51 protein-coding genes (1 of these 51 running past the window's edge) are annotated in these 57,671 nt (G+C 59.2%); 18 read left to right on the top strand and 33 right to left on the bottom strand.

Annotated elements, in window-relative coordinates:
- Window positions 1–813: the 3' portion of a bile acid:sodium symporter family protein gene (locus ACIOU6_RS05855; protein WP_401134578.1), read on the top strand. It extends 186 nt beyond the left edge of the window; 813 of the gene's 999 nt are visible here — the last part of the coding sequence; its start codon lies off the left edge, out of view; it ends in the stop codon at window positions 811–813.
- Window positions 814–820: 7 nt separating this feature from the next.
- Here the strand turns inward: ACIOU6_RS05855 and ACIOU6_RS05850 are convergent, their stop codons facing one another.
- The 14 genes from ACIOU6_RS05850 to gloB all read right to left on the bottom strand — a co-directional run bounded on the left by ACIOU6_RS05850 (window position 821) and on the right by gloB (window position 18,171).
- Complete coding sequence (locus tag ACIOU6_RS05850) at window positions 821–2,173, bottom strand: ATP-binding protein (protein ID WP_221733451.1); 1,353 nt, start codon at window positions 2,171–2,173, stop codon at window positions 821–823.
- Window positions 2,149–2,814 (bottom strand): response regulator transcription factor, encoded by a 666-nt coding sequence (locus ACIOU6_RS05845; protein ID WP_221733450.1) that lies wholly within the window; start codon window positions 2,812–2,814, stop codon window positions 2,149–2,151. The genes ACIOU6_RS05850 and ACIOU6_RS05845 overlap by 25 nt, the downstream gene beginning before the upstream one ends.
- Window positions 2,815–2,921: 107 nt before the next feature.
- Window positions 2,922–3,359, bottom strand: a complete 438-nt coding sequence (locus ACIOU6_RS05840; protein ID WP_221733449.1) for a hypothetical protein — start codon at window positions 3,357–3,359, stop codon at window positions 2,922–2,924.
- Window positions 3,360–3,387: 28 nt separating this feature from the next.
- Window positions 3,388–4,152, bottom strand: a complete 765-nt coding sequence (locus tag ACIOU6_RS05835) for a hypothetical protein (protein WP_401134573.1) — start codon at window positions 4,150–4,152, stop codon at window positions 3,388–3,390.
- Between the two features lie 528 nt (window positions 4,153–4,680).
- Window positions 4,681–5,853 (bottom strand): cystathionine gamma-synthase, encoded by a 1,173-nt coding sequence (locus ACIOU6_RS05830; RefSeq protein WP_401134571.1) that lies wholly within the window; start codon window positions 5,851–5,853, stop codon window positions 4,681–4,683.
- Window positions 5,850–7,226 carry a pyridoxal-phosphate dependent enzyme gene (locus ACIOU6_RS05825; RefSeq protein WP_401134568.1) on the bottom strand — a complete coding sequence of 459 codons (1,377 nt, stop codon included), beginning with the start codon at window positions 7,224–7,226 and terminating at the stop codon, window positions 5,850–5,852. Before ACIOU6_RS05825 ends, ACIOU6_RS05830 begins: the two co-directional genes overlap by 4 nt.
- A gap of 242 nt (window positions 7,227–7,468) precedes the next feature.
- Complete coding sequence (gene fabI / locus ACIOU6_RS05820; RefSeq protein ID WP_095059904.1) at window positions 7,469–8,263, bottom strand: enoyl-ACP reductase FabI; 795 nt, start codon at window positions 8,261–8,263, stop codon at window positions 7,469–7,471.
- Between the two features lie 19 nt (window positions 8,264–8,282).
- A complete protein-coding gene (locus ACIOU6_RS05815; protein ID WP_401134564.1) occupies window positions 8,283–9,893 on the bottom strand; it encodes an ABC transporter ATP-binding protein in 1,611 nt (536 codons plus the stop codon).
- Window position 9,894: 1 nt separating this feature from the next.
- The gene (locus tag ACIOU6_RS05810) at window positions 9,895–10,914 is read right to left on the bottom strand and encodes an ABC transporter permease (protein ID WP_221733443.1); all 1,020 of its coding nucleotides are present in this window, start codon (window positions 10,912–10,914) and stop codon (window positions 9,895–9,897) included.
- A 1-nt stretch (window position 10,915) separates the two neighbouring features.
- Window positions 10,916–11,989, bottom strand: a complete 1,074-nt coding sequence (locus tag ACIOU6_RS05805) for a microcin C ABC transporter permease YejB (protein ID WP_401134562.1) — start codon at window positions 11,987–11,989, stop codon at window positions 10,916–10,918.
- Window positions 11,990–11,993: 4 nt separating this feature from the next.
- Entirely contained in the window at window positions 11,994–13,835 is a 1,842-nt protein-coding gene (locus ACIOU6_RS05800; RefSeq protein ID WP_401134559.1) for an extracellular solute-binding protein, read from the bottom strand.
- Entirely contained in the window at window positions 13,832–15,664 is a 1,833-nt protein-coding gene (locus ACIOU6_RS05795; protein ID WP_401134557.1) for an extracellular solute-binding protein, read from the bottom strand. Before ACIOU6_RS05795 ends, ACIOU6_RS05800 begins: the two co-directional genes overlap by 4 nt.
- 176 nt (window positions 15,665–15,840) lie before the next feature.
- On the bottom strand, window positions 15,841–17,304 hold the full coding sequence (locus tag ACIOU6_RS05790; protein WP_221733439.1) for a transglycosylase SLT domain-containing protein: 1,464 nt from the start codon (window positions 17,302–17,304) through the stop codon (window positions 15,841–15,843).
- 99 nt (window positions 17,305–17,403) lie between these two features.
- Window positions 17,404–18,171 carry a hydroxyacylglutathione hydrolase gene (gene gloB / locus ACIOU6_RS05785; RefSeq protein WP_221733438.1) on the bottom strand — a complete coding sequence of 256 codons (768 nt, stop codon included), beginning with the start codon at window positions 18,169–18,171 and terminating at the stop codon, window positions 17,404–17,406.
- A 66-nt stretch (window positions 18,172–18,237) separates the two neighbouring features.
- Here gloB and ACIOU6_RS05780 point away from each other — a divergent pair, with 66 nt between their 5' ends.
- From ACIOU6_RS05780 to ACIOU6_RS05760, 5 genes are all read left to right on the top strand, one after another.
- Window positions 18,238–18,996, top strand: a complete 759-nt coding sequence (locus ACIOU6_RS05780) for a class I SAM-dependent methyltransferase (RefSeq protein WP_221733437.1) — start codon at window positions 18,238–18,240, stop codon at window positions 18,994–18,996.
- A gap of 94 nt (window positions 18,997–19,090) precedes the next feature.
- A complete protein-coding gene (rnhA, locus tag ACIOU6_RS05775) occupies window positions 19,091–19,552 on the top strand; it encodes a ribonuclease HI (RefSeq protein WP_123532078.1) in 462 nt (153 codons plus the stop codon).
- A 90-nt stretch (window positions 19,553–19,642) separates the two neighbouring features.
- Window positions 19,643–20,401, top strand: coding sequence for a DNA polymerase III subunit epsilon (gene dnaQ, locus ACIOU6_RS05770; protein ID WP_108226069.1), 759 nt, complete (start codon window positions 19,643–19,645; stop codon window positions 20,399–20,401).
- 116 nt (window positions 20,402–20,517) lie between these two features.
- On the top strand, window positions 20,518–22,773 hold the full coding sequence (locus ACIOU6_RS05765) for an Orn/Lys/Arg decarboxylase N-terminal domain-containing protein (RefSeq protein ID WP_401134551.1): 2,256 nt from the start codon (window positions 20,518–20,520) through the stop codon (window positions 22,771–22,773).
- 14 nt (window positions 22,774–22,787) lie between these two features.
- Window positions 22,788–23,402: a GNAT family N-acetyltransferase gene (locus tag ACIOU6_RS05760; protein ID WP_221733435.1), complete on the top strand. Its 615-nt coding sequence runs from the start codon at window positions 22,788–22,790 to the stop codon at window positions 23,400–23,402.
- On the opposite strand, the gene ACIOU6_RS05755 is transcribed toward ACIOU6_RS05760, so the two are convergent.
- Together ACIOU6_RS05755 and ACIOU6_RS05750 are read right to left on the bottom strand one after the other, a co-directional pair.
- A complete protein-coding gene (locus ACIOU6_RS05755; protein WP_221733434.1) occupies window positions 23,368–24,261 on the bottom strand; it encodes a LysR family transcriptional regulator in 894 nt (297 codons plus the stop codon). The genes ACIOU6_RS05760 and ACIOU6_RS05755 overlap by 35 nt on opposite strands.
- 85 nt (window positions 24,262–24,346) lie before the next feature.
- On the bottom strand, window positions 24,347–24,583 hold the full coding sequence (locus ACIOU6_RS05750) for a hypothetical protein (RefSeq protein ID WP_221733433.1): 237 nt from the start codon (window positions 24,581–24,583) through the stop codon (window positions 24,347–24,349).
- A gap of 183 nt (window positions 24,584–24,766) precedes the next feature.
- Between ACIOU6_RS05750 and ACIOU6_RS05745 the strand changes: the two genes are divergently transcribed.
- Window positions 24,767–25,324 (top strand): NADPH-dependent FMN reductase, encoded by a 558-nt coding sequence (locus tag ACIOU6_RS05745; protein WP_221733432.1) that lies wholly within the window; start codon window positions 24,767–24,769, stop codon window positions 25,322–25,324.
- Window positions 25,325–25,485: 161 nt separating this feature from the next.
- Window positions 25,486–26,769, top strand: coding sequence for an arsenic transporter (locus tag ACIOU6_RS05740; protein ID WP_221733431.1), 1,284 nt, complete (start codon window positions 25,486–25,488; stop codon window positions 26,767–26,769).
- Between the two features lie 61 nt (window positions 26,770–26,830).
- On the opposite strand, the gene ACIOU6_RS05735 is transcribed toward ACIOU6_RS05740, so the two are convergent.
- Window positions 26,831–27,781, bottom strand: a complete 951-nt coding sequence (locus ACIOU6_RS05735; protein ID WP_221733430.1) for a DUF1853 family protein — start codon at window positions 27,779–27,781, stop codon at window positions 26,831–26,833.
- A 115-nt stretch (window positions 27,782–27,896) separates the two neighbouring features.
- On the opposite strand from ACIOU6_RS05735, the gene ACIOU6_RS05730 reads away from it, so the two are divergent.
- From ACIOU6_RS05730 to pepN, 6 genes are read left to right on the top strand one after another with little or no spacing between them, the layout of a single operon-like run.
- Window positions 27,897–28,787, top strand: a complete 891-nt coding sequence (locus ACIOU6_RS05730; protein ID WP_221733429.1) for an NAD(+) kinase — start codon at window positions 27,897–27,899, stop codon at window positions 28,785–28,787.
- The gene (locus tag ACIOU6_RS05725) at window positions 28,784–29,758 is read left to right on the top strand and encodes a metallophosphoesterase (protein ID WP_401134695.1); all 975 of its coding nucleotides are present in this window, start codon (window positions 28,784–28,786) and stop codon (window positions 29,756–29,758) included. Before ACIOU6_RS05730 ends, ACIOU6_RS05725 begins: the two co-directional genes overlap by 4 nt.
- Complete coding sequence (locus ACIOU6_RS05720; protein WP_221733427.1) at window positions 29,755–30,636, top strand: rhomboid family intramembrane serine protease; 882 nt, start codon at window positions 29,755–29,757, stop codon at window positions 30,634–30,636. The genes ACIOU6_RS05725 and ACIOU6_RS05720 overlap by 4 nt, the downstream gene beginning before the upstream one ends.
- Window positions 30,637–30,657: 21 nt before the next feature.
- A complete protein-coding gene (locus ACIOU6_RS05715) occupies window positions 30,658–30,918 on the top strand; it encodes a YeaC family protein (protein ID WP_093221961.1) in 261 nt (86 codons plus the stop codon).
- Complete coding sequence (locus tag ACIOU6_RS05710; protein WP_401134544.1) at window positions 30,915–31,745, top strand: DUF2797 domain-containing protein; 831 nt, start codon at window positions 30,915–30,917, stop codon at window positions 31,743–31,745. Before ACIOU6_RS05715 ends, ACIOU6_RS05710 begins: the two co-directional genes overlap by 4 nt.
- A 10-nt stretch (window positions 31,746–31,755) precedes the next feature.
- Complete coding sequence (gene pepN / locus ACIOU6_RS05705; RefSeq protein WP_221733425.1) at window positions 31,756–34,413, top strand: aminopeptidase N; 2,658 nt, start codon at window positions 31,756–31,758, stop codon at window positions 34,411–34,413.
- A 465-nt stretch (window positions 34,414–34,878) separates the two neighbouring features.
- On the opposite strand, the gene katG is transcribed toward pepN, so the two are convergent.
- The 6 genes from katG to ACIOU6_RS05675 form a co-directional block, all read right to left on the bottom strand.
- Complete coding sequence (gene katG, locus ACIOU6_RS05700; RefSeq protein ID WP_401134540.1) at window positions 34,879–37,149, bottom strand: catalase/peroxidase HPI; 2,271 nt, start codon at window positions 37,147–37,149, stop codon at window positions 34,879–34,881.
- Window positions 37,150–37,280: 131 nt separating this feature from the next.
- Window positions 37,281–39,491, bottom strand: coding sequence for an LTA synthase family protein (locus ACIOU6_RS05695; RefSeq protein ID WP_401134538.1), 2,211 nt, complete (start codon window positions 39,489–39,491; stop codon window positions 37,281–37,283).
- Window positions 39,492–39,827: 336 nt separating this feature from the next.
- A complete protein-coding gene (locus ACIOU6_RS05690) occupies window positions 39,828–40,022 on the bottom strand; it encodes a helix-turn-helix transcriptional regulator (RefSeq protein ID WP_221733422.1) in 195 nt (64 codons plus the stop codon).
- Entirely contained in the window at window positions 40,019–40,393 is a 375-nt protein-coding gene (locus ACIOU6_RS05685; protein ID WP_221733421.1) for a hypothetical protein, read from the bottom strand. Before ACIOU6_RS05685 ends, ACIOU6_RS05690 begins: the two co-directional genes overlap by 4 nt.
- Before the next feature lie 147 nt (window positions 40,394–40,540).
- Window positions 40,541–41,020: a copper chaperone PCu(A)C gene (locus tag ACIOU6_RS05680; RefSeq protein WP_221733420.1), complete on the bottom strand. Its 480-nt coding sequence runs from the start codon at window positions 41,018–41,020 to the stop codon at window positions 40,541–40,543.
- Window positions 41,020–41,625 (bottom strand): SCO family protein, encoded by a 606-nt coding sequence (locus tag ACIOU6_RS05675; RefSeq protein ID WP_221733419.1) that lies wholly within the window; start codon window positions 41,623–41,625, stop codon window positions 41,020–41,022. The genes ACIOU6_RS05680 and ACIOU6_RS05675 overlap by 1 nt, the downstream gene beginning before the upstream one ends.
- A 393-nt stretch (window positions 41,626–42,018) precedes the next feature.
- Here ACIOU6_RS05675 and ycaC point away from each other — a divergent pair, with 393 nt between their 5' ends.
- On the top strand, window positions 42,019–42,651 hold the full coding sequence (gene ycaC, locus ACIOU6_RS05670; protein WP_401134533.1) for an isochorismate family cysteine hydrolase YcaC: 633 nt from the start codon (window positions 42,019–42,021) through the stop codon (window positions 42,649–42,651).
- 95 nt (window positions 42,652–42,746) lie between these two features.
- Here ycaC and ACIOU6_RS05665 read toward each other — a convergent pair whose 3' ends face one another.
- From ACIOU6_RS05665 to ACIOU6_RS05625, 9 genes are all read right to left on the bottom strand, one after another.
- On the bottom strand, window positions 42,747–44,870 hold the full coding sequence (locus ACIOU6_RS05665; RefSeq protein WP_401134692.1) for an ATP-binding protein: 2,124 nt from the start codon (window positions 44,868–44,870) through the stop codon (window positions 42,747–42,749).
- Between the two features lie 173 nt (window positions 44,871–45,043).
- Entirely contained in the window at window positions 45,044–46,582 is a 1,539-nt protein-coding gene (locus ACIOU6_RS05660) for a cryptochrome/photolyase family protein (protein WP_221733417.1), read from the bottom strand.
- A 28-nt stretch (window positions 46,583–46,610) separates the two neighbouring features.
- Complete coding sequence (locus ACIOU6_RS05655; RefSeq protein ID WP_221733416.1) at window positions 46,611–46,913, bottom strand: DUF6482 family protein; 303 nt, start codon at window positions 46,911–46,913, stop codon at window positions 46,611–46,613.
- A 14-nt stretch (window positions 46,914–46,927) separates the two neighbouring features.
- Window positions 46,928–47,638 carry an SDR family oxidoreductase gene (locus tag ACIOU6_RS05650; protein ID WP_401134529.1) on the bottom strand — a complete coding sequence of 237 codons (711 nt, stop codon included), beginning with the start codon at window positions 47,636–47,638 and terminating at the stop codon, window positions 46,928–46,930.
- The gene (locus ACIOU6_RS05645; protein WP_221733414.1) at window positions 47,635–48,177 is read right to left on the bottom strand and encodes a DUF3833 domain-containing protein; all 543 of its coding nucleotides are present in this window, start codon (window positions 48,175–48,177) and stop codon (window positions 47,635–47,637) included. The genes ACIOU6_RS05650 and ACIOU6_RS05645 overlap by 4 nt, the downstream gene beginning before the upstream one ends.
- A gap of 124 nt (window positions 48,178–48,301) precedes the next feature.
- On the bottom strand, window positions 48,302–48,856 hold the full coding sequence (folE, locus tag ACIOU6_RS05640; protein ID WP_221733413.1) for a GTP cyclohydrolase I FolE: 555 nt from the start codon (window positions 48,854–48,856) through the stop codon (window positions 48,302–48,304).
- On the bottom strand, window positions 48,853–49,302 hold the full coding sequence (locus ACIOU6_RS05635; RefSeq protein ID WP_221733412.1) for a thiol-disulfide oxidoreductase DCC family protein: 450 nt from the start codon (window positions 49,300–49,302) through the stop codon (window positions 48,853–48,855). Before ACIOU6_RS05635 ends, folE begins: the two co-directional genes overlap by 4 nt.
- A 186-nt stretch (window positions 49,303–49,488) precedes the next feature.
- Window positions 49,489–50,613 carry an alkene reductase gene (locus tag ACIOU6_RS05630; RefSeq protein WP_221733411.1) on the bottom strand — a complete coding sequence of 375 codons (1,125 nt, stop codon included), beginning with the start codon at window positions 50,611–50,613 and terminating at the stop codon, window positions 49,489–49,491.
- Between the two features lie 115 nt (window positions 50,614–50,728).
- Window positions 50,729–51,406, bottom strand: coding sequence for a type 1 glutamine amidotransferase domain-containing protein (locus ACIOU6_RS05625; RefSeq protein WP_401134524.1), 678 nt, complete (start codon window positions 51,404–51,406; stop codon window positions 50,729–50,731).
- A gap of 209 nt (window positions 51,407–51,615) precedes the next feature.
- Here ACIOU6_RS05625 and ACIOU6_RS05620 point away from each other — a divergent pair, with 209 nt between their 5' ends.
- The 3 genes from ACIOU6_RS05620 to ACIOU6_RS05610 all read left to right on the top strand — a co-directional run bounded on the left by ACIOU6_RS05620 (window position 51,616) and on the right by ACIOU6_RS05610 (window position 56,062).
- Window positions 51,616–52,200, top strand: a complete 585-nt coding sequence (locus tag ACIOU6_RS05620; protein WP_221733409.1) for a TetR/AcrR family transcriptional regulator — start codon at window positions 51,616–51,618, stop codon at window positions 52,198–52,200.
- Between the two features lie 180 nt (window positions 52,201–52,380).
- Entirely contained in the window at window positions 52,381–54,507 is a 2,127-nt protein-coding gene (locus ACIOU6_RS05615; RefSeq protein ID WP_221733408.1) for a TonB-dependent siderophore receptor, read from the top strand.
- A gap of 316 nt (window positions 54,508–54,823) precedes the next feature.
- The gene (locus ACIOU6_RS05610; protein ID WP_401134521.1) at window positions 54,824–56,062 is read left to right on the top strand and encodes an MgtC/SapB family protein; all 1,239 of its coding nucleotides are present in this window, start codon (window positions 54,824–54,826) and stop codon (window positions 56,060–56,062) included.
- 28 nt (window positions 56,063–56,090) lie between these two features.
- Here the strand turns inward: ACIOU6_RS05610 and ACIOU6_RS05605 are convergent, their stop codons facing one another.
- Window positions 56,091–57,158, bottom strand: a complete 1,068-nt coding sequence (locus ACIOU6_RS05605) for an ArsO family NAD(P)H-dependent flavin-containing monooxygenase (protein WP_401134519.1) — start codon at window positions 57,156–57,158, stop codon at window positions 56,091–56,093.
- Window positions 57,159–57,671 lie beyond the last annotated feature (513 nt).

Here is a 57,671-nt window from a genome sequence, read left to right as displayed (position 1 = left end):
GCCGGTCACTGGCGCCTGCATTTGCTGGTGTTCGGCCTGACGTTTGTTCTTTTCCCGCTATTGGGTCTGGCGCTGAAACCGCTGCTGTCGCCGTTGATCGGTGATCATCTCTACATGGGCATGCTTTACCTGTGCGCCTTGCCGGCCACGGTGCAGTCGGCCATTGCCTTCACTTCGCTGGCGCGGGGCAATATTCCAGCGGCGATTTGCAGCGCGGCGGCGTCCAGCCTGTTCGGGATTTTCCTCACGCCGTTGCTGGTGACGTTGTTGCTTGACGTGCAGGGCGACGGCGGTTCGACCCTCGATGCGATCCTGAAAATCAGTGTGCAACTGCTGCTGCCCTTCATTGCCGGGCAGGTCGCACGGCGCTGGATTGGTGCGTGGGTGGGGCGCAACAAAAACTGGCTGAAATTTGTCGATCAAGGCTCGATTCTGCTGGTGGTTTATGGCGCGTTCAGTGAAGCCGTCAACGAAGGTATCTGGCATCAGATCCCAATCGCCGATCTGCTGGGGCTGGTGGTGGTGTGCTGCATCTTGCTGGCGCTGGTACTGGTGGCGTCGACGCTGCTGGGCAAGGCGTTTGGCTTCAGCCAGGAAGACCGCATCACCATTTTGTTCTGCGGCTCGAAAAAGAGCCTGGCCACCGGCGTGCCGATGGCGCAGGTGTTGTTTGCCGGGAGCACCATCGGCGTGCTGATCCTGCCGCTGATGCTGTTCCATCAGATTCAACTGATGGTCTGCGCGGTGTTGGCGCAGCGCTATGCGAAACGGCCAGAGTCGGTGCCGGAATTGATGGCGCAGGTGGACCCGTGAGCAAGCGTCAGCGCGAAGGCGTTGTGAACACGACCGAAACGCATAGGCCGCTTTTCCGGGAGACGTCCGAATAATCCAGTCGAACCAGCGCGCCGGCGCGGGCTGCTATTGCCTTGACGATAGACAGGCCCAGGCCAGAGCCCGGCTCTTCGGTCATCTCACTTCGATAGAACGGCTCGAAGACCTTCGGCCGTTCCGCTTCGACAATGCCAGGCCCTGTGTCCCTGATCTGCACGGTGACGGTTACATCAGTGCGTTCTATCGATAGATCTATGCGTCCTCCTGGGGGCGTGTAGCGGATGGCGTTATCCACGAGGTTTTTCACCAGCGTGAACAGATCCATCTCATGGATGACGACCTTCACGTCTTCAACGCCTTCAACGCCGATATCGATGTGCTTGCGCTCGGCCAGTGGCAGCAGATCCTCCAAGACCTGTCGGTAGACAGCATGGACAGAAACCGCCGTCGGCCGTCTGGTTGAGCCCGATTGCGCACTGGCCAGGGTCAGCAACTGATCAATCAGTTTTCGGCTGCGCTCGATGCCCTCAGACAGCGGCTGCAACCGCTCACGAGCCAGCAGTGACATGTCGGTTGCGCCGAGTCGCTGAGCTTGCAGGGACAGGGCTGTCATGGGTGAACGCAGTTCATGGGCCGCGTCCGCGACGAAGCGGCGCTCGGTGTCCATTGATTGCGCAACGCGTGCGAGCAGTTGATTGATGGCAACCACGAAGGGCCTGATTTCGCTGGGCACGTGCTGCTCGTCAATCGGGTGCAGTGCTTGCTCATCGCGCCGGTTGATCTCGGCCGAGAGGCTTGAGACGGGGCGGAACATTTTGCGCACCAGATCCCCCACGGCCAGTAGCAGCACCGGAAACAGAATCAGAAACGGTAAAAGGCTGCGCCAGGCGCGCTCGCGGGCTTCCTTGTTGCGCACATCGGCTTCCTGGGCGACGACAATGCGCTCGCCGCGTGCGGTGGTACGCACCAGTACACGAAAGTCTTCGCCGGCAATATTCGCCGTCGATAAGCCATCGGTCAGCGTGGTGGGGAAGGGCAGCGGTATCGCCGCGTCATCGCCGGTGATGGCTTTGCTGCTATCGGCCAGGTATTGCACGGTGATTCGCGAATCCTCATCGTCATTGCTCTGCTCGGCAGAGGGATAGTGCAAGGTCATCTGTTGTCGATCAAACAGGATGGCCACCTGACGCAAGCCCTCGTCCTGCATTTCGTGGGCTTCGTCGAGTGCCGAGACGAAAGCGAAAACACCGGCCGCCAATGCCACGATCAAAATGGCCAGCGATAACGTTATCGACAGCCGTAACTGAACCGATTCGCTCAAGCGCCTTTTGAAACCATCCATCCCATACCTCTGACGTTCTTGATGATGTGGTTACCGAGCTTGCGCCGCAGTGCGTGAATCAAAAATTCCACGGCATTGCTTTCCACTTCATTGCCCCAGCCATAGAGCCGGTCTTCGAGTTCGCTGCGTGAAAGAATCGCGCCGGGCCGAATCAACAAGGCTTGCAGCAAGGCAAACTCTCGGTTCGATAGCTGCACGTCGGAATGGTCGGCACTCGACGCTTGTTTTGAGATCAGGTCCAGTGTCACCGCGCCGTTTTCCAGCACTGACTGGGCGCTGCCGCCCTTGCGACGCAGCACCGCGCGCATGCGGGCGAGCATTTCGGCGATGTCGAACGGTTTGAGCAGGTAGTCGTCAGCGCCGCCATCCAGGCCACGCAAGCGGTCATCGAGACTGTCCCGGGCGGTGATGATCACCAGCGGCACTGGATTGTTCCGGGCGCGGATGCTGTCGAGAACATCGAGCCCGTCCTTGCCGGGTAATCCGAGATCGAGCAATACCAGGTCATACGTTTGAGTCTCTAGCGCGGTCAGCGCGGTGAGACCGTTTTTTACCCAATCGGCCGCATAGCTCGCATCGCTCAGGGCCCCCTGAATGGCATCACCAATCATCGGGTCATCTTCGACCAACAATATCCGCATGTCCGGCTCCGAAAAAAAAGCGCGGCGGTCATGACCGCCGCGCTTGTATTGAAGCATCTGCCCCGTTGTTTGTCCGCCGCTGGATCAGCGCGCGGGGCGGCCGCAGGTCATGGCTTGCCTTTCATCGAGTCGAAGGCCTTGAGCAGATCATCCATTGCCGCCTTGCAGTCACTCTGCTTGGGCGTGCCGGCGCGCAAGGCATCCAGTGCCCGGTCGATGGCTTTGTCCAGTACGTGCCAGTCAGCGGCGGCGCGGGGTTTGATGCCCGCTTCGGCGGAGTCCCAGGAGGTCTCCAGATCTTTGATGCGGGTCTTGGCGCCCGGCAGGTCATTTTTATCGACGAGTGCGGCGACATTGGCCGCGATGGTACGGAACTCGGACAGATCACCCAGTTTCGAGCCTGATTGGGTTTGAACACTGCCGGACGTCGAATGGGTTCCCGCATTGAGTTTATCGGCCGGCTTTGAGCAACCTGCGGCGATGCTCAGCAGGCAAATCGATGAAACGATGGCAACGTGGCGAAGCATGTTTTGAACAGTACCCATGACGATTCCTTGATTGGCTTTTAAAACATTACTGAGTGATTGCTTTACGGCTGCCGGCGCTGATTTGCGCGACCGCCACCAGCAGCACAATGACGCAGAGGAAAATGGCACTGGTCCAGGCGGCGCCCATGCCGAGGCCGCCATAGGTTTTGGCCTGGGTGAGCAAGTCGCCCAGAGAGGCACCGAACGGGCGAGTCAGGATGTAGGCAATCCAGAAGGTCAACACAACGTTGGCGCCCAGACGCCAGGCAATGAGGATCGCGGCAATCAGGGTGCCGAAAATCGCGGCGCCGAGGGTGAAGCCCAGGCCCAGCGCTTCAGTGGCCAGGTCGCCCGCCGCCGTACCCAGGGCAAAGGTGCACAGCACGGTCGTCCAGTAAAACCATTCGCGCCGTGGCGTGACGATTTCGCGGATCGACAGGCTGCGCTCTACCCGATACCAAACCCAAAAATTCACGGCTAACAGCACGGAAAAAACCGCGGTGCTGGTGTACAGGCTGATATCCAGCATATCGGTCATGATGTCGGTGATTTGCGTGCCGACGATGCTCACAAGCACCACGGTCAGCCAGTAAATCCAAGGGGTGTAGGCTTTGGTGCGTAATTGCCAGAACAACGCGATGCCGAGCAGGATTGCCATGCCAACACTGGTCCATCCCGCGCCGAAGCCAACATCGACGGCGAGAAAGTCGGCGCCGGTTTCACCCACAGTCGTGGAAAGTATCTTGATCACCCAAAATGACAGCATCACCTCGGGTACTTTGTTCAGCCAGCCGGCCTTAGCGGGATTCATGAGTGAATAACCTCTCCTGAGCAGCGTCGAATGTGCGCTGGAGGAGACGATACGGAACAAGACTTAGCTGGAACTGAGGGCCGTGGAAACGACGCTGTGCCGGGCTCAAATGTGCGGGTGCGACGCTGAACAGAGGGCTCGTCGGAATCGCCCGTGGGGTCGAAGGGCGCATATTGAGGACTGTTGACCGAGGCGGAATAACTGCCCAGTCGCAAAGCTGAAATCAGTCTAAAAACACTCATCCGTGCTCGCGCCGCTTTGCTAGGCTCAAAGGTGTAGGCGAAGACGCAGACTGATGCGCAAGCGGATAGCAAGGGGACGTGGGGCGCGTTCCGAAGGGTACACGGTTAGAAAGATCTCCGCGCTGAGATCCAGCCCTTACGCCGTGTGAAGCAGCCGAGACCGTACCTTTTCAATTGGGTCCGGTACTGTGAGAAGCCTGATAAACCTTGTAAGCCAGAGACCAGCACTGGCCGCCTACTCGAACACCAAAGCCCGCATCGTGCGGGCTTTGTCGTGCTTGCCTTATCAGATGTTCGTCAGCGCGTGCGCCAGATCTGCGCGCAAGTCCTCGATGTCTTCGACGCCCACCGACAATCGCACCAGACCATCGCCGATTCCCAGCTTCGCCCGAGTCTCAGGCGGAATGGTGGCGTGGGTCATGATCGCCGGATGCTCGATGAGGCTTTCGACGCCGCCGAGGCTTTCGGCCAGGGCGAAGATCTTCACGGTTTCCAGAAAACGCCGCGCACCGGCCAGGTCGCTGTTCAAGTCCACGGCGATCATCCCGCCGAAGCCGCGCATCTGTCGCTTGGCCAGTTCGTGCTGCGGGTGGGATGGCAGGCCCGGGTAATAAACGCGCTTGACCTGCGGCTGATGCTCCAGCCACTGCGCCAGATCCAGCGCATTGCTGCAATGACGCTCCATGCGCAGCGCCAGGGTTTTCACCCCGCGCAACGTGAGAAACGCATCGAACGGCCCAGCGATCGCGCCGACCGCGTTCTGCAAAAAGCCCAAACGCTCGGCCAGTTCGGCGTTCTTCCCGACTACCGCGATGCCGCCGATTACATCGGAATGACCGTTCAGGTACTTGGTGGTCGAGTGCAGCACGATGTCGAAACCCAGCTCCAGCGGCCGTTGGATATACGGGCTGGCGAAGGTGTTGTCGGCAACCGTGATGATCCCGCGGGCCCGGCAGAGGCGGGCAATGGCGGCCAGATCCGACAGGCTCAGCAATGGGTTGGTCGGTGTCTCGACCATGACCATGCGCGTGTCCTCCTGCAGCGCCGCTTCGAACGCTGACAGGTCGGTCAGGTCGACGTAGCTGAAACGATGCCCGGCGCTGCGTTGACGCACCTTGTCGAACAGCCGGAAGGTGCCGCCGTACAGGTCGTTGCCGGAGATGACGTGTGAGCCCGCGTCGAGCAACTCCAGCACTGTGGAGATCGTCGCCAGCCCAGAGGCGAACGCAAATGCGCGGGTGCCACCCTCCAGATCCGCCACGCAGCGTTCCAGCGCAAAACGCGTCGGGTTGTGCGAGCGCCCGTAGTCAAAACCCTTGTGCACGCCAGGGCTGTCTTGCAGGTAGGTGGAGTTGGCATAGATCGGCGGCATCAGCGCGCCGGTGGTCGGGTCCGGTTCCTGCCCGGCATGGATCACCCGGGTCGCGAAGCTTTGGGTGTTCTTGTCGTGCTGACTCATGCGAGGGATCTCCGTAATTGGTTGAGCATGTCGGTGCGGGTGATCAGGCCATGGAAGCCTGAGGCATCGGCGATGATGGCGACGAGGCCACGGCTGAGCACTGATTCCAGCGCTGCGAGTGGCGCACTGGGGGCGAGGGTTTGCAGTTTGTCGGTCATCACGCTGGAGACCGATTGGCTGAAGCGGGCTGCATCTTCGTGAACGGCCAGCAGGATGTCCGATTCGTCGATCACGCCGACCAGCTCCTTGCCTTCAACCAGTACCGGCAGTTGCGAAACATCCGCCAGGCGCATGCGCTGGAACGCGGTCAGCAACGTGTCGCCGGGGCCGACGCTGATCACCCGGCCGTCCTCGAAACGCCGTGCGATCAGATCGCGCAAGTCGCCGTAGCCCTTGCGCTGCAACAGGCCCTGATCGGTCATCCACTGATCGTTGTAGACCTTGGACAAATAGCGCGTGCCGGTGTCGCAGACAAAACTCACCACGCGTTTCGGTTCGGTCTGTTCGCGGCAATAACGCAATGCCGCCGCGAGCAGGGTGCCCGTCGACGAGCCGCCGAGAATGCCCTCGGCGCGCAACAATTGACGAGCGTGATCGAAGCTTTCTTCATCGCTGATCGAGTAGGCGTGGCGTACGCTGGAGAGGTCGGTGATCGACGGAATGAAGTCTTCGCCGATGCCTTCGACCGCCCAAGAACCGGGCTTGGGCAGCGTGCCGTCGCGGCTGTATTGAGCCATCACCGAGCCGACCGGATCGGCCAGAACCATCTCCAGATCCGGTTGCACGCGTTTGAAGAAGCGGGTCAGTCCGGTCAGCGTGCCGGCCGAACCGACGCCAACCACAATCGCATCCAGATCATGCTCGGTCTGCGCCCAGATCTCCGGCGCGGTGCTGCACTCATGGGCCAGCGGGTTGGCCGGGTTGTTGAACTGATCGGCGAAAAACGCGCCGGGAATGTCTTTCGCCAACCGCGCCGCGACGTCCTGGTAATACTCGGGATGGCCCTTGCCGACATCAGAGCGGGTGATGTGCACCTCGGCACCCATGGCCTTCAAGTGCAGGACTTTCTCGGTGGACATTTTGTCCGGCACCACCAGCACAACGCGATAACCCTTGGCGCGGCCGACCAGTGCAAGGCCCAGCCCGGTATTGCCGGCCGTGGCTTCGACAATCGTGCCGCCGGGTTGCAGGCGACCATCACGTTCGGCGGCGTCGATCATTGCCAGGCCGATGCGGTCCTTGATTGAGCCGCCGGGATTTTGTGATTCAAGTTTGAGAAACAGCGTGCACGGCCCGGTATCGAAGCGGGTGACTTGTACCAGCGGTGTATTTCCTATCAGCCCAAGGACGGCGGGGCGGGATTCCTTTGACATTCTTCACCTCTTGTTGGTGATGGATCGCGTTCCGTTCGCGAGGAAAAGCCTCGTTTGCAACATAGGCCCGGACAGACTTGCCCGCAACCTTTGAACAGTCTCATCGGGAAAGTGCTGACCGGGCTCAGGCCATAACGAAAAATGCTCCGTATCTTTCGATACGGAGCATTTTTTTGAGCACTTAGCCGATTGCCAGGTGTTCACGCCGTCTGAATTGGCGTTTTTTATCGGCTAACCGAAGATCACTCTTCGATGTTGCCCATGGCGGTGGTGTTGAAGCCGCCGTCCACGTACATGATTTCACCGCTGATGCCCGACGCCAGGTCGGAGCACAGGAAGGCGCCGGCGTTGCCAACTTCGTCGATGGTGACGTTGCGGCGCAGTGGCGTTTGCGCTTCGTTGGCGGCCAGCATCTTGCGGAAGTTCTTGATGCCGGAAGCGGCCAGGGTGCGGATCGGGCCAGCCGATACGCAGTTGACGCGGGTGCCGTCCGGGCCCAGGGAACCGGCCAGATAACGCACGCCAGCTTCCAGCGAAGCCTTGGCCATGCCCATCACGTTGTAGTTCGGCATGGTGCGCTCGGCGCCCAGGTACGACAGGGTCAGCAGGCTGCCGTTGCGGCCTTTCATCATTTCGCGGCCAGCTTTGGCCAGGGCCACGAAGCTGTAGGCGCTGATGTCGTGAGCGATGCGGAAACCGTCACGGGTGGTGGCTTCGGTGAAGTCGCCGTCCAGTTGGTCGCCCGGGGCGAAACCAACGGAGTGAACGATGCAGTCCAGGCCGTCCCACTTCTTGCTCAGTTCTTCAAAGACCTTGGCGATTTCTTCATCGCTGGCCACATCGCACGGGAAGCACAGCTCAGGGCTCGAACCCCAGCCTTGGGCGAATTCTTCAACACGACCTTTGAGTTTGTCGTTCTGATAAGTGAAGGCAAGCTCAGCGCCCTCGCGATGCATGGCGGCAGCGATGCCGGATGCGATGGACAGCTTGCTGGCGACACCGACGATCAGTACGCGCTTACCGGCGAGAAAACCCATGTGTTGCTCCTCTTTCAGGTTATTGCGCAGTGGCTGGTGCCAAAAAAGCGGCTTCCAGCAACTGCTGTGTATACGGATGTTGAGGGGCGGCAAAGATACTTTGCGCGTCCCCCTGTTCGACCACTTGGCCATGCTTGACCACCATCAACTGGTGGCTCAGCGCTTTGACGACAGCCAGGTCATGGCTGATGAACAAATACGTCAGGTTGTACTTGGCTTGCAGTGAGCGCAAGAGCTCCACCACTTGCCGCTGCACCGTCCGGTCGAGCGCTGAAGTCGGCTCGTCCAAAAGGATCAGCGCCGGTTTGAGCACCAAAGCCCGGGCAATGGCAATACGTTGCCGTTGCCCACCGGAAAACTCGTGGGGGTAGCGGTGCCGGGTTTCCGGATCCAGACCTACCTCCTTCAATGCCGCAATAATCGCCACTTCCTGCTCGGCGGCGGTGCCCATCTTGTGAATCCGCAGGCCTTCGCCAACGATGTCGCTCACGCACATTCGCGGGCTGAGGCTGCCAAACGGGTCCTGAAACACCACCTGCATCTCGCGACGCAACGGACGAATCTCGTTCTGCGTCAGGCAGTCTAGCTGCTTGCCTTCAAAGCGGATCGCGCCTTTGCTGCCGATCAGCCGCAAAATCGCCAGACCCAGCGTGGATTTACCTGATCCGCTTTCGCCAACAATCCCCAGCGTCTGACCCTGAGGCAGGCTGAAACGGATGCCATCCACTGCCTTGACGTAATCCACCGTGCGCTTGAGCAGGCCTTTCTTGATCGGGAACCAGACTTTCAGGTCCTCGACCTCAAGCAGCGGCGCGCCGATTTCATTGGTCGCCGGGCCTCCGCTGGGCTCCGCGCCGAGCAATTCCCGAGTGTACGGGTGCTGCGGCGAACGGAACAGCTCTTCGCACGATGCCTGTTCGACGATGCAACCGCGCTGCATGACACATACGCGATGCGCAATTCTTCGCACAAGGTTCAAATCGTGACTGATCAGTAGCAGCGACATGCCCAATCGCGCCTGAAGTTCCTTGAGCAAATCGAGGATTTTCAGCTGAACGGTCACGTCCAGGGCGGTGGTCGGTTCGTCAGCGATCAGCAGTTCCGGCTCATTGGCCAGGGCCATGGCGATCATCACCCGCTGGCGCTGGCCACCGGATAATTCGTGGGGCAGGGCCTTGAGGCGCTTGTGGGGCTCGGGGATGCCAACCATCTCCAGCAATTCCAGCGTGCGCTGGGTCGCAACTTTGCCGATCAGGCCCTTGTGGATGCCCAGCACCTCGTTGATCTGCTTCTCGATCGAATGCAGCGGGTTGAGCGAGGTCATCGGCTCCTGAAAGATCATCGCGATGCGGTTGCCGCGGATATGGCGGATGGTTTTCTCGTTCAGTTCCAGCAGGTTTTGCCCGCTATAGTTGATGCTGCCGGCCGGATGCCGGGCCATCGGGTAGGGCAGCAAGCGCAGGATCGAGTGCGCGGTCACCGATTTACCCGAGCCGGATTCGCCGACCAAGGCCAGGGTTTCGCCGCGCTTGATGTCGAAACTCACACCTTCGACGACCCGGTGCACGCGCTCACCGAAACCGAATTCGACGGCGAGGTCGCGCACTTCGATCAGATTGTCCTGACTCATTTCACTTCCTCGGGTCGAAGGCATCGCGAGCGGACTCGCCGATAAACACCAGCAAACTCAACATCAGCGCCAACACGGCAAAGGCACTGATGCCCAGCCATGGCGCTTGCAGGTTGGATTTGCCTTGGGCGACCAGTTCACCCAGCGACGGACTGCCGGCCGGTAAGCCGAAACCGAGGAAGTCCAGCGCGGTAAGGGTGCCGATGGCGCCGGTGAGGATGAACGGCATGAAAGTCATGGTCGAGACCATGGCGTTGGGCAGGATGTGGCGGAACATGATCGCGCCGTTCTGCATGCCCAGTGCCCTGGCTGCGCGCACGTATTCGAGGTTGCGGCCACGGAGGAACTCGGCGCGTACCACGTCGACCAGGCTCATCCACGAAAACAGCAGCATGATCCCCAGCAGCCACCAGAAATTGGGCTGGACGAAGCTGGCGAGAATGATCAGCAAATACAGCACCGGCAAACCCGACCATATCTCCAGGAAACGCTGGCCGGCCAGATCGACCCAGCCGCCATAGAAGCCCTGCAGGGCACCGGCAAGTACGCCGATGATCGAGCTGAATACGGTGAGCGTCAGGGCAAACAGCACCGAGATACGGAAGCCGTAAATCACCCGCGCCAGCACATCGCGACCCTGATCGTCAGTGCCCAGCAGGTTATCTGCCGACGGCGGGGCCGGTGCCGGGACTTTCAGGTCGTAGTTGATGCTTTGATAACTGTACGGAATCGGCGCCCACAGCACCCACGCCTCTTTGGCTTCGAGCAGTTTGCGGATGTATGGGCTTTTGTAGTTGGCTTCCAGCGGAAATTCGCCGCCGAAGGTGGTTTCCGGGTAGCGCTTGATTGCCGGGAAATACCAATTGTTGTCGTAATGCACCACCAGCGGTTTGTCGTTGGCGATCAGCTCGGCGCCCAGGCTGAGCCCGAACAGGATCAGAAACAGCCACAGCGACCACCAGCCACGTTTGTTGGCCTTGAACAATTCGAAGCGGCGGCGGTTGAGAGGGGACAGGTTCATCTCAATGCTCCCGGCTTTCGAAGTCGATGCGCGGATCGACCAGGGTGTAGGTGAGGTCGCCGATCAGTTTCACCACCAGCCCCAGCAGGGTGAAGATGAACAGGGTGCCGAACACCACCGGGTAATCGCGGTTGATCGCTGCTTCAAAACTCATCAGGCCCAGGCCGTCGAGGGAAAAAATCACTTCCACCAGCAACGAGCCGGTAAAGAAGATGCCGATGAACGCCGACGGGAAACCGGCAATCACCAGCAGCATGGCGTTACGGAACACATGGCCGTAAAGCACACGATGGCGGGTCAGCCCCTTGGCCTTGGCGGTGACCACGTATTGCTTGTTGATCTCGTCCAGGAAGCTGTTTTTGGTCAGCAGGGTCATGGTCGCGAAGTTACCGATGACCAGCGCGGTCACCGGCAATGCCAAATGCCAGAAATAATCAAGGATTTTGCCGCCCAGCGTCAGTTCGTCAAAGTTGTTCGAGGTCAGCCCCCTGAGTGGAAACCAGTCCAGATAACTGCCGCCAGCAAACACCACGATCAACAGAATCGCAAAGAGGAACGCCGGGATCGCGTAGCCGACGATGATTGCCGAACTGGTCCAGACGTCGAAATGGCTGCCGTGTCGCGTGGCTTTGGCGATCCCCAGCGGGATCGACACCAGGTACATGATCAACGTGCTCCACAGCCCCAGGGAGATCGACACCGGCATCTTTTCCTTGATCAGGTCGATGACCTTGGCATCGCGGAAAAAGCTGTCGCCGAAGTCCAGCGACGCGTAGTTCTTGACCATGATCCACAGGCGTTCCGGGGCCGATTTGTCGAACCCGTACATGTGCTCGATTTCCTTGATCAGCGCCGGGTCCAGGCCTTGCGCGCCGCGATAGGAGGACCCGGCCACCGACACTTCGGCGCCACCGCCGGCAATGCGGCTGGTGGCGCCTTCGAAGCCTTCGAGCTTGGCGATCATTTGTTCCACCGGCCCTCCGGGCGCGGCCTGGATGATCACGAAGTTGATCAGCAAAATGCCGAACAGGGTTGGAATGATCAGCAGCAGTCGCCGAAAAATATACGCCAGCATCTGATTACTCCGTGCCCGCAGGGTCGGCTTGCAGTTGGGTTTCGATTTCTACGGCTGGCTTCGTTTCAGGCTTGACCCACCAGGTATTAATGCCGATGTCGTACTTGGGGGAAACTTTCGGGTGACCGATGTGGTTCCAGTACGCCACGCGCCAGGTCTTGATGTGCCAGTTGGGGATCACGTAGTAGCCCCATTGCAACACGCGATCCAGCGCACGGGCATGAGCGACCAGGCTTTTGCGCGAATCGGCATTGATCAGGCTCTCGACCAGTTGATCGACGATCGGATCCTTCAAACCCATGGTATTGCGGCTGCTGGGCCGGTCGGCGGCGGCGCTCATCCAGAATTCGCGCTGTTCGTTACCTGGCGAATTGGACTGTGGGAAGCTGCCGACGATCATGTCGAAGTCGCGCGACCGCACACGGGTGATGTACTGCGAAACGTCGACGCGACGGATCACCAGATCAATGCCCAGGTCGGCGAGATTACGCTTGAACGGCAGCAGCACCCGTTCGAATTCGGTCTGGGCCAGCAGAAACTCGATCACCACCGGTTTTCCGGTGGCATCGACCATTTTGTCGTCCACAACCTTCCAGCCCGCTTCTTGCAGCAGTTGATAGGCCTCGCGTTGCTGAGCGCGAATCATGCCGCTGGCGTCAGTCTTGGGGTTTTCGAAGGCTTCGCTGAACACCTGGGCAGGCAGCTTGCTACGGAATGGATCAAGAATCGCCCGTTCTTCGGCGTCGGGCAGGCCGGTGGCGGCCATTTCCGAGTTCTCGAAATAACTGCGTGTGCGCACGTAGGCGCTGTTGAACAATTGCTTGTTGGTCCATTCGAAATCGAGCAAAAGGCTCAATGCCCGACGCACCCGTATATCCTGGAATACCGGACGACGCAGGTTGTAGACGAAGCCTTGCATGCCGGTCGGGTTGCCGTTGGGGATCTGCTCTTTGATCAACCGGCCTTCGATGACGGCGGGGACGTTGTAGGCGTTGGCCCAATTCTTCGCGGTCATTTCCAGCCAGTAATCGAACTGGCCAGCCTTCAACGCTTGCAGTGCGACGGTATTGTCGCGGTAGTAGTCGGTGGTCATCGTGTCGAAGTTGTAGAACCCGCGATTGACTGGCAGATCCTTGCCCCAGTAATTCTTGTCCCGTTCGTAACGCACGGAACGGCCAGCGTTCACTTCGGCCACTTTGTAGGGGCCGCTGCCCAGCGGGATTTCCAGATTGCCCTTGGTGAAGTCGCGACCGGCCCACCAGTGTTTCGGCAGCACTGGCAACTGACCAAGGATCAACGGCAACTCACGGTTGTTGGTGTCCTTGAACTTGAACAGGACTTTGAGCGGGTCTTCGGCAATGACTTCGGCAACGTCCTTGTAGTAACCGCGAAACAGCGGTGAACCTTCCTTGGTCAAGGTCTGGAAACTGAACACCACGTCGTCGGCGCGCACCGGGTGGCCATCACTGAAGTGTGCTTCGGGGCGCAGGTAGAAACGCACCCAACTGTTGTCCGGAGCCTTTTCGATTTTGCCGGCGATCAGCCCGTACTCGGTGAAGGGCTCGTCGAGGCTGTGCTTGGTCAGGGTGTCGTAGATCTGACCGATGTCATCGGCTGGCACACCTTTGCTGATGAACGGGTTGAGGCTATCGAAGCTGCCGAAGCCGGCCTGACGGAAGACCCCGCCCTTGGGCGCGTCGGGGTTCACGTAGTCGAAATGCTTGAAATTGGCCGGGTATTTTGGCGGCTCGTTGTACAGGGTCAGTGCGTGTTGCGGGGCGGCGCAGGCCAGCCCGGCAAACAACAAGCCGCTGGCCTGCACGATCAGGGCGCGGATAGGTTTCATTGATCTTTCTCCGAAGACTTCAGCCACCACGCGCTCAGGCCCAGGGTGTAGGGCGGCGTGGTGACGAAGGCCAACCGGCTACGGTAGGCCAAACGGTGATAATTGAGGTACCAGTTGGGAATGCTGTAGTGCTGCCACAGCAGCACACGGTCGAGTGCCTTGCCGGCGGCGATTTGTTCATCGCGAGTGCGCGCGGCGAGTAATTGTTCAAGCAGGTGATCGATCACCGGGTTAGCGATGCCCGCGTAATTCTTGCTGCCCTTGACCCCGGCCTGACTCGAGTGGAAATACTGCCATTGCTCAAGGCCCGGGCTGAGGGTCTGGTTGAGCGTCATCAGGATCATGTCGAAGTCGAACTGATCCAGACGTTGTTTGTATTGGGCGCGATCGACGGTGCGCAGGCGGGCGTCGATGCCGATGCTGTTGAGGTTTTCGATGTACGGCTGGAGGATGCGTTCCAGATTCGGGTTAACCAGCAACAGCTCGAAGCTCAGAGGCTGCCCGGCGGCGTTCTGCAGGCGCTGGCCGTTGAGCTTCCAGCCGGCCTCGGCGAGCAGTGCCAAGGCTTTGCGCATGGTTTCCCGAGGGATGCCACGCCCGTCGGTCTGCGGCAGCGTGAACGGCTCGGTGAACAGTTTGGCCGGCAGTTGATCCCTGTAGGGCTTGAGCATCAGCCATTCATGCCCGATCGGCAGGCCGCTGGCGGTGAATTCGCTGTTGGGGTAGTAACTGGCCGTGCGCTTATAAGCGTCGCTGAACAAGGCACGGTTGGTCCACTCGAAGTCGAACATCAGGCCCAGGGCTTCGCGGGTTTTGACGTCGGCGAACGTTGCGCGCCGGGTGTTCATGAACAGGCCCTGACTCTGGGTCGGGATCTGATGCGGGATCTGTGCTTTGATCACGTCGCCGCGGCGTACTGCTGGGAAGTTGTAGCCGTTGGCCCAGTTCTTCGCCTGATGCTCGATGTAGATGTCGAATTCACCGGCCTTGAACGCCGCGAACGCAACGTCGCTGTCGCGATAGAACTCGACTTCCATGCGATCGAAGTTGTATTTGCCGCGATTGACCGCCAGATCCTTGCCCCAGTAATCCTTGAACCGCTCGAAAATCAACTGCCGACCCGGCGTCACCGAGGTGATGCGATAGGGGCCGCTGCCCAGTGGTGGCTCGAAGGTGGTGGCCTTGAAGTCGCGGTCTTTCCAGTAATGTTGCGGCAGCACCGGTAATTCACCGAGGCGCAAAATCAATAGCGGGTTGCCGGAGCGTTTGAGCACGAAACGAATGCGCTGCGAGTTGAGGATGTCGACCCGCAACACTTCCTGAAGGGCCGTGCGATACAACGGGTGGCCTTCTTTGAGCAACAAACGATAGGAGAAAGCCACGTCGTAGGCGGTGATTGGCGTACCGTCGTGGAAACGCGCTTGCGGGCGCAGATTGAATACCACCCAGCTGCGATCTTCGCTGTACTCCACCGATTGTGCGATCAGTCCATAGCTGGACGCCGGCTCATCACCGGAGGGCGAGTATTGGCCGGTACCGACCATCAACGGCTCATTCAGCTCGTTGATGCCGTATTGGAGAAAATTCGCGGTAGTGACCGGGCTGGTGCCTTTGAAGGTGTACGGATTGACCGTATCGAAGGTGCCGAACGCCATCACCCGCAACGTACCGCCCTTGGGCGCTTGCGGGTTGACCCAGTCGAAGTGGGTAAATCTGGCCGGGTACTTGAGCGTGCCGAATTGCGCATAACCGTGACTTTCGGTAATCGTCGCGCTTGCGGGTGAGCTCAAGGCCAGGCTGATCAGGAGCAGGAGGAGGGGACGCTTCAAGTCAGATCCGATCCAGGCGGCTGGGGCTTTGTGGGCCGTACAGTAACAGCTTGTATGGACAGGAAAAAGATAGCGGCTTAATGCTGTGTTAATGCAAAAAAAAGATCGCAGCCTTCGTCAGCGCCTGTCGGGGTCAATGCAGGCGCTGACGAAGGCTGCGATCTTTTGATTTCAAATCAATGCGGCTGATAAACCGTGAGCATCTGCCCAGGCTTCAACGCCTTGCCAGTGCCCGGATTCCAGCGCTTGAGGTGCTGCATCTCAACGTTGAAACGCTTGGCCACCATGTACAGCGAGTCGCCTTGCTTGACCTTGTACTGAGTCTGCTGCTTGCTGGCGTTTTTGCCTTTGGTCTTGCTGTTGGCGGCGACAACGGTATTGACCCGGCCGCTGCTGCGCGAAGGGCTGCGCTTGGTGGTGTCCCGCATGACCAGGGTCTGGCCGATCTTGAGGTTATGGCCGGTCAGTTTGTTCCAGCGTTGCAGGTCCTTCACTTGGACCTTGTTGGCCTTGGCGATGGAGCCGAGGTTGTCTCCACGCTTCACGCGATAGGCGCGCTTGAGTTGGGCCACTTCGCCAGGGTCGGCACCGTCGAATACCGGCTTCAACGAGCGAGGACTCATCAGCTCTTCAGGTCGCATGGTCTGCAGGCTGGCGGTCAGCAGTTGCGCCTTGGACGTCGGCACCAGCAGATGCTGAGGGCCGTCGATGGTGGTGCGCTGCTTGAAGGCCGGGTTGAGCTGGAACAGTTCGTCTTCGTCGATGTTGGCAACGGCAGCGACCTTGGACAGGTCCATGCGGTGGTTGATTTCGACGACCTGGAAATAGGGTTCGTTGGCGATCGGATTGAGGTTCACACCGTAGGCTTCCGGCGCCAGCACCACTTGCGACAGTGCGAGCAGTTTCGGCACGTACGCCTGGGTTTCCGCCGGCAGTGGCAGGTTCCAGTAATCCGTTGGCAGGCCGAGTTTCTCGTTGCGCTCGATGGCGCGGCTGACCGTGCCTTCACCGGCGTTGTAGGCCGCGAGGGCCAACAACCAGTCACCGTTGAACATGTCGTGCAGGCGGGTCAGATAATCCAGCGCCGCCGTGGTCGAGGCGGTGATGTCTCGACGGCCATCGTAGAAGCGGGTTTGACGCAGGTTGAAGTAACGCCCGGTGGAGGGGATGAATTGCCAGAGGCCCACCGCATTGGACCGAGAGTAGGCCATTGGGTTGTAGGCGCTCTCGATCACTGGCAGCAAGGCCAGTTCCAGCGGCATGTTGCGTTCTTCGAGGCGTTCGACGATGTAGTGAATGTAGAGACTGCCGCGTTCGCCGGCATTTTCGAGGAAGGAGGGATTGCTGGCGAACCACAGGCGCTGCTGCTCGATGCGGGGGTTCACGCCCAGGCCATCCTGCAGCTGGAAGCCTTCGCGCATGCGCTCCCAGACATCCTGAGGCGCCTGCGGGCTGGCCTTTTCGGTCAGCCAGATCGGCTTCTGTTTGGCTCGCGCAGCGATGTTCGGCGTATGGGTCGCTTCAGTCTGCGGAGCATGGCTGGAGCAGCCCGCCAGCGTGGCGGACACAGCCACCGCGATGGCTTGCGCCAAGCGGGTCAATGCGTCTGAATTGACGGACTTACGTATTGATGACGACATTGGCTGGAAGTAAGTTCCGGGCAAAAATGTCGGGCGATTCTAGAAAGCGCACCCCCTGAGGTCAACCTTTCAGAATTTTTGTACCAAGCGGTGAGGTGCTTAGAACTTATCTTTCCAAGCTCGCAGTGCCGCAAAAACCTCGCTCGGGGCCCGGTTTTGAGCACCTTCCCGTTCGTCCACTTTTTGTGTAACCAATCTTTCGCTAGTGCGCAAAAAAGGATTCGTGAGCTTTTCAAGGGACAGGGTCGAAGGCAGGGTCATGACGTTGTTCTGCCGTTGCTGAATGACTTTTTCCAGACGAGCGGCGATGTCCGGGTTGCTCGGTTCAACCGCTGCGGCAAACTTGAGATTGCTCAGGGTGTATTCATGGGTGCAATAGACCAGCGTATCTTCCGGTAAAGCGGCGAGGCGGCTCAGCGAGTGGTGCATCTGCTCCGGCGTGCCCTCGAACAACCGGCCGCAACCAGCGGCGAACAGGGTGTCGCCGCAGAACAGCAAACCGTGGTGGTAATAGGCAATGTGTCCCAGTGTGTGACCGGGCACCGCGTAGACATCGAAGTCCCAGCCGAGCACGTTGACTGTGTCGTTGTCATTGAGCGCCACGTCACGCGCTGGAATGTTTTCGCTGGCGGGGCCGTAAACGGTTGCGCCGCTGGCTTGCTTCAAGCGCTCGACGCCGCCGACGTGGTCGTGGTGATGGTGGGTGATCAGAATGTCGCTCAACACCCAGCCCGGATGGGCAGCAAGCCACGCTTGAACCGGCGCGGCATCGCCCGGGTCGACCACGGCGCAGCGCTGGGTACGGTGATCCTGTAACAACCAGATGTAGTTGTCGGTGAAGGCGGGCAGGGCACTGATCTGTATCATCGTCGGAATTCGCCAAGCGGAAAACATTGGCGCATCTTAGTAGTTCCTGGCGCGTTGGAGAATGACATGACCGATAAAGCGTTCGCTCAGGCTGATCCGGACTGGCTGGCGTTGATCAGCGCCGCCCGTGAATGGCTGTCGGGCCCGATCGGGCAATTTCTGCTGGATGAAGAGCGGCGCATGCTCGAAGACGAGTTGGGTCGCTTTTTTGGGGGCTACCTGGTGCATTACGGCCCGTCCGCCGAAAATCCGCCTTCGGCACCACAGGTGCAGCGCAACGTCCGCCTTGGGGCGCCATTGCCCGGTGTCGAAATCGTCTGCGAAGAACAAGCCTGGCCGCTGAGCGAGCATGCCGCCGACGTGGTGGTGATGCAGCATGGTCTGGATTTCTGCCTGTCGCCCCACGGCCTGTTGCGTGAGGCGGCGAGCAGCGTGCGCCCCGGCGGGCACCTGCTGATCATCGGCATCAATCCCTGGAGCTCTTGGGGTTTGCGTCACGTATTCGCCCATGACGCCTTGCGCCAGGCTCGCTGCATCTCGCCCTCACGGGTTGCCGACTGGCTCAATCTGCTCGGCTTTGCGCTGGAGAAACGCCGCTTCGGGTGCTATCGTCCGCCGCTCGCGTCGCCCAAGTGGCAGGCCCGTCTGGCGGGTTGGGAACGCAAGGCCGGTGACTGGCAGCTGTCGGGCGGCGGCTTCTACTTATTGGTGGCGCGCAAGATTGTGGTCGGTCTGCGGCCAGTGCGTCAGCAACGTCGCGAACCGATGGGCAAGCTGATTCCGCTGCCGATGGCCAAGGTCAATCGTCGCCGTATCGAACCGTAAACCTTCTTTTTCTAAGTGGCCGGACTCGCTCCGGCCGCGGCCATCATCGATCCGCGATGGGTGGGGCCACGCATTTTTTTCTGGATAGATTGGCATGAGCGAAAGCGTCGATAGCGTAGAACTTTTCACTGACGGCGCCTGTAAGGGCAACCCCGGACCGGGCGGCTGGGGCGCGTTACTGGTATGCAAGGGCGTCGAAAAGGAACTGTGGGGTGGCGAAGCCAATACCACCAACAACCGCATGGAGCTGCTTGGCGCCATCCGTGGCCTCGAAGCATTGAAGCGCCCGTGCGAAGTGCTGCTGGTGACCGACTCGCAATACGTGATGAAGGGCATCAACGAGTGGATGGCCAACTGGAAGAAGCGCGGCTGGAAAACCGCTGCGAAAGAGCCGGTGAAGAACGCCGATCTGTGGAAAGAGCTGGATGAACAAGTCAATCGCCACAAGGTCACCTGGAAGTGGGTGCGCGGGCACATCGGTCATCACGGCAACGAACGGGCTGACCAGTTGGCCAACCGTGGTGTAGACGAAGTGCGTGGGTACAAGCAGACCTGATTCCACCGAAACGGTGTACCTCAAACCCCTTGGTGAGCGTGTTAACATCGCCGCTTTTGCACGATTGCCCCCGTTGAGAGCTGAACACTGATGGCCACCAGATCCGTTGTACTCGATACCGAAACCACCGGCATGCCGGTGACCGATGGTCACCGGATTATCGAAATCGGTTGTGTTGAACTGATCGGTCGGCGCCTGACGGGCCGGCACTTCCACGTTTATCTGCAACCGGATCGCGAGAGTGATGAAGGCGCAATCGGCGTCCACGGCATCACCAACGAATTCCTGGTGGGTAAGCCGCGCTTTGCCGAAGTCGCCGACGAGTTCTTCGAGTTCATTAAAGGCGCACAGCTGATCATCCATAACGCGGCGTTCGACGTTGGCTTCATCAACAACGAATTTGCCTTGATGGGTCAGCAGGATCGTGCCGACATCACGCAGCATTGTTCGATCCTCGATACCCTGATGATGGCCCGGGAGCGTCATCCGGGGCAGCGCAACAGCCTCGATGCGCTGTGCAAACGTTATGGCGTCGACAACTCCGGCCGTGAACTGCACGGCGCCTTGCTCGACTCGGAGATTCTCGCCGACGTTTACCTGACCATGACCGGTGGCCAGACCAGCCTGTCGCTGGCCGGCAATGCTTCCGACGGTAATGGTACGGGTGATGGCGCGGACAACTCCGCCACAGAAATCCGTCGGCTGCCGGCCGATCGTCAGCCCGCGCGGATCATTCGCGCTACGGAAGATGAACTGGCGGCACATCAGGTACGACTGGAGATCATCGCCAAGTCGGCTGGTGGCCCGGCGCTGTGGACCCAAATCGCAGAAGCAGACGCACAGGCCTGAAAGATCATCGCCTCGTGGAAGTACTGACAAGTGGCCACCCTCGCCACTTTCGCTGCAACCCTCTACCCTGAGTGCATGGGTGGATTCAAATCCGCCGCCTCAGGACACTGAGCCTCATGTACAAAGATTTGAAGTTTCCGGTGTTGATCGTCCATCGCGACATCAAGGCCGATACGGTCGCCGGCGAGCGTATTCGCGGTATCGCCCGGGAGTTGGAGCAGGAAGGTTTCAATATCGTTTCGGCCACCGACTACGCCGAAGGGCGCCTGGTGGCGTCGACCCATCATGGTCTCGCATGCATGCTGATCGCCGCCGAAGACGCCAGCACCAACTCACATCTGTTGCAGAACATGGCCGAACTGATCGGCCTGGCCCGGGTGCGCGCGCCGGATCTGCCGATCTTTGCCTTGGGCGAACAGGTCACGCTGGAAAACGCCCCAGCCGATGCCATGGCTGAACTCAATCAACTGCGCGGCATCCTTTACCTGTTTGAAGACACGGTGCCGTTCCTGGCCCGACAAGTCGCACGGGCGGCGCGCAAGTATCTGGACGGTTTGCTACCGCCGTTTTTCAAGGCGCTGGTGCAACACACCGCCGATTCCAATTATTCCTGGCACACCCCCGGTCATGGCGGGGGCGTGGCGTATCACAAGAGTCCGGTAGGGCAAGCGTTTCACCAGTTCTTTGGCGAAAATACCCTGCGTTCGGATTTGTCGGTTTCGGTGCCGGAGCTCGGTTCGTTGCTAGATCACACGGGGCCACTCGCTGAAGCGGAAGAGCGTGCAGCACGCAATTTCGGCGCTGATCACACCTTTTTCGTGATCAATGGCACCTCGACGGCGAACAAGATTGTCTGGCACTCGATGGTGGCTCGCGACGATCTGGTGCTGGTCGATCGCAACTGCCACAAGTCGGTGCTACACGCGATCATCATGACCGGCGCGATCCCGTTGTACCTGTGTCCGGAGCGCAACGAACTGGGGATTATCGGTCCGATTCCGCTGAGCGAGTTCAGTCGCGAATCGATTCAGGCGAAGATCGACGCCAGCCCTCTGACCAAGGGCCGTGCGCCGAAAGTCAAACTGGCGGTGGTGACCAATTCGACCTACGACGGCCTCTGCTATAACGCCGAATTGATCAAGCAAAGCCTCGGCAATAGCGTCGAAGTGCTGCATTTCGACGAGGCGTGGTACGCCTATGCAGCGTTTCACGAATTCTTCGCCGGGCGTTACGGCATGGCCACTTCGCGTAGCACCGACAGCCCATTGGTGTTCACCACCCACTCCACCCATAAGCTGCTCGCTGCGTTCAGTCAGGCTTCGATGATTCATGTGCAGGACGGCGGTGCGCGGCAACTGGATCGCGACCGCTTCAACGAAGCGTTCATGATGCACATCTCCACTTCGCCGCAGTACAGCATCATTGCCTCGCTCGACGTGGCGTCGGCCATGATGGAAGGCCCGGCCGGGCGCTCGCTGTTGCAGGAAACCTTCGACGAAGCGCTGAGTTTCCGTCGGGCGCTGGCCAATCTGCGTCAGCACATCGCTGCTGATGATTGGTGGTTTTCGATCTGGCAGCCGCCGGGTGTCGAGGGCATCGACCGCGTGCAAACCGAAGACTGGTTGCTGCAACCGGAGGCTGACTGGCACGGTTTCGGCGAGGTCAGCGACGACTATGTGCTGCTCGACCCGATCAAGGTCACGTTGGTGATGCCGGGGTTGAATGCCGGTGGCGCGTTGAGCGAGAGGGGGATTCCGGCCGCCGTGGTCAGCAAGTTCCTCTGGGAGCGCGGGCTGGTGGTGGAGAAGACCGGACTGTACTCGTTTCTGGTGCTGTTCTCCATGGGCATCACCAAAGGTAAATGGAGCACGCTGATCACCGAGTTGCTGGAGTTCAAGCGCAGTTACGACGCTAATGTCAGTCTGGCAACGTGCCTGCCGTGCGTTGCACAGGAGGACACCGTACGCTACCGCGGCATGGGCTTGCGTGATTTGTGCGATCAATTGCATGCCTGCTATCGCAGCAACGCCACTGCCAAACACCTCAAACGCATGTACACCGTAATGCCGCAAATCGCCATGAAACCTGCCCATGCCTATGATCATCTGGTACGCGGTGAAGTCGAGGCCGTACCGATCGATGAGCTGGAAGGGCGGATTGCTGCGGTGATGCTGGTACCGTATCCACCGGGAATTCCGTTGATCATGCCCGGCGAGCGTTTTAGCGAGTCGACCCGCTCGATCATCGATTACCTGAAATTCGCCCGCACGTTCGATAGCAGCTTTCCCGGTTTTGTCGCCGATGTGCATGGACTGCAACATGAAGATCAAGGCAATGGACGGCACTACACCGTCGATTGCGTCAAGGAATGAGGACTTTTCCCAGTATGCAACCGGTCATGAATCCGAAATACCCAGGGCTGTCGGTGCGTGTCGCCGATGAAGGTTTTGCGGCTTATATCTGGGGCAGCGACTTCAGCTTTGAGGTCACAGCGTATGGCGCCGCGGTGATCGGCAAGCCCGTGGAACAGTGGTCGATGACGACGATTGTGCCTTACCGCAAGTGTTACGGCATTGATCCGGAGGAGTTCAGCAGTTACCGCGATGCGGCGGACAGCGCGATTTTCATGGCATACCTCGACGATGAACCGGTCGGCCATCTGGTCATCAGCACCAACTGGAATGGCTTTGCCCATATCGATGAGTTGGCGGTGCACGCGCCGGCCCGCCGCCATGGCGTGGCGAAGGCGTTGCTGGATGTGGCGCAATTCTGGAGTCGTAAAAAGAAGCTGCCGGGGATCATGCTGGAAACCCAGAACAACAACCTTGGTGCTTGTCGGCTCTATGAGCGCTGTGGGTATGTGATCGGTGGTGTTGACCAGTTACGCTATCGCGGCATCGACCCGAACACCGCCGAAGTGGCGCTGTTCTGGTATCGACTGTTCGATAATCCGCTGGAAAATTCAGTTAGCTCGTCAGCATCGCCTCGGCTTGTTCCGTGATGATGGCCAGTAAGGTCTGGATCGCCGATGACGGCGCTGTGTGTTTGAAGGTCAAGGCGTAGAGGCTGATCGTTATGGCGGGCGATAGCGGGCACGTATCAAGCCCGGCGGGACGTGCCCCCAATGCGGTGAACGGATCGACAATCGCCAGACCTTCGCCGGCCTCGACCATGCTGCGCATCATTTGATGGGTTTGCACGCGGGTCTGGATGCTTGGTGCCGGGCGTAGGGTCTGGAGTTTGTTTTCCAGCGCCGGGCTCAGCGGATCCTGACATTCGAGGCCGATCATCGCCTGTCCCGCCAGGTCCTGTAGGGAAATGTACTTCTGCTTCGGTTGCAGCCAGCCATGGGGCGCGAGTAATTGCAGCTTGCCTTGAGCCAGTGGCTGGCAATGGATGTCGGGATGGTCGGGATCGTGCAGGCTCAAACCCAGATCGCTTTCACGCAGCAACAGGCTGCGGACGATGTCGCGGGTCGGGGCACTCAACAGGCTGCAAGGTGCATCGGGCAGGCGCCGGCGCAGTGAGGCGAGGCTTTGTGGCAATAATTGCTGGGCCAGCGCAGGGGTGCCGATGATGCGCACCGGCGGGGCAAGGTATTGTTTGAGGCTACTGGCCAGGCGTTGCACAGGTTCGAGCGCTTCATAGACGCGAGTGATTTCCACCTGCAAGGCTCGAGCCTCGGGCGTCGGTTGCAGACGCCCGCGAACGCTGGCGAACAGCATGAACCCCAAATGACTCTCGGCCTCGCGCAAACGCTCTTCGACCTCGGCCAGCGGCAACTGCAACCATTCGGCGGCAGTGCCCATATGACCGGCCTGCAAAAGCGCCTGAATCACTTCGATATGACGTAAACGCATGCGTGAAGTCCATGTTCAGCAGGTGGGGTCAGTGGCTGAATCCTACCCCAAGTCTGCGCATATGACTTCTGCTCATAACAGTCAGTTATGAAGCGACGGTTGGCTCAGGTTCGCGAGTCAGGGTGACACCCGATTGAACCAGCAAAAACTCGTTGTCACTGACCTTGTTGACGCGATCGCCAATGGCAAGTTTGTATGTGGTGACAGGCTCCGAGCCGGTAAAACCGTCTGCCGACGGAGTGGATTCCTGGAACTCATGCACCGAATAAACGCGGCCTTCCGCATCTCTTGCATGGAACTGACCGACCAGTACTGCTGCCATCTGCTTAGAACCTCTGGAGATAAAACGCTTGATTTGCGGCTTGGTAGACCGTCATCAAGGCCTGTAAGTTTTCCTACAGGAAAAAAATAATCAGCACGGGGGTATTTCCCGAGTCCGCTGGTGAAACTGTCACCGAATCATCTATAACTACTGCCTTCTTCCACTGACAATCGAGAGTCTTCCATGAGCAATGTCTACAACGTCGCCGTAGTGGTCGGTAGCCTTAGAAAAGCGTCGATCAATCGTAAAGTCGCCCTTGCACTGGCGGAACTGGCCCCGGCTAACCTCAAGCTCGAGATTGTCGAAATCGGCGATCTGCCACTCTATAACGAAGACATTGACGGAGATTCACCGCCGGCAGCCTACAGCACTTTTCGACAAAAGGTGGGTTCATCCGACGCGGTGCTGTTTGTGACGCCGGAGTACAACCGTTCGGTGCCGGCGCCGTTGAAGAATGCGATCGACGTTGGCTCGCGGCCTTACGGCAAGAGCGTCTGGGGCGGCAAGCCGGGCGCGGTGATCAGTGTTTCGCCAGGTGCGATCGGCGGGTTCGGGGCGAACCAGCATCTGCGTCAGTCGTTTGTGTTTCTCGATGTGCCCTGCATGCAGCAGCCAGAGGCCTATCTGGGCGGTGCGGGGTCGGCTTTTGACGAGGCGGGCAAACTGAGCGAAACGGTGAAACCGTTTCTGCAGAAATTCATCGATGCGTACGGGCTCTTTGTGGAACAACACAAGAAATGAGTTAATCGTTTCTCCGGATGTACACCGGAAACTGTGGGAGCGGGCTTGCTCGCGAAAGCGTTGTGCCAGATAGCAACTTTTTGTCTGACCTGCGGCCTTCGCGAGCAAGCCCGCTCCCGCATTTGGATATCCACCCATTTGATTGTTGAAGGCTGTTGCGAATGTTCGCTGCGTCACTGATTTTCCTGCTGACCATCACCCTTGTCATCTGGCAACCCAAAGGTCTTGGCGTTGGCTGGAGCGCGACGTTGGGCGCCGTGCTGGCGCTGATCTTCGGTGTGGTGCATCTGAGCGACATCCCCCTGGTATGGCAAATTATCTGGAACGCCACCGGCACCTTCGTCGCGCTGATCATCATCAGTCTGTTGCTCGATGAAGCCGGTTTTTTTGCCTGGGCCGCGCTGCATGTGGCGCGATGGGGGCGGGGCAGCGGGCGCAAGCTGTTTGCCTTTATGGTGCTGCTCGGTGCGCTGGTGTCGGCACTGTTTGCCAATGACGGTGCAGCACTGATCCTCACGCCGATTGTGATTTCGATGTTGCTGGCGCTGCGCTTTTCTCCGGCGGCCACCCTTGCGTTCGTCATGGGGGCCGGGTTCATTGCCGATACCGCGAGCCTGCCGCTGGTGGTGTCGAATCTGGTCAACATCGTTTCGGCAGACTTTTTCCATATCGGCTTCAACCGCTATGCGGCGGTCATGGTGCCGGTGAACGTTGTCAGCGTCGCCGCGACGCTGGCGATGTTGCTGTGGTTTTTCCGTCGTGACATTCCCAAGGCGTACGCCCCCGAACAGCTTGAACTGCCGCACACTGCGATTCACGACAAAGCGACGTTCTACGCCGGTTGGGGGGTGTTGGTGATCCTGTTGATCGGCTGCTTCTTCCTCGAGCAACTGGGCATCCCGATCAGCGCGATATCGGCGGTCTGCGCTGCGCTGTTGCTGGGTATCGCCGCCCGTGGTCACAAGATTTCCACGCGCAAGGTGCTGAAAGAAGCACCGTGGCAGATCGTGATTTTCTCGCTAGGCATGTATCTGGTTGTCTACGGCCTGCGCAATGCCGGGTTGACCGGCTATCTGGCGGGTTGGCTGGATGTCTTTGGCGGTCATGGCGTATGGGGTGCGGCAATGGGCACCGGTGTGCTGACGGCGTTGTTGTCCTCGATCATGAACAATCTGCCGACCGTTTTGATCGGGCTGCTCTCGATTGACGCCAGTCAGGCGAGCGGGATGGTCAAGGAGGCGATGATCTATGCCAACGTGATCGGCAGTGACCTAGGGCCGAAGATCACGCCGATTGGCAGTCTGGCGACGTTGCTGTGGCTGCATGTGCTGGAACGCAAGGGGATCAGGATTGGCTGGGGGTATTACTTCAAAGTCGGAATTGTGCTGACGGTGCCGGTTTTGTTGGTGACGTTGGCGGCTTTGGCTTTGCGATTATCCCTTTAGACCGAGTCGGCACCCATCGCTGGCTTGCCAGCGATGGGTGGCGAACAGGCACTGCAAATTTTCAGGCTTGGCCAGGCGCATTCGGCCAAAGATCCGACACCAGAAACAACCGCTCCGCCTCCTCCCATTCCCCGCGCGCATTCTCAATCAGGCGCACCATTAACTGCGCCGGGGCTAGCGGTTCCAAACCCTCCAGCCACATTTGCAAGTGTTCTTCCTTCCAGGTCTGTTCCACCGGGTAGTGCGCCGGCGCCAGCCAGGCATGGCGGGGCAGGGGTTGCCAGCGTCCGTCCGGGCGTTGCGCGACGAACGCCGGCCAATCCTTCTGATGCAACCAACTGCCGCGCAAATGTTGTGGGTGGGCACCCCGCGGCGATTGCGCTTGCCCCGGCCACGGATACAACAGATAACCACCGAGCCAAAGTTGCGCACTGAACACTTCGATACCCAGCGCTGCCAGGACTTCGCGACTTTCCGGGCGTGCGGAAATCGGCAGTTGATGCTCGGCCAGATGCGCCAGCTTGCGATCCAGTCGATCATGGCAACCGGGCCCCAGCCATTGCGCCGGATCATGACCGTCGCCGTTTTGCGGGCCGAGGTAGAGCTTGATTGCCAGCTCCAGGTGATGCACGCCGTCGCGGTCACGCAGCAACATGTCCAGTTCGCCGAGGGTATGGCCACCCCGGCGAATCGGCAGGTTGGCGGCGATCAGTTCGATACCCGGTGCATGTTGCACAGCAAACTGCCACAACCGCTCGTAATAAAGGCCCAACCGCCGCGTGCGTGCCTGGGACAGCCAGTGCAGCAATCCGTAACTGTCACGGTCGAGCTGACGCAGCCAGTGTTCCAGGCGCTCGGGATCGGCGACCCAATCGCTGCCGGCCAGCGGATGACGCTGCGGCCATGGCGTTGTGGCCAGCATCGGCGGGGCGAGGATCACCCACGCCAGATCGCGCACTTCGGGATGGCGTAACTGGTGGGGCAACTGGAGCAAGTCAGGAAATAGGATCATCTTGCGAGCATAGCCTTAAACACGGGCACACCCTTGAGGCTGAAAGGATTTTGTCTATCGCAGGCTTTCGCCCATAATCGTGCTTTTCGCGTTTTCGATTGTCCGCAGAGGTCCCATGGAGCAATTTCGTAATATCGGCATCATCGGTCGCCTGGGCAGTTCCCAGGTGCTGGATACCGTCCGCCGACTGAAACGGTTTCTGCTCGATCGTCACCTGCATGTGATCCTCGAAGACACCATTGCTGAAGTTCTGCCCGGCCACGGCCTGCAAACTTCGTCGCGCAAGATGCTCGGCGAAGTCTGCGACATGGTCATCGTCGTCGGCGGCGACGGCAGCCTGCTCGGCGCTGCCCGGGCGCTGGCGCGGCACAATATTCCGGTACTCGGGATCAACCGTGGCAGCCTCGGGTTCCTCACCGACATTCGCCCCGATGAGCTGGAAGTCGAAGTCGCCAAGGTGCTCGACGGCCATTACCTGGTGGAAAACCGCTTTTTGCTGCAAGCCGAAGTCCGCCGCCATGCCGAAGCGATCGGCCAGGGCGATGCGCTGAACGACGTGGTTTTGCACCCTGGCAAGTCGACGCGGATGATCGAGTTCGAGCTGTACATCGACGGCCAGTTCGTCTGCAGCCAGAAGGCTGACGGCCTGATCGTCGCCACGCCCACCGGTTCTACCGCCTATGCGCTGTCTGCCGGCGGACCGATCATGCATCCCAAGCTCGATGCCATTGTGATCGTGCCGATGTACCCCCATATGTTGTCGAGCAGGCCAATTGTGGTCGATGGCAACAGTGAGCTGAAAATCGTCGTGTCGAAAAACATGCAGATCTACCCGCAGGTCTCCTGCGATGGGCAGAACCACTTCACCTGCGCGCCGGGCGACACCATCACCGTCAGCAAGAAAGCGCAGAAGCTGCGACTGATCCACCCGCTCGATCACAACTACTACGAAGTCTGCCGCACCAAGCTCGGCTGGGGCAGCAAGCTGGGTGGTGGAGGCGACTGATGCTCGATCCCGCGCGCAGTTATGACCTGATTGGTGACGTGCACGGATGCGCCCTGACCCTGGAACACTTGCTTGACCGACTCGGTTATCACAAGCAGGGCGGGGTCTGGCGGCATCCATCGCGCATGGCCGTGTTCGTCGGCGACATCATCGACCGTGGCCCGCGGATTCGCGAGGCGCTGCACATCGTTCATGACATGGTCGAGGCCGGTCAGGCGTTGTGCATCATGGGCAACCACGAATTCAACGCGCTGGGCTGGAGCACCCCGGCGCCTCCGGGCAGCGGCAAGCAGTTCGTGCGTGAGCACACGCCGCGTCATGCGCGTTTGCTTCATGAAACCCTGACTCAGTTCGAAGACCATCCCGGCGACTGGCATGACTTTCAGCAGTGGTTCTATGAACTGCCGCTGGTGGTGGATGCCGGGCGTTTCCGTGTCGTGCATGCCTGCTGGGACGCCGGCCTGATCGAACCGCTGCGCGGCCTGTTTCCCGATGCGCGTATCGATGAGCATTTCCTCCAGGCTTCGGCGGTGCCCGGTAGCTTTGCCTGCACGGTGTTCGACCGCCTGCTGCGTGGCACCGACATGCGCCTGCCCGGAGGCCAGACCATGACCAGCGGCGACGGTCTGGTGCGCTCGTTCTTCCGCACCAAGTTCTGGGAAGACGATCCGAAAACCTACGGCGATATCGTGTTCCAGCCTGATGCCCTGCCGGAACCGGTGGCACGGACGCCACTGACCTCTACAGAAAAGAACTCCCTGCTGCGCTATGGCGTCGACGAGCCGTTGCTGTTCGTCGGCCACTACTGGCGCAGCGGCAAACCGGCGCCGATACGCCCCAACCTCGCGTGTCTGGATTACAGCGCGGTGCTCTACGGCAAACTCGTCGCCTATCGTCTGGATCAGGAAACCCGCCTCGATCCGCATAAATTTGTCTGGGTCGATGTCGAGCGGCCGGAGTTGCTGCAATGAGTGCGATAGCGGTATTGCGTCTGCCACTGGCGGTGGATTTGAGTGGCTTTGTCCAGTTGTTGCAACGGATGCAAGTGCCACATCGAGTCAGTGAAGAGGCGGGCGAGCAAGTGCTGTGGGCGCCTGCGGAAATCAGCGAAGACGTGCGCTCGCTTTACGAACGCTTTCCGGCCGGCGACCCTGATCAGCAACTGGACATTCCCGTGGCCCAGACACTCAAGCGCCCAAGCTTCGTCGAGCAGTTGAAATATGCCAAAGCCACGGGGTTTATCCTGCTGCTGTGTCTGATCGTGGGCGGCCTGACTTACCTTGGCGAAAACCTGCAGACCTTACGCTGGCTCACTTTTCTCGATTTTCGGGTGGTCGGCGAGTACATCCATTTCACGCCGCTGGCTGATAGCTTGGCGGCGGGGCAGTGGTGGCGCTTGTTTACGCCAATGCTGATTCATTTCGGCATTCTCCACCTGGCCATGAACGGCATGTGGTATTGGGAGTTGGGGCGGCGCATCGAGTCGCGCCAGGGCAGCATCAATCTGCTCGGCCTGACGCTGTTGTTCAGCCTGGTGTCGAACTACGCGCAGTTTGCCTGGAGCGGCCCGAGCCTGTTCGGTGGTCTGTCCGGTGTGCTTTACGGTTTGCTTGGCCATTGCTGGATCTTCCAGTTACTAGCGCCGAACCCGGCCTATCGCCTGCCGCGTGGCGTGCTGGTGATGATGCTGGTGTGGTTGCTGGTGTGCATGTCCGGGCTGATCTCGATGATCGGTTTCGGCGAAATCGCCAATGCCGCCCATGTCGGCGGGTTACTCATCGGATGCTTCACCGGTTTGTTGGGCGGTTTGTATAACCGCCGTAAACTGGCCGCCTCAAATTTTCAGTGAATAAAGAGCACGGAGACCCTGATGTCCTCTTTTAACGAAATGATCAAAAACATCACCCCGGACATCTACGAGAGCCTGAAACTGGCCGTGGAAATCGGTAAGTGGTCCGACGGTGGCAAACTCACCGCCGAACAGCGCGAATTATCCTTGCAGGCCATGATCGCCTGGGAAATCCAGAACCTGCCTGAAGAACAGCGCACCGGTTACATGGGCCCGCAGGAATGTGCGTCGAAGTCGATCGAAGTGCCGAATATTCTGTTCAAGTCGGATGCCATCCATTGATCGAGATTGGCCGCGGTGCAATCAGCAAAATGTCGGCGCGCCTGGACGGGTCGAATGTGCAATACGCGTTTCGTCTGGATGACGTCGAGGTGCCGGTCAATCCATTGATTGGCACCACAGTGCGTCTTGAATACCTGGGAGCGATCCACTGCACCCATTGCGGGCGCAAGACCAAAACCAGTTTCAGTCAGGGCTACTGCTATCCGTGCATGACCAAGCTGGCGCAGTGCGATATCTGCATCATGAGCCCGGAGCGCTGCCACTATGACGCCGGCACCTGCCGGGATCCGGCGTGGGGCGAGCAGTTCTGCATGACCGATCATGTGGTCTACCTGGCCAATTCGTCGGGGATCAAGGTTGGCATCACCCGTGCTAGCCAATTGCCGACCCGCTGGCTCGACCAGGGTGCCAGTCAGGCGTTGCCGATCATGCGGGTGTCGACGCGGCAGCAGTCGGGCTTTGTTGAAGACCTGTTCCGTAGCCAGGTAGCGGATAAAACCAATTGGCGTGCACTGCTCAAGGGCGATGCCGTCGCCGTGGATCTGGCACAGGTGCGTGATCAGTTGTTCGACAGTTGCGCCGAGGGCCTGCAAGGCTTGCAGGAGCGATTCGGCCTACAGGCCATTCAGACGATTACCGATGTCGAACCGCTGGAAATTCGCTATCCGGTCGAGCAATACCCGGCCAAAATCGTCAGCTTCAACCTGGACAAGAACCCGATTGCCGAAGGCACGCTGCTGGGGATCAAGGGCCAGTACCTGATCTTCGACACCGGCGTGATCAACATTCGTAAGTACACGGCTTATCAGCTCGCCGTGCATCAGTAAGGACTCCAGCATGCGCACCGAACAACCGAAGATGATTTACCTGAAGGACTATCAGGCGCCCGAGTACCTGATCGACGAAACACACCTGACCTTCGAGTTGTTCGAGGATCACAGCCTGGTCCACGCGCAATTGGTGATGCGCCGCAACCCGGCGCGTGGCCCGGGGCTGCCGCCGCTGGTGCTCGATGGCCAGCAACTGGAATTGCTGTCGGTGACCTTGGCCGATCAGGAACTGAGCGCTGCGGACTATCAGCTCAGTGAAAACGAACTGACTCTGCAACCGACCAGCGAAACCTTCACACTCGACACCAGCGTCAAGATCCATCCGGAAACCAACACCGCGCTGGAAGGCCTGTACAAGTCCGGCACGATGTTCTGCACCCAATGCGAGGCCGAAGGTTTCCGCAAGATCACCTATTACCTCGATCGTCCGGACGTGATGAGCAAGTTCACCACTACCGTGGTGGCCGAACAGCACAGCTATCCGGTGCTGCTGTCCAACGGCAACCCGATCGCTTCCGGCCCCGGCGAAGACGGCCGGCACTGGGCGACCTGGGAAGACCCGTTCATGAAACCGGCGTATCTGTTCGCGCTTGTGGCCGGTGATTTGTGGTGCGTTGAAGACACCTTCACCACCATGACCGAACGCACCGTGGCGCTGCGCATTTATGTCGAGCCGGAAAACATCGACAAGTGCCAGCACGCGATGAACAGCCTGAAGAAGTCGATGCGCTGGGACGAAGAGGTCTACGGTCGCGAGTACGATCTGGACATCTTCATGATCGTCGCGGTGAACGACTTCAACATGGGCGCCATGGAGAACAAGGGCCTCAATATCTTCAACTCCAGCGCCGTACTGGCCCGCGCCGAAACCGCCACCGACGCCGCGCACCAGCGGGTCGAGGCGATTGTCGCGCACGAATACTTCCACAACTGGTCGGGCAACCGCGTGACCTGCCGCGACTGGTTCCAACTGTCGCTCAAGGAAGGCTTCACCGTGTTCCGTGATTCCGGTTTCTCCGCCGACATGAACTCCGCCACGGTCAAGCGCATTCAGGACGTGGCGTACCTGCGTACCCACCAGTTCGCCGAAGATGCCGGTCCCATGGCCCATGCCGTGCGCCCGGACAGCTTCATCGAAATTTCCAATTTCTACACCTTGACCGTGTACGAAAAGGGCTCGGAAGTGGTCGGCATGATCCACACCTTGCTCGGCGCCGAAGGCTTCCGTAAGGGCAGCGATCTGTACTTCGAACGCCACGACGGCCAGGCCGTGACTTGCGACGACTTCATCAAAGCCATGGAAGATGCCAACGGCGTCGACCTGACCCAATTCAAACGCTGGTACAGCCAGGCCGGCACACCGCGTCTGGCGGTGAGCGAGTCTTACGACGCCGCCGCGAAAACCTACAGCCTGACGTTCCGCCAGAGCTGCCCGGAAACCCCGGACAAGGTGGAAAAACTGCCGTTCGTGATTCCCGTAGAGCTGGGCCTGCTCGACAGCAAGGGCAACGGGATTGCCCTGCGGCTGGCTGGTGAAGCCGCTTCCCAAGGCACCACTCGCGTCATTTCCGTGACCGAAGCCGAACAGACCTTCACCTTCGTCGACATCAGCGCACAGCCGTTGCCGTCACTGCTGCGTGGCTTCTCGGCGCCGGTGAAACTGAGCTTCCCGTACAACCGCGATCAACTGATGTTCCTGATGCAGCATGACAGCGACGGCTTCAACCGCTGGGATGCCGGTCAGCAACTGTCGGTGCAGGTGCTGCAAGAGCTGATCACTCAACAGCAGAAGGGCGAAAGCCTGGTGCTCGACCCACGCCTGATTACTGCGTTGCGCACAGTGCTGTCGGACGAATCGCTGGATCAGGCGATGGTCGCGGAAATGCTCTCACTGCCGGGTGAGGCGTACCTTGCCGAAATCAGCGAAGTGGCTGACGTCGACGCGATCCATATCGCGCGCGAGTTTGCCCGCAAGCAACTGGCGGACAACCTGTTCGAAGCACTATGGCTGCGTTACCAGGCCAACCGTGACCTGTCGAAACAAACCCCGTATATGGCCGAGGCCGAGCACTTCGCTCGTCGTGCGTTGCAGAACATCGCGCTGTCGTACCTGATGCTCAGCGGCAAGCCAGAAGTGTTGGCGGCGGCGCTGGAACAGTTCGACACCAGCGACAACATGACCGAGCGCCTGACGGCGCTGGCAGTGTTGGTCAACTCGCCGTTCGACGAGCAGAAAGCCGTGGCGCTGGCGAGTTTCGCCGAACACTTCAAGGACAATCCGTTGGTCATGGATCAGTGGTTCAGCGTACAGGCCGGCAGCACTTTGCCGGGCGGTCTGGAGCGTGTGAAGGCGTTGATGCAGCACCCGGCGTTCAACATCAAAAACCCGAACAAGGTGCGTGCGCTGGTCGGCGCGTTTGCCGGGCAGAACCTGATCAACTTCCACGCGGCGGATGGCTCGGGTTATCGCTTCCTCGCGGATCTGGTGATCGAACTGAACGGCTTCAACCCGCAGATCGCCTCGCGGCAATTGGCGCCGCTGACGCGCTGGCGCAAATACGACAGCGCGCGGCAGGCGCTGATGAAGGCCGAACTGGAGCGGATTCTGGCTTCAGGTCAGTTGTCCAGCGACGTCTATGAGGTGGTCAGCAAAAGCCTGGCTTAACGCGGATCTAAATGTGGCAGCGGGCTTGCTCGCGAAGAGGGTATGTCAGACACAGAGCTGTTACCTGACACACCGCCTTCGCGAGCAAGCCCGCTCCCACAGTTGTTTTGCGTTGCGTCCGTTTTATCGAGGCAGGCCGATCCTGTGCCGAAGCCTGAATATGAAACCTGATAGAAACGCGGATCTAAATGTGGGAGCGGGCTTGCTCGCGAAGAGGGTATGTCAGACACAGAGTTGTTACCTGATACACCGCCTTCGCGAGCAAGCCCGCTCCCACAGTTTTTTTTGCGTTACTTCAGTTATTCGGGGGCGACCGATCCGATGCTGAAGCTTGCAGATGAAACCTGGTAGGAAAGCGGATCTAAATGTGGGAGCGGGCTTGCTCGCGAAGAGGGTATGTCAGACACAGAGCTGTCGCCCGACACACCGCTTTCGCGAGCAAGCCCGCTCCCACAGTTTTTTGCGTTACTTCAGATCAAAACGGTCCAGGTTCATCACCTTTGTCCAAGCGGCGACAAAGTCTTTGACGAACTGCTCCTTCGCATCCGAACTGGCATACACCTCCGCCAGCGCCCGCAATATCGCGTTGGAACCGAACACCAGATCAACCCGCGTCGCGGTCCATTTCACGCTGCCGGTTTTACGGTCGCGGCCCTCGAACGCGTCCGCCGCTTTTGACGTTGGTTTCCACTCCACCCCCATATCCAGCAGGTGGGTGAAGAAGTCGTTGGTCAGCGCTTCGGTCTGGTGGGTGAACACGCCATGACGGCTTCCCCCGACGTTAGTGTTCAACACCCGCAAGCCACCCAGCAGCACGGTCATTTCCGGCGCGGTGAGGGTGAGCAGTTGAGCCTTGTCGATCAGCAGCGCCTCGGCCGACACCGTGTATTTGCCTTTGCTGTAGTTGCGGAACCCATCGGCAATCGGTTCGAGGAAACCGAACGAATCCACATCGGTTTGCTCCTGCGAGGCATCCGTACGACCCGCCGTGAACGGCACGGTTACCGAATGCCCGGCATTTTTAGCTGCTTGCTCGACTCCGGCATTGCCGGCCAGCACGATCAGGTCTGCCAGCGAGACTTTCTTGCCCGATGCGCCACCATTGAACTCGTTCTGAATGCCCTCAAGGGTTTTCAGCACGCTGGCCAGTTGTTCCGGCTGGTTGGCTTGCCAGGATTTCTGCGGCTCCAGGCGCAGACGGCCACCGTTGGCCCCGCCGCGCTTGTCCGAGCCACGGAACGTAGAAGCTGCAGCCCAGGCCGTCGAGACCAGTTGCGAAACCGACAGACCTGATGCCAGCACTTTGCTCTTCAATGCGGCAGCGTCGTTTTCATCGATCAGTGGGTGAGTGGCATCGGGAATCGGGTCTTGCCACAGCAGTTCTTCGTTGGGCAGTTCCGGGCCGAGATAGCGTGAGAGTGGACCCATGTCGCGGTGAATCAGTTTGTACCAGGCGCGGGCGAAGGCGTCGGCCAATTGATCGGGATTGGCCAGAAAACGCCGGGAGATCTGCTCGTAAGCCGGGTCGAAGCGCAACGCCAGATCAGAGGTGAGCATGGTCGGCGAGAGTTTTTTGCTCGGGTCATGGGCATGGGGAACGGTGCCTGCACCCGCGCCGTTTTTCGGAATCCACTGATGTGCCCCGGCCGGGCTCTTGGTCAGTTCCCACTCGAAACCGAACAGGTTTTCCAGGTAGTTGTTACTCCACCGGGTCGGCGTGGTGGTCCATGTCACTTCGAGGCCGCTGGTGATGGTGTCGCCGCCCTTGCCGGTGCCGAACGCGTTGCGCCAACCGAGGCCTTGTTCTTCCAGTCCGGCGGCTTCCGGTTCCGGGCCGACATTATCGGCAGGGCCGGCACCGTGGGTTTTGCCGAAGGCGTGACCGCCGGCAATCAGTGCCACGGTTTCTTCATCGTTCATGGCCATGCGGGCGAAGGTTTCGCGAATGTCGTGGGCCGAGGCCATGGGGTCAGGGTTGCCTTCAGGACCTTCCGGGTTGACGTAGATCAGGCCCATCTGCACCGCTGCAAGCGGGTTTTCCAGAGTGCGCTCGCCCTGATCGGTGCGGCTCTCTTCTTTGCCGTGCAGATCCGGTTCTGCTACCAGCGTGCCGTCACCGGGTTCCTGCATGGCGGCCTTGTCCTTGCCGTAACGGCTATCACCGCCCAGCCATTCATTTTCCGAACCCCAGTACACGTCTTCGTCCGGTTCCCACACATCAGGGCGGCCACCGGAGAAACCGAAAGTCTTGAAGCCCATGGATTCCAGCGCGACGTTACCGGTGAGGACAATCAGGTCGGCCCAGGAAATGTTGCGGCCATATTTCTGTTTGATCGGCCACAGCAGGCGGCGGGCCTTGTCGAGGCTGACGTTATCCGGCCAACTGTTGAGCGGGGCGAAACGCTGCTGGCCCGATCCGGCACCACCGCGGCCATCCGCGGTGCGATAGGTGCCGGCGCTGTGCCAGGCCATGCGGATGAAGAGCGGGCCATAGTGGCCGAAGTCCGCCGGCCACCAGTCCTGGGAGTCGGTCATCAACGCATTGAGGTCTTGTTTCAGCGCCTGGAAGTCCAGGCTCTTGAAGGCTTTGGCGTAGTCGAAGTCCTTGCCCAGCGGGTCGGACTTGGGCGAGTGCTGACTCAGGATCTTCAGGTTGAGTTGATTCGGCCACCAGTCACGGTTCGTCGTACCACCACCAGCGGCGTGGTTGAACGGGCATTTCGATTCAGTTGCCATGTTCGGGTCCTTATCAGGTCGTCTACGGCCGGCTCGTGCCGACTTCGGACTTGTAAGGCTAGACCCGACTTGACGAGTCGGCTAATAGCCCGACTATTGGACGCTGATAGGCAGAACCTCTTAACGCGGTGTCAACTCGACTGCGCGGCCTGATCCTCCGGCACTTCATCCAGCAGATCCTCTTGCCCTGGCAACTCAGTGATCACACTGAAATCCGTGACTTCAACAGCACCCGATCCATAACCCAGCAAATGGAAGGAGAAGGCCTTGCGGTCTTGCGGATTATCGAAGCTGAAATCCATCTCCAGCGGCTGATCCGCCGTGGCGACCATTTCCGGCGGCAACCCGATCTGCACCTCTTTTTCGAATTCCTTGGCTTTGAGCTGAATGTGCGCGACCTGGTGCGGATCAAGCGAACGCACGGTCATGCGTACGCGGGTGTACGAGCCCTTGGGCATTTCCAGGTATTGCGCGCCGATCAGATTGTCGGCCCAGTCATTATTGATCTGTGCCTGCAGCGGGATGACGTTGGTGCTGCCGAATTGATAGCGGTGATTGAGCGGAGTGCGCAGTAGGGACAGGTCCAGCGCATCGGCGCGGGCCGCGATCTGTCGGGCGCGATGGCCACTGTAGGTGCCCTTGAACGTGGCACTGTCGGCTATGAAACCGGCGCTTTCGTAGTAGCGGCAGCGGCGCGGCATGTCACATTCGGAGAACATACCGTGGCCATCGTGATAGCGCAGTTTGCCGTTGGTGAACGACATCATTTCACGACCGGAATCGTAATCGCGAAACAGCGAGCGGCCGCTCAATGAGTGAGGTACTGGCAGGTCGAAGTAGTCGAGGATCGAGGTGCTCAAATCGACATGGCCATACACCCCGGCCTTGAGGCGCGGAAGTTGCTCCTGCTCGGGCGCCAACGTCAGATTGAAACCCCATGACGAAGCCAGACGCACGCCATCAATGCCGTGGGACTCATCGGAGGTGATCACCACCAGCGTGTCTTTCAACACGCCCTGGCGTTCGAGACTGCCAAGGAACTGGTCCAGTGCATCGTCCAGGTAGCCGACCGCCGCCTGCTTCGGCGTTTCGTAGCGCTCCCGATATTCTTCCGGTGCGGAGTAGGGCTGGTGCGTGCCTACGGTCAGCAATGTCAGCATCCACGGCTTTTTTTGCTTTTCCAGTTGGCCGACATAACTCAGCGCGCCCTCGAAGAATGCCTTGTCATCCTTGCCCCACGGAAATTCCACATAGTTGGCGTTGGTGAACCACTCCAGGCCATGGGTCGCATCGAAACCGATGTGCGGCATGATCTTGTCTTTGGCCATGAAGCGCAGGCCGGCGCCTTGCAGATAGTGGGTGCTGAAACCGTGCGCGCGCAGTTGCGCCGGCAGACAAGCCTGATTGCGCTCGTTCAGGGTGAGCATTTCCACGCCTTTGGGCGTGCCGTTGTTGAGCTTGTCGTAATCGCCGCAGAGCATGGCGTACAGACCGCGAATGGTCTGGTGTGTGTGCACAACGTAGTCAGGTGTGTTCATGCCGCGCTCGGCCCAGCGACTGAGATTGGGCATCAGGTCTTCCTGATAATGGCTGCCAATGGCCTCGCGGTTGGCGCGGATGTAAGCGCCGGGAATGCCTTCCAGGGTGATGATCAGCACGTTACGTGCCCGACCCGGTGCATTCAGCAGTTTCTGCCCGTTGAGATCGACGTCGGTGAGTCCGGTCATGACCGGTGTGGTTTCCTCAACATCGCCGTCCAGCCATTCCTCGGCCCGGATCTGCACATCGGCGACCTCAGTGGCTAGCAAATGGTGCGAAAGGCTGTACAAACGCCAAGGATCGGCCTCGCTCGGCCACAGGTTCTGTGCGCCCCAGTGCACAGCGAACAGCACCAGTGGCACACCCCAGAACGCACGGGGCAGGGCAGGACGGACAATGCCGCGTGCGGCAAACTGCGCCAGCAGCCAAAGCAACAGTGCCAGCAGCAACGTAATGCCCACCGCCGGATGCGCCAGTCCTCCGCCACTGGAGTTCTCGACAAATTGCGGATCGAACAGGTAATGCAGATCGGAAGGGGTGGGCAGGCGACCGACGGCACTGACCAGTTCCGCAGTCGCCACCGCGAGCAAGCCCCAGAACAGCAGCAGCGGCAATGCCAGCCACCACGCGCGGCGATGCAACAAAATCACCAACGAACTGCCGATCGCCAGATCCGACAAATAACCCAGCGGAGTCGACCAGCCGAGTGCCGCGCGTAGGCACACCGGCACGATCAGCACCAGAAAGATCAGGGAAGAGAGTCGGGCATGCGGGTGTCGCAACCCGTTCAAAAGAGCGCTCACAAAAAAGACCTTCCAGTCATCAAATCGTAAAAAAAGTGTGGGTGATGATAGCAAGGGTGAGCGGTCTGATCGTTGTTTTAAACGCGCAGGTGATTGGTTTGCGGAGCCGTTTGGGGTTAGACGAAACGCCGTAAGCTCTAGCTGACGTTGGTGTTGACTGGCAATCGGCGATGTTGATGCAGTATCTCGGCAGCAGATTTATTGTTTCATCTTATTTAGTGCGCCTTAGAACCGGCATGACAGCATGTGTTAAACGCTGCGATTCACACGACCACTTCGGCGTGGTGGTTGCCACGCCGTCCTGCAGAGTGCCTGTCTTTTCTGCGAGTTATCGGCTCAAGCTCCATCATCAAAGATGCTTTCAATGGTCATCTCGAACGCCCGGGCAATCTGAAACGCCAGCGGCAGGCTCGGGTCGTAGCGTTCATTCTCGATGGCGTTGATCGTCTGACGCGACACGTTCAGGCGCTCTGCCAGATCGACTTGGGACCATTTGCGCTGGGCGCGTAATTGCTTGAGGCGGTTTTTCATTGGTAGCGACGCTTGGCGAAGCGCAAACCGATCATCCACATCAGGCCCATCACCGGCCAGACCCACAACCAAGGGAAGTGCGGTGCACCGACGGTCTCCAGAAAGCCGTAGGTAAAGGTCAGCAGGGCTGAGGCGGCGAAAGCAAAGCCCAGGGCTTCGAACTGGATGCGCAGGTACATTTCGTCGAGACGGCGCATGTCACGCACGATAGTCCAGCAGAACAGACCGACCGGAATAATGGGCAACAGGGCGATGACGGTACGCAGCCCAAAGCTGGCGTCGGCGAGATACAGCAAGGCAAATTGCGATGTCAGCAATACCAATATGTACAGCGCCATCGCAGCGGCCATTTCGCGATTGAAACTCTTCATGCTTCACTTCCTGTGTAAAAGACCCTTTACATCCTCGCCGATGAATTTTTTGGTGTAAAGCACGCTTTCCATAAACTTTACATCCGCAAAAAAAGGGGCGGCATGATCGTCTATCATGCCGCCCCGTGTGTGTTGCTGAAGGTCAGATCAATGCATCTTGCTGTGATCATGACCTTGCATGTTGGTCAGCGGGCGCACCGGAGCTTTCACTTCAACGGTTTCTTTCTCGCCCTTAGCGTTTTCCACGGTCAAGGTCAGCGGCACGCTTTCGCCTTCTTTCAACTGAGCCGTCAGGCCCATCAGCATGACGTGGTAGCCGTTCGGGTCAAAGTGGACGGCTTTGCCGGCCGGCAGGTCGACCGATTTCACCGGGCCCATGCTCATGACGTCGTTTTTCATGCTCATTTCATGGATTTGCACATCTTTGGCCGCTGGCGAAGCGACGCTGAGCAGCTTGCTGTCGCTGTCGGCAGTGAGGGTCATGAACGCGCCGCTGGCGGACTGGGTTGGCACGGTCGCACGTACCCAGGCGTCGTCGACCTGGGTCTGCGCCGAGACCTGAAACGCCAGGCCCATCAACGAAAGGGCGAAAACGGTGCGTTTGATGTTGTTCAGAACGGGGTGCATCAGCAAACCTCCATAACGGTAAGCAAATCTTCCGTGCATTCTTCTGCCGAAAGCGATGTGGATAGACCTACGCGCAGTTCGCCGCGCGAGTCATAGACGTAACTAGTGGCGGTGTGCGAGATGGTGTAGGTGTCGCCGGCCGGCACCTTCTCGAAGAACACATCGAATTCCTTGGCCGTGGCCTTGGTTTCCTCAAGTGTGCCGTACAGCGCGACGAAGGTCGGGTCGAAGGCCTTCATGTAGGCGTCGAGAATTTCTGGCGTGTCGCGCTCGGGATCCAGAGTGATGAAGATCACCTGCAAGCGGTCGCCGTCTCTGCCCATGAGTTTTTTGATTTTCGCCGCGCGGGCCAGGGTCGTCGGGCAGACCGCCGGGCACTGGGTGAAGCCGAAGAACACCATTGGCATCATGCCGCGAAAGCTCGACAGCGTCATGGTCTCGCCTTCGGTGTTCTTAAGCTTGAAGGTGCGTCCCATGATCTTGTTACTCAGATCCTTGCCGTACTTGTAAGACAGTTGGCCGCGGGTGTCGCAGCCGGCGAGCAGGCCAAGCCCGAGCACGCCCATTCCCGCAAGCACCTTGCGGCGAGTCAACAAAGCCGTCATCTAATACCGCCTTTTGCAGCCCGTCAGTCGGCAGGACTGGCGGGGGGGGGTTAACCGTAAAAGCGGCGCATCATACCAAACTGAAGGCAGACGCCGGCTGCGGATCGGCGGACAGGGTGTCGCAGGGTGACAAAAGGTGTAAGAAAAAGTGACGAGAGATAGCGCGATAGCCTCCTGCAGATTTGACGTTCCGAGGTCGTCGCTGAGGACGGGTCCGTGCCAGGAGTTCGAATAGATTGGCTCTGAAGTCACCGCCCTTTATCCAATACCAATTGTCCTTTCTGAGTTGACAGTTAAACGCTTTTCAGCCGATTTATCTCGCCCCGGTGCGTCAGTAATCTGTGCCCATCTTGGACGCAACAAGAACCCCTACAACTAAAAAGGAATGCACAGATGAACACTCCAACCTATAACCGCCTCAACAAAGACGACGCCGTAGTGCTGCTGGTTGATCACCAGACCGGTTTGATTTCTCTGGTGCAGGACTTCTCGCCGAACGAGTTCAAGAACAACGTGCTGGCGCTGGCCGATCTGGCGAAGTTCTTCCAGTTGCCGACCATCCTCACCACCAGTTTCGAGCAAGGCCCGAACGGTCCGCTGGTGCCGGAATTGAAAGAGATGTTCCCCGATGCGCCTTACATCGCTCGCCCAGGGCAGATCAACGCCTGGGACAACGAAGACTTCGTCAAAGCAATCAAAGCCACCGGTCGCAAACAGATCATCATCGCCGGTGTGGTGACGGATGTGTGCGTAGCGTTTCCGACCCTGTCGGCGCTGGCGGAGGGGTTTGATGTGTTCGTGGTGACTGATGCGTCCGGCACTTTCAACACCACCGTGCAACAAGCTGCGTGGAGTCGCATGACCCAGGCCGGCGCGCAGATGATGAACTGGTTCTCGGTGGCCTGTGAGCTGCACCGCGACTGGCGTAACGACATTGAAGGTTTGGGTCATTTGCTGTCGCAGCGGATTCCGAACTACCGCAATTTGATGAATGGCTATGCGGCGCTGACGTCTCAACAGAAGTAAGCGAGCCGCGTCACACGAAAAGCCTGCCCTGAAAAGCAGGCTTTTTACGTTGCAACAGTTTTTTGCCGCGCTCTAGAAGAATGTTCACGGCGGCTTCACTCAACGTTAGTCGACATCAGGGTAATGACGCGCGAAATCAATGCGTCAACCGCAAACGGCTTGGTCAGCACTTGCATCCCCGGCCCAAGTTGCGCGCTGCCAATGACGGCGTTTTCTGCGTAGCCGGTAATGAATAGCGTTTTTAGTCTCGGGCGGATTTCTCTGCCTGCATCGGCCATCTGTCGCCCATTCATACCGCCGGGCAAACCGACATCGGTGATGAGCAGATCGATGTGTGCGCTGGAGCGTAATGCTTCGAGTCCTTCGACGCTGTCGGCGGCTTCCAGCAGGTTATAACCGAGTTCGCCCAGCACGTCGCAAATCAACATGCGCACGGAGGGTTCGTCGTCGACAATCAGAATTGTCCCGCCTGACTTGGCAAGCGGCGTTGTCGCGTTGTGCGTGGCATCCTGATTTGCCCGCGTTTCGCCGCAGTACCTTGGCAGGTAGAGACTCATCGTGGTGCCTTGGTCCTCTTGCGAATGCACCCTTACCTGACCGCCGGATTGCTTGGTGAATCCGTAGATCATCGACAGCCCCAGGCCGGTGCCCTGGCCCAGAGGCTTGGTGGTAAAAAATGGGTCGAAGGCTTTGGCAATGACCTCGGGCGTCATGCCTGTGCCGGTATCAGTGACACACAGGGACAAGTACTCGCCTTCGGGCATGTCCAGCGCGCGGGCCGACGCAGAGTCCATTGTGCGATTGGCCGTCTCGACCGTGATACGCCCGCCGTCAGGCATGGCGTCGCGGGCGTTGATGCACAGATTCAGCAGTGCGTTTTCCAGTTGACTGGCATCGACCAGTGTCGGCCACAGTTCGGGCGCCGCGACGGTCTTCAAGCGGATGGCGGGGCCGACGGTGCGCTGGATCAACTCGGTCATTCCGAGGATCAGGGAATTGACATCCGTCGGCCGCGGATCGAGTGTCTGGCGTCGCGAGAAAGCCAGCAGTCGATGGGTCAGGGCCGCCGCACGTTTGGTGGCGCCTTGGGCGGTGACCATGTACTTATCGACGTCTTTCAGACGGCCTTGGGCGATGCGCTTTCCCATTAATTCCAACGCCGCCGAGATGCCGGCCAGCAGGTTGTTGAAATCATGGGCCAAGCCCCCGGTCAGTTGCCCGACCGCTTCCATCTTCTGCGACTGGCGCAGTTTTTCCTCTGTTTGCATGAGTTCGGCTGTGCGCGTCGATACGCGTTGTTCCAGTGTGTCGTTGAGCGCGCGCAACGCGGCGTTGGCCCGGTCGCGCTCGGCCTCGACATTGCGTCGATCCTCAACATCGATGAGTACGCCGGGAAAACGCAACGGGGTGCCGTCATCGGCGCACTCGACGCGTCCGTTGGCCTCGATCCAGTTGTATGTTCCGTCAGCGCGGCGCACACGATACTGATGGGAGTAGGCGCCGCCGCGGGCAATCGCTTCGTTGATCGCGGCCGTAAGCCCGTCCCGGTCATCGGGGTGTACGGTCATCACGACTTGTTCCAGGCTCAGACCGGTGCGGCCCAACGCGGGATCAAGGTCAAAAATCCTGGCAAAGGACTCATCCATGGTGAAGCAATCTGTGGGCAAGTCCCAATGCCAAGTCCCGATAATGGCCCCGGCGGCGAGGGCCAGTTGCACGCGCTCGACGTTTTCACGCGCTACCGCCTCGCTGACTCGCAGGCGCTCCTCGGCGTCTCGGCGTTGGGTGACGTCGCTGAAGAAAATCGCGATTTGTCGATCGGCAGGATCGCCGACACGCACGGCGCGAACATCGAACCAGCGTTCAAAGGTATTGGCGTAGTTTTCGAAGTTGGCCGGCTCGCCGGTCTTGGCCACGTGCCCGTAAGTCTCGAACCAGAAACTCTCCAGGTTGGGGGCGAACTCGGTGACCCATTTACCTCGCAGGTTGACGCCGCATTGACGTTCGAACGCAGGGTTGGCCTCGACGAAGTAGTAATCGACGGGGCGATCATCAGCGTCGAATTTGACTTTGACGATCGCGAACGCGGCCTCAATGGTTTCCAGGATGGTGCTGAAACGCGCCTCGCTACTGGCAAGCGCCGCTCGGCTGGCGGCAAGCTGGGCGGCCATATCCGGTGATGCTGCTGCGCTGCTCTCCAGAAGCAGGCGCAGACGCATGACCTCTGCCTCAAGCTCCTCGCGAGTAAAGTGCTTCAGAATTTCCACCACGGGGGGCCTTCTTGATTTTTGGGTGAGTTCATTCAACGCGGCTCAAACGTACACCGGGAATTCTCACATTGACACGTCACCTGGTGTTTAAGTTGCACCCGTACGGGGAAGGACGCCGCGTTTTATAGCGGCTCGCCACGGTCCAGTGTGTCGAGCAGTTTCTGCCCCCGCTGCCAAAGCGCTTGTTGCTTGGCTTGCGGCATGCGGTCGAGGTTTTTGTACATCATGCTCATGCGCTGATTACCGCGTAGAAGATCGCCGTGGCGCATCAGGAAATGCCAGTACAGCGCATTGAAAGGGCAGGCGTTGTCAGCCGTGCTTTCGCTGACTTTGTAGGCACAGCCGCGACAGTAGTCAGACATTCGATTGATGTACTGGCCGCTCGCGCAATAAGGCTTGGAGCCGAGATAACCACCGTCAGCGTGCATGACCATGCCCAGGGTATTGGGCAGTTCCACCCAGTCGAACGCGTCCATGTAGATCGCCAGGTACCAATCGCAGATCTGGCTCGGCGCGATGCCGGTGAGCAAGGCAAAATTGCCCGTGACCATGAGCCTCTGGATGTGGTGGGCATAGGCATGTTTGAGGCTTTGACCGATCGCATGGCGCATGCAGTTCATCTGCGTTTCGCCCGTCCAGTAGAACGCCGGCAAGGCCCGGTGGTTACCAAATGAATTACCTTGGGCATAGTCAGGCATCTTCAGCCAGTAAACCCCTCGCACATATTCCCGCCAGCCGATCAATTGCCGAATGAACCCCTCGGCTGCATTCAATGGGATGCGGCCAGACCTGTAAGCCGACTCAACGTCGCTGCACAGTTGACGTAAATCCAACAGACCAATATTGAGCGCTGCGCTGATCCGCGCATGGAACACAAAGGGCTCGTCGCTGGCCATGGCATCCTGGTAATCGCCGAACCCGGCCAGACCATAGTCCAGAAAGTAATCCCATAACGCTTGGGCGTCGGCATGTGTGACCGGATAGTTGAAATTGTCCAGAGAGCCGTAGTGGCTGCTGAAGCGCTCTTTGACCAGTGCAAGCACGTCGCGAGTGATGGCGTCGTCGGAAAACCGCGCCGGGTAGGGCGCTTTCACTCCTTTGGGCAAGGCTTTGCGGTTTTCGGCGTCAAAGTTCCACGCGCCGCCGACCGGCGTGCCGTCGCCATTGAGCAGTAATCCGCTCTTGCGGCGCATCTCGCGGTAGAAAAACTCCATGCGCAGCTGTTTTTTGCCGGCCGCCCACGCGCTGAATTCGGCACGACTGCACAGAAAACGCGTGTCGGCATGCCAGTCAATGGCTGAGCCGCATTCCTTGAGAGATTGTTCGAGGCGCCAGTCGCCGCATTCGGTGACGTGCAGTTCGTCCGCTTGCAGCAGGTCCTGCCAGCGGCGTAATTCCCCCGGCACCGATCCGCTGTTGTGCGGGTCATCAAGGGGGACGTACTCGACACGTACGCCTCTGGCCTGCAGCGCCTGGGCGAAATGCCGCATGGCGCTGAAGATCAGCGCGATCTTCTGCGGATGATGAGGCACATGGCTGGCTTCCTCCATCACCTCGACCATCAGTACCGCATCACGTTCGGGATCGAGACCTTGCAATGAGGCCAGGTCAAACGACAGTTGATCGCCGAGGATCAGGCACAGGCGATTGACCTTGCTCATTCGGTGCGGTCCGGCAGCGTGCGGTTCATCAAGGAGGTGTCAGCGAAAAAGGCAGGCGCAGTTCTTCGACAGGGCCTGTGTCCCGGCCGCACATTTCGTCGTGCACACATTGCTGCACCAACACGCAGGGAAAGGCCGGAACGGTTTGCAACAAGTCACGCAGATGAGTGATTGAACGCAGACGCATGGGTTTGGCGGCATCGTCCAGCAAGGTGAATTGGCCGTGATCCATGCGGATGCGTGCCAGATAAAAACCACCTTCGAGCGACAGTAGTTCCAGTTCCCGTATTTCGCTATTGGCGGCGTGCTCGGTGAGGGTTTGCAGATTCATGAATCACTCCTTGCCTACCAGGGTAGGCGTTCTCCGTCGTAGGCAAAGAAATGGCCGCTGTCTGCCGGCGTCAGGCGGTCGATCAGGGTCAATAGTTCATGGGTTGCGACGCTGGCCGGTCGGGCCGCCGATGCACCGCGAAAAGGTTGCGACAGCGCCGAAACCACCGTGCCTGGATGCAGGCTCAGCAAGCGGCTGTGCGGGCGGGTTCGGGCCAGTTCGATGGCAGCGGTTTTGATCAGCATGTTCAGCGCAGCCTTGGAGGCGCGATAGGCGTACCAGCCACCCAAACGGTTATCGCCGATGCTGCCGACCTTGGCCGAGAGCATTGCCATCGCCCCTTGGGGATCGAGCAGTGGCAGAAAGTGCCGCAAGACCATCGCCGGTCCCAGCGTGTTCACTTGAAAAACGGCCTGCAGCGCGGCGTCTTCCATGGCGCTGTAACTTTTTTCCGGTTTGAGGGTGTCGCGATGCAGCAGGCCCGCAGCGTGCACGATCAACTGGTACGGCGCTTCTGTGGCCAGTTCGGCGGCGGCGCTGGCGATTGTCTCGGGCTGTTCCAGGTCAAGTGCGGGATCGGTCTTGCGCCCCAGTTCCCGCACGCTTGCACACCGTGGGTCGTGTTTGAGCCACTCACAGAAGGCTGTGCCGAGTGCGCCGCTGGCGCCGATCACCAGGGCGCGGTAGCCGTCGCCCAGGGAGGTCATGGTGAGCGAATCACTCATTGATTTTCTCCCCCGGACTGGCGGCGGAAGAACAATGTCACCTGGCCGATCTCGACACCGAACTTGGACATGCTGGTGCGATTGATCAGCGTGTCCTCGTCCATCTGGTACATCCAATCGTCCATATTCACTTCATAAACGGAGCCATCGACCGGGAGGCTCAGGACATAGCGCCAACGTAATGCGTTGCCGGCCACTTCACCTTTGGCCTCGCCCACGACATCGCCAGCGCGACCGCGCCAATGGCCTGCACCTTCTGGCGTCAGGGTCCAGACACGACGCTCGCGAGTGCCATCGCTGTAGAGGAAGCGCTCGTCGAGAATCAGGTCATGACCCTCGCGATGGCTCTGGATATTGACCTCAAAACGTTTGACAACCTCGCCTGAGCGCTTTTGAAACATCCCCCAGGCTTTGACGGGTTTGCTGAAGAAATGCTCAAGGTTCAGGGCCGGTTGCTGGTCGGCATAGCGACCGACATCGACGCTGCCGCAGCTCGTGACGCTTAGCACCAATGCCAGTAAAACCAAAAAACGGGCCATTGCTTTACTCCCTGAATACACGGGTGAACGTGGAGAACATCCCTTTGAAAGGCTTGTACAGATACTTATGCGTGTACAGGTTTGTCGGCGCATTTGAATCGACAAACCAACAATTAAGTCACTGTCATCGGCTGATCAGTTGGAGGAACTCCTGACGTGTGCTGGAGGACTCTCGAAACGCACCGAGCATGACCGATGAGGTCATGACCGAGCTCTGCTTTTCCACACCGCGCATCATCATGCACATGTGCCTGGCTTCAATGACCACGGCCACACCGGCAGCACCGGTAATTTGCTGGATCGCGTCGGCGATCTGTCTGGTCAGGTTTTCCTGAATCTGCAAGCGGCGCGCGAACATGTCGACCACTCGGGCCACTTTCGACAGCCCCAACACCCGGCCAGTCGGTATGTAGGCCACATGGGCCTTGCCGATGAAGGGCAGCATGTGGTGTTCGCACAACGAGTAAAGCTCGATGTCGCGAACGATGACCATTTCATCGTTCTGTGACTCGAACAACGCGCCATTGATGATTTCTTCCAGGTTCATCGTGTAGCCGTCGCACAGGAACTGCATCGCTTTGGCTGCGCGCTTGGGCGTGTCTCGAAGTCCTTCGCGGTCGGGGTTTTCACCGACGCCGAGAAGAATTCCACGGTAGTGATTGGCTAATGATTGAGTCATTCGGATTTCTCGCGGCGTTGCGGCTGGATAAGAGTGCGACAACTGCTGTGGCCGTCATGACAACGCCGGCTGCCGTCAGGGTGAGGCAGCCACGCCAAGTGAGGGCGCAAGTGGCAGAACAAGCGATATGCAATGGCAAACAAAGGACGGGTCAAACGCCAGTTCAGGGGTGCAACCCAGATACCAAGCCCTGCGGCTCGCCAGCTCCACAGCGTGGCGTCGAGGCCTTTTACCCAGCATCCATCGTCGAATCTTGCATGCAGTGAGGATTGCATTTGCGTAAGCGTGAAGCCCAGAACGGCTGGATCGAAGTCCTCATGGCTAAGGTCAACGAAGCGCAGTCGTGTTTCGACCGCATGTTGGCGCAACAGCTTGATTTCTCGCGCACAGAGTGGGCATTCACCGTCAAAGTAAAGCGTTAATGGCCACGGCTCTGAGTTGTACATTGCGGCGTGCCTTGTATAGGTTTTTTACAAAGATAGGCCGAAAAAATCGAGCTGACAATGGAGCGTCGTTCTTTTTGTGAAGATGGGAAGACGTTACATCCAGTCGCCTCTCGTAACGGGAGACGGATTGGGCGGCGTAAAGCAGCACTCCCGCAGGGGCGGGAGCACTTTGTCGAGAACTGTGCGTCAGGCGAGGTAAGCCGGGTAATCCACATACCCTTCGGCATTGCCGCCATACACCGTGGCCGGGTTCAGTGCATTCAACGGCCAGTCGTTAGCGATTCGCGCAGGGAGGTCCGGGTTGGCCATGAACGGTCGGCCGAAGGCGACAAAATCCGCCAGGCCGCAATCGAGCAATTTCGCACCCGACTCAGCGTTGTAACGCCCGGCATAAATGATTGCGCCGCTGAAGGTATCGCGCACCGCCTGGCGAAAGGTCTCTGGCATGGCTGGCGCATTGTCCCAATCCGCTTCGGCGATGGACAGATAAGCGATACCCACGTCTTGCAGCACCTTGATGGCCTCGATGTAAGTGGTGTGTGGATCTTCCTCGACCATGCCCAGGTAAGTCCGCGCTTCATCGGTGGTGGTGAACAATGGCGCGAAACGTACGCCAACCTTTTCCTTGCCGATGCACTCGGCGACGCCGGACACCACCTCACGCAGAAAACGCAGGCGGTTGTGCAGCGAACCACCGTACTGGTCGGTGCGCAGGTTGCTATGGGCGGAGATGAACTGGTTGACCAGATAACCATTGGCGCAGTGCAGTTCGATACCGTCGAATCCTGCCTCCATCGCATTACGCGCCGCCTGGATGTAGAGCTGCACGAGGTCCTGGACTTCGTCGGTGGTCAGGGCTCGCGGGGTAGACGGCGCCACCAGTTCGCCGGCGCCAGGCGTGGTTTCAATGAACACGCTGACCCGGTCAGTGGCCACGGCGGAGGCCGATACCGGAGCGTCACCGTTGGGCTGCAACGCGGTGTGGGATACGCGACCGACGTGCCAGAGCTGGGCGAAAATCACGCCATCGCGGGCATGCACGGCTTCGGTGACTTTGCGCCATCCGGCGATCTGCTCGGCGGTATGGATACCCGGTGTCCAGGCGTAACCCTGACCACGGGGTTCGATCTGGGTGCCTTCGGTGACGAGCAAACCAGCACCGGCACGCTGTTGGTAATACTCGGCCATCAATTCATTGGCGACGTTGCCCGGTTGGGTACTGCGCTGGCGGGTGAGCGGTGGCAGGACGATGCGGTTTTTCAGGGTGTGAAGGCCCAGTGTGGCGGGTTTGAAGAAACTGCTGTGGTGCATGGAGGTGCCCTTGATAAAGGAGTGCAATCCGACCGTTTATTAGACCAGTCGACTATTGGATGGATGAAAAAAAACACCGTGCAACACGCACACGGTGTTCGGATCTGTAAAAGAATCAGCCGAGCATCTTCAGCAGTTTCTCGGCCACGGCGGCGGAGCTGGCCGGATTCTGCCCGGTGACCAGTTGCCCATCAGCCACCACATGCACCTGCCAGTCGGCGGCTTTGGCGTAGCGCCCGCCGAGACGCTGAAACTCGTCTTCGATCAGAAACGGCACCACATCCGTCAGGCCGACCGCGGCTTCTTCGGAATTGGTGAAACCGGTCACTTCGCGATTCTGGATCAGCGGTTTGCCATCCGCTGCAACGACGTGACGCAGCACGCCAGGTGCGTGGCAGACAAAACCATGGGGTTTGTTGCTGCGGTCGAAGGCTTCGATCAACGCGATCGAGTGTTTGTCTTCGGCCAGATCCCAGAGTGGGCCGTGGCCACCGGGGTAGAACACGGCATCGAAATCATCAGCGCTGACATCGGCCAGGCGCCCGGTGTTGGCCAGAACCTGTTGAGTGGCCGGGTCATTGCGAAAACGCTCGGTTTCGGCCGTTTGCGCATCAGGCGCATCACTTTTCGGATCGAGTGGCGGCTGGCCGCCAGCGGGTGAAACCACGGTGATCTGTGCGCCGGCATCTTTGAAGGCGTAGTAGGGCGCGGCGAACTCTTCGAGCCAGAAGCCGGTCTTCTTACCAGTACTGCCGAGTTGATCGTGGGAAGTCAGAACCATCAGGATTTTCATAAAGCACCCTTGCGTTGATCAGGTGTTATCGAAGCGCGACGGATTCGCACGTTGTGGACACCCGTTGATGTTTGTCGGGGCACAGCATAGTTTCCAATTAGACCAGTCGTCTAGTGTTTTTTTTGCCATGGGTTTTTATCGCTCGGGTATGGCAAACTCTCGCCTCCGTGAAATATACGACTGGTCTATTGTTTGGTAATTTGCGCCCCATGAAACCGACCTACGACGACACCCGCCAACATTTGCTCGATACCGGCCACCGCATGATGGCCGAGAAGGGCTTCACCAGCGTTGGCCTCAACGAAATCCTGCAAACCGCAGGCGTGCCCAAGGGCTCGTTCTATCACTACTTCAAATCCAAGGAACTCTACGGCCAGGCGCTGCTTGAGGACTACTTCGTCGGCTATCTCGCCGACATGGAGCGGCGCCTGACACTGCCGGGCCTGAGTGCCTATGAACGGCTGATGGATTACTGGCAGGGCTGGCAGAATCGCTGCACCCTGGAAGGGCACGGCGACGAGTGTCTGGTGGTGAAACTCAGTGCGGAGGTTGCTGATCTGTCCGAGTCGATGCGCCTCACGTTGCGTGATGGCGCCGAGCAAGTGGTGGCGCGTATCACCCTTTGTATTGAACAGGGCCAGGCTGAACAGAGCCTGCCTGAGGGCGATGCGCGTCAGTTGGCGGAAAGGCTGTATCAACAGTGGTTGGGCGCCAGTTTGCTGAACAAATTGCAACGGACGGGGCAATCGTTGAACACCTCGATGGCGACCACAAAGCAACTGCTCAGTATTTGATATCGACAACCTGATGGATGCTGTCGCGAATCCGTAGAACGCTGAGTGCCATTAGCGAGGTGAAATCAAGCGCACAAGCGAATGGGAATACGTTTCAATTGCAAAATATCCGGTATACCATGCGCCGCGGTTTGCTGGCAGTTTTGCCCTTCGTTTTTGCCTATTCGTAAGGTTTCCCTCATGCGTCGAACTCTGCTTTCCATCTGTGTGCTGCAGGCGTTGTCCCCTTCTTCCTGGGCTGAGCAAGCCAACTCCGGCGCTTCAGCTCTTGAGCTGGAGGCAACCGACGTGGTTGGCACGGCAGATTACGAACGGGCGGACGGCCCGGTACAGGGTTATCGCGCAACGCGTTCTGCCAGTGCCACGCGCACCGACACCTCGATTCATGACACACCGCAATCCATCAGCGTGGTATCGAAGGACGCCGTTGAAGACATCGGCGCCACCCGTCTGCAAGACGCATTGGATTACGCCGGCGGCGTAGGGCGGGCGAACAATTTTGGGGGGCAGGGGCTGACCACGTTTACGGTGCGCGGTTTTACCACCGGCGAGTTCTATCGCAATGGTTTCCCGATCAATCGCGGTTATCCGAACATGCCCGATGCCAACACTATCGAGCGTCTGGAGGTTCTTCGCGGGCCCGCAACCATGTTGTATGGCCGAGGCGATCCTGGCGGTACATTCAATGTCGTTTCCAAGCAGCCACTTGCCGAGCCCACGGTTACATTGGGTAGCCAGTTGAACGATCAAGGCATGAAGCGCGGCACGCTGGACGCTTCCGGCCCGTTGGATGAAGAGGGGCGTCTGGCCTATCGGCTCAATGTGGTGGGCGAGGGTGGTGATACGTTCCGTGATCACGTTGAAACGGAGCGCTATGGTGTGACGCCGGTTCTAACCTGGCAGGCGAGCGATGCGACGCGAGTGATTTTCGAAGGCGATTTCATGCGCAACAATCATCCGCTGGATCGTGGCGTAACGCGCTACGCCAAACAAATCGGCACAGCGTCGCGCGACACGTTCTTTGGCGAAAAAGACGCCGGCAAGTTGCACAACGACAACAACATGGCGCAACTGCGTTTCGAACACATTCTCAATGACGACTGGACGCTGGGCGGTGGCTTCCAGTGGCTCGAGGGTACGTTGCAGGGCAACGCAATCGAGGCCAATGGCATTGCCGCCGACGGCCGAACCCTGGGGCGAAATTTCAACTACCGCAAGCTGGAGTGGACGGACAAGGACACCCAACTCAACCTGACCGGCCACTTCACCACCGGTGGTTTGCAGCACACGTTGCTGACCGGCATCGAATACGAAGACTACGACTACAATTCGATCATCCAGCGTTCCAGTGGCGCGGTGGGTGCCTATGCGATCGACATCTTCAATCCGGTCTACGGCCAGCCACGCCCGGCGTTGACCCGGACCCCGACCCACGACAAAGAAAACCTCAAGACCTACGCCGCGTTTGTGCAGGACCAAGTGGCACTGACCGAACGACTCAAAGTACTGGCCGGGGCGCGTTTCGAGCGTTTCGAACACGACTACGAAACCTACGTGCCGGGCGCTAAAAGCTGGCAGGCCAGTGATCACGCGGTGACGCCGCGCATCGGCTTGACCTACGACCTGACCGACACCGTTGCGGTCTACGCGGACACCGCGCGCTCGTTCAAACCCAACACCGGCGCCAGTCGACAGGGCGGTGGCTTTGAGCCGGAGGAAGGCAAGTCCTATGAGATCGGGTTGAAGTGGGAGGCACTGGAGCAACAGTTGAGCGTCGATGCGGCGATCTATCAGATCGAGAAACGCAACGTGTTGACCACTGACCCTGTGGACTCGACGTTCAGCGTGGCCGCCGGGGAAGTGCGTAGCCGTGGCCTGGACGTGAACGTTGCCGGCAACCTGACCCCCGAATGGCGTGTGATCGGTGGGTATGCCTACGTTGATGCCGAGGTGACCAAGGACAACGTGATGCGCTCCGGTACACGGCTGGTGAACATCCCGAAAAACAGCTTCAGCCTGCTCAACGTTTATGAATTCCAGGACGGCGCCCTCAAAGGGTTGGGGCTGGGAACGGGGCTCAAGTACGTCGATGAGCGCGCCGGACAAACCGCCAACACCGCTTTCTCGATGGACAGTTACACCGTTGTCGATTTGCTCGGCTACTACAAAGTCAATGACAAGGTGCGGCTCAACCTCGACGTGAAAAACCTGTTTGACCGGGATTACGAAGAGGGCGCGTTCGGCAACGTCTACGCCTATCCGGGGGCGCCACGAACGGTACAAGTCGGGATCGCCTATACCTTGTAGAACGTCTTGTTGGGCGCCGGCGGTTTGAAGATCGGCAATGTCGCCAGCGATAGTCAGAGATCGACGTGAGTTGCTCGACAACTGTGTGCGGTACTGCGCGGTGAGCCACTGCGCCTTCATCCTCCAACGGTTGACCGTCATCAACCTTTCGTCCTTCGTACTGGCGCAGTCTTGGGTCCATGCTGAACTCAGGCGAATGCACATGGGCATATTCCCTCGATAGTTCGCTGCGAAAGGCTGCACCCTGCAACGAAACGACGCGCGGGGGTGTGCTACCGGATTGAAAGGGCTCAATACTCACTCGGACGGGGACGCTATGAATGAAACCCTTGGCATGACCGGTGCGGCGGCAGCGCTGGGGATCGGCATGCTCGTCGGTCTGGAGCGCGAACGGCACAAGAGAGAAGGGGTCAGCCGAGCCTTCGCCGGCTTGCGCACGTTCGCCATTACGGCGTTGCTGGGCTATGTGGCGATGCAGGTCGGTGGTGCTCTGCTGTTGGGGATCGTGGCGATCTGCTTAGCCTTGCTGATCACCGTGGCTTACTGGCGCAGCCTGAGCGACGACCCGGGCGTGACCAGTGAAGTGGCGTTGCTCACGGTGTTGGTTTTAGGGGCCTTGTGTGGCACCGCGCCGGAACTGGCCATTGCCATAGGCGTGGTGATCGCGGGGCTGCTGGCGTACCGCCAGAAACTGCATTACTTCGCCAACAGCCAGTTGACCGAAGCAGAAATGCGCGATGGTCTGGTGCTTTTGGTCGTCGCACTGGTGGTTCTGCCTTTGGCTCCGGACCGTTTCATCGGCCCCTACGGCGCGATCAATCTGCGCACTATTTGCACCTTGACTGTGATGCTGATGGCGGTCGGGGCCTTGGGTCATATTGCAGTGCGTAACCTGGGCACCCATTACGGCTACGCGGTCAGTGCCATCGCCTCCGGATTTGCTTCCAGCACCGTGACCATCGCCTCCATGGGACACCTGGTCGCCAAGGAGCCGCAAAACATCAAAGTCCTGGCGGCGGCCGCGATTTTGTCCAATCTGGCCACTGTCGTTCAGGTTGGCTTGATCCTGGCGGCGGTCGACACCGCTCTGTTACGTCACATGTGGGCGCCGCTGTTAGGCGGTTTCGCCGCCACAGCGTTGTACGGCGTGTGCCTGATGTTTCCCAGGCCTGAAGCCCGCGCCAACCAACCGATCAAGGTAGGAGGTGCGTTTAACCTCAAGTTGGCCTTGGTCGTGACGTTGACCCTGACGGGCATCACCTTGTTGTCGTCGGTCATGCTCAACCTCTTTGGTGAGGTGGGTGTGATGTTGACGGCCACGTTTACCGGTTTCGCTGACGCACACTCTTCAACGGCATCAATCGCCGCGTTGGCCGAATCCGGCCAGTTGCCGCTTGAGGCCATTGCCGGCCCTGCGCTGATCGCTGTCAGTAGCAACTCGGTGAGCAAATGTGTGGTGGCGTGGGTCAGTGGCGGCCGACGGTTCGCCGCGTATGTGATTCCCGGCCAGGCAGGGTTGACGCTGGCGATGTGGGCGGGTGTCTGGCTGCAATGACAACGCCTCGCGCCGTAAGCGGGGCGATTCACTGCTCCATTAAAAATCCCTCAATCTCCTCAACGGTACTGCGCGCTGTACGGGTTACACCGATCAGTGTCGCGGATGCGGCGCCTGTCCAGTCTCCGTAACCCACCAACCACAAGCGCGGCTCCTGGATCGAACGCGTGCCTTCGACGGCCACACGCCCGTCGGCGGTACAGACGCCCAATGACTCCAGATAGCCGAGGGCCGGGCGGAAACCGGTGCACCAGATCACCGCATCGACCGGTGTTTGCGAGCCATCAGCCCACGTCACGCCGGTTTCGGTGAAGGCCAGGAAAGGCCGAACTGCTTGCAGTACGCCGCGCTCCCGGGCTTCGACGACTGGCGGCACCATCACAATGTCACCCAAGCCACCCACCGGTTGCTCCACGACGATGCCCGCGAGTTGGGCTTTCCAGCGTGCTGTGGCGCGCTCGAACAGCACCCGTCCATCGACGTCGTCGGCGAGAAATTGCGGGGGCTGAGGGGTGATCCATGTGGCGTCGGCCACCAGTGACACTTCCGCGAGGATCTGTGCGCCGGAGTTGCCACCACCCACCACCAGAACTTTTTTTCCGGCGAATGGCTTGGCATCAACGTAGTGAGCCGAATGCAGTTGTTGGCCGGTAAAGGTCTCACTGCCGGGGTAATGTGGCACGTAGGGATGACGCCAGGTGCCCGTTGCGCTGACGACCGCGCGCGCCAGCCAGGTGCGGCCCTGGGCCTTTACGTGGAGGCGATCGCCCCAGCGTTCAACGGCGTTTACCCAAAAGGGGCGTTCGGTAGGGAATTGGTAGCGTTGCTCATACTGGCGCAGATAATCCAGTACGTGGCCGCGGCTCGGATAACCGTCCGTGACCGGCGGCATCATCCAGCCAGCGATGGAACTCCAGGTCGAGGGTGAAAACAGTCGTAACGAGTCCCAGCCATGCCGCCAGGCGCCGCCCGGCGCGTCTTCAGCGTCGATGATGACAAAGAAACGTCCGGTTCGGCGCAGAAAGTAAGCGACGGCAAGTGCGGACTGGCCTCCGCCGATAATCGCGACATCCACTTCAGGGCGGTTGGCAAGCATGTGCAATCCTCAAGTCGGCGAGAGTCTGGCTACGTTAACCCATCCGAATCGAGGTGTTGTTGACGTTTCTCAAGGGATGCGCACATCGGAGACAAGAACGAGGCCCATGGTCGTAAGTAGGAGGTGTTGACTCCTGCGGGGGAGACTACTCAGCGGAAAATCCAGAATTATTGAAGTGCGCAACTTTTTGCGCACTAAAATGTGGATAACCGTGTGGACACATCCCTGCAGCCCACGTAATCCGTTCTGTACAGACGAGTGCGCAAGAAGTTGCGCAGTACTGCGCAAGAAGTTGCGCACTTCAGACCTCAAATCCGCACGAAAAACAGTCAGAAACCCGATCATGTACAGCTTCGCCCCCGGCTCCCGGGCACTTCGCAAAACCTGGCACGCTCCTTGATAACAGTCAGGCACCCACCGGGCGATTTCGCCTCCCGGGCACCTTAAATTTATCCGCAAGGAGAGCACCCCATGGCAACACCAGCGTACATGTCGGTTACCGGCGAAAAACAA

It is taken from the genome of Pseudomonas sp. NPDC087615, from assembly GCF_044743445.1.
Taxonomy (GTDB): domain Bacteria; phylum Pseudomonadota; class Gammaproteobacteria; order Pseudomonadales; family Pseudomonadaceae; genus Aquipseudomonas; species Aquipseudomonas baetica_A.
This window is presented reverse-complemented; position numbering and strand designations above follow the sequence as displayed.

Bases quoted from the DNA above. Each gene is read 5' to 3' on its own strand.
- ACIOU6_RS05610 (WP_401134521.1), top strand. From the start codon at position 54,824: ATGAATGAAACCCTTGGCATGACCGGTGCGGCGGCAGCGCTGGGGATC.
- ACIOU6_RS05790 (WP_221733439.1), bottom strand. From the start codon at position 17,304: ATGTCGTCATCAATACGTAAGTCCGTCAATTCAGACGCATTGACCCGC.
- folE (WP_221733413.1), bottom strand. From the start codon at position 48,856: ATGACTCAATCATTAGCCAATCACTACCGTGGAATTCTTCTCGGCGTC.
- ACIOU6_RS05620 (WP_221733409.1), top strand. From the start codon at position 51,616: ATGAAACCGACCTACGACGACACCCGCCAACATTTGCTCGATACCGGC.
- ACIOU6_RS05830 (WP_401134571.1), bottom strand. From the start codon at position 5,853: ATGAGTCAGCACGACAAGAACACCCAAAGCTTCGCGACCCGGGTGATC.
- ACIOU6_RS05760 (WP_221733435.1), top strand. From the start codon at position 22,788: ATGCAACCGGTCATGAATCCGAAATACCCAGGGCTGTCGGTGCGTGTC.
- ACIOU6_RS05755 (WP_221733434.1), bottom strand. From the start codon at position 24,261: ATGCGTTTACGTCATATCGAAGTGATTCAGGCGCTTTTGCAGGCCGGT.
- ACIOU6_RS05735 (WP_221733430.1), bottom strand. From the start codon at position 27,781: ATGATCCTATTTCCTGACTTGCTCCAGTTGCCCCACCAGTTACGCCAT.
- ACIOU6_RS05675 (WP_221733419.1), bottom strand. From the start codon at position 41,625: ATGACGGCTTTGTTGACTCGCCGCAAGGTGCTTGCGGGAATGGGCGTG.
- ACIOU6_RS05685 (WP_221733421.1), bottom strand. From the start codon at position 40,393: ATGAAGAGTTTCAATCGCGAAATGGCCGCTGCGATGGCGCTGTACATA.
- ACIOU6_RS05765 (WP_401134551.1), top strand. From the start codon at position 20,518: ATGTACAAAGATTTGAAGTTTCCGGTGTTGATCGTCCATCGCGACATC.
- ACIOU6_RS05850 (WP_221733451.1), bottom strand. From the start codon at position 2,173: ATGGATGGTTTCAAAAGGCGCTTGAGCGAATCGGTTCAGTTACGGCTG.
- dnaQ (WP_108226069.1), top strand. From the start codon at position 19,643: ATGGCCACCAGATCCGTTGTACTCGATACCGAAACCACCGGCATGCCG.
- ACIOU6_RS05660 (WP_221733417.1), bottom strand. From the start codon at position 46,582: ATGAGCAAGGTCAATCGCCTGTGCCTGATCCTCGGCGATCAACTGTCG.
- ACIOU6_RS05635 (WP_221733412.1), bottom strand. From the start codon at position 49,302: ATGTACAACTCAGAGCCGTGGCCATTAACGCTTTACTTTGACGGTGAA.
- ACIOU6_RS05740 (WP_221733431.1), top strand. From the start codon at position 25,486: ATGTTCGCTGCGTCACTGATTTTCCTGCTGACCATCACCCTTGTCATC.
- ACIOU6_RS05715 (WP_093221961.1), top strand. From the start codon at position 30,658: ATGTCCTCTTTTAACGAAATGATCAAAAACATCACCCCGGACATCTAC.
- pepN (WP_221733425.1), top strand. From the start codon at position 31,756: ATGCGCACCGAACAACCGAAGATGATTTACCTGAAGGACTATCAGGCG.
- ACIOU6_RS05650 (WP_401134529.1), bottom strand. From the start codon at position 47,638: ATGAGTGATTCGCTCACCATGACCTCCCTGGGCGACGGCTACCGCGCC.
- ACIOU6_RS05825 (WP_401134568.1), bottom strand. From the start codon at position 7,226: ATGTCAAAGGAATCCCGCCCCGCCGTCCTTGGGCTGATAGGAAATACA.
- ACIOU6_RS05810 (WP_221733443.1), bottom strand. From the start codon at position 10,914: ATGAACCTGTCCCCTCTCAACCGCCGCCGCTTCGAATTGTTCAAGGCC.
- ycaC (WP_401134533.1), top strand. From the start codon at position 42,019: ATGAACACTCCAACCTATAACCGCCTCAACAAAGACGACGCCGTAGTG.
- ACIOU6_RS05805 (WP_401134562.1), bottom strand. From the start codon at position 11,989: ATGCTGGCGTATATTTTTCGGCGACTGCTGCTGATCATTCCAACCCTG.
- ACIOU6_RS05615 (WP_221733408.1), top strand. From the start codon at position 52,381: ATGCGTCGAACTCTGCTTTCCATCTGTGTGCTGCAGGCGTTGTCCCCT.
- ACIOU6_RS05625 (WP_401134524.1), bottom strand. From the start codon at position 51,406: ATGAAAATCCTGATGGTTCTGACTTCCCACGATCAACTCGGCAGTACT.
- ACIOU6_RS05605 (WP_401134519.1), bottom strand. From the start codon at position 57,158: ATGCTTGCCAACCGCCCTGAAGTGGATGTCGCGATTATCGGCGGAGGC.
- ACIOU6_RS05845 (WP_221733450.1), bottom strand. From the start codon at position 2,814: ATGCGGATATTGTTGGTCGAAGATGACCCGATGATTGGTGATGCCATT.
- ACIOU6_RS05835 (WP_401134573.1), bottom strand. From the start codon at position 4,152: ATGAATCCCGCTAAGGCCGGCTGGCTGAACAAAGTACCCGAGGTGATG.
- fabI (WP_095059904.1), bottom strand. From the start codon at position 8,263: ATGGGTTTTCTCGCCGGTAAGCGCGTACTGATCGTCGGTGTCGCCAGC.
- ACIOU6_RS05730 (WP_221733429.1), top strand. From the start codon at position 27,897: ATGGAGCAATTTCGTAATATCGGCATCATCGGTCGCCTGGGCAGTTCC.
- ACIOU6_RS05645 (WP_221733414.1), bottom strand. From the start codon at position 48,177: ATGGCCCGTTTTTTGGTTTTACTGGCATTGGTGCTAAGCGTCACGAGC.
- ACIOU6_RS05630 (WP_221733411.1), bottom strand. From the start codon at position 50,613: ATGCACCACAGCAGTTTCTTCAAACCCGCCACACTGGGCCTTCACACC.
- ACIOU6_RS05840 (WP_221733449.1), bottom strand. From the start codon at position 3,359: ATGGGTACTGTTCAAAACATGCTTCGCCACGTTGCCATCGTTTCATCG.
- ACIOU6_RS05780 (WP_221733437.1), top strand. From the start codon at position 18,238: ATGACCGATAAAGCGTTCGCTCAGGCTGATCCGGACTGGCTGGCGTTG.
- ACIOU6_RS05745 (WP_221733432.1), top strand. From the start codon at position 24,767: ATGAGCAATGTCTACAACGTCGCCGTAGTGGTCGGTAGCCTTAGAAAA.
- ACIOU6_RS05750 (WP_221733433.1), bottom strand. From the start codon at position 24,583: ATGGCAGCAGTACTGGTCGGTCAGTTCCATGCAAGAGATGCGGAAGGC.
- ACIOU6_RS05665 (WP_401134692.1), bottom strand. From the start codon at position 44,870: ATGCGTCTGCGCCTGCTTCTGGAGAGCAGCGCAGCAGCATCACCGGAT.
- ACIOU6_RS05720 (WP_221733427.1), top strand. From the start codon at position 29,755: ATGAGTGCGATAGCGGTATTGCGTCTGCCACTGGCGGTGGATTTGAGT.
- ACIOU6_RS05815 (WP_401134564.1), bottom strand. From the start codon at position 9,893: ATGAGTCAGGACAATCTGATCGAAGTGCGCGACCTCGCCGTCGAATTC.
- katG (WP_401134540.1), bottom strand. From the start codon at position 37,149: ATGGCAACTGAATCGAAATGCCCGTTCAACCACGCCGCTGGTGGTGGT.
- ACIOU6_RS05680 (WP_221733420.1), bottom strand. From the start codon at position 41,020: ATGCACCCCGTTCTGAACAACATCAAACGCACCGTTTTCGCCCTTTCG.
- gloB (WP_221733438.1), bottom strand. From the start codon at position 18,171: ATGATACAGATCAGTGCCCTGCCCGCCTTCACCGACAACTACATCTGG.
- ACIOU6_RS05690 (WP_221733422.1), bottom strand. From the start codon at position 40,022: ATGAAAAACCGCCTCAAGCAATTACGCGCCCAGCGCAAATGGTCCCAA.
- ACIOU6_RS05655 (WP_221733416.1), bottom strand. From the start codon at position 46,913: ATGAATCTGCAAACCCTCACCGAGCACGCCGCCAATAGCGAAATACGG.
- rnhA (WP_123532078.1), top strand. From the start codon at position 19,091: ATGAGCGAAAGCGTCGATAGCGTAGAACTTTTCACTGACGGCGCCTGT.
- ACIOU6_RS05800 (WP_401134559.1), bottom strand. From the start codon at position 13,835: ATGAAACCTATCCGCGCCCTGATCGTGCAGGCCAGCGGCTTGTTGTTT.